The sequence below is a fragment of the Marinobacter aromaticivorans genome (assembly GCF_002806975.1).
In the GTDB taxonomy this organism is placed as follows: domain Bacteria; phylum Pseudomonadota; class Gammaproteobacteria; order Pseudomonadales; family Oleiphilaceae; genus Marinobacter; species Marinobacter aromaticivorans.
Genome location: NZ_NIHD01000003.1, coordinates 1 through 57671, shown reverse-complemented (window position 1 = coordinate 57671; position 57671 = coordinate 1). Strand labels below are relative to the sequence as shown.

At 55.8% G+C, this 57671-nt stretch carries 51 protein-coding genes and 3 tRNA genes; 21 read left to right on the top strand and 33 right to left on the bottom strand.

The annotated features are described in order from the left end of the window. Window positions 1-111 precede the first annotated feature (111 nt). The gene (locus CDH48_RS05425) at window positions 112-618 is read left to right on the top strand and encodes a DUF6586 family protein (RefSeq protein ID WP_100687724.1); all 507 of its coding nucleotides are present in this window, start codon (window positions 112-114) and stop codon (window positions 616-618) included. A gap of 49 nt (window positions 619-667) precedes the next feature. Beyond that, on the top strand, window positions 668-928 hold the full coding sequence (locus CDH48_RS05420) for a hypothetical protein (protein ID WP_100688084.1): 261 nt from the start codon (window positions 668-670) through the stop codon (window positions 926-928). A gap of 6 nt (window positions 929-934) precedes the next feature. Here the strand turns inward: CDH48_RS05420 and CDH48_RS05415 are convergent, their stop codons facing one another. Next, window positions 935-1450, bottom strand: coding sequence for a cell division inhibitor SulA (locus tag CDH48_RS05415; protein ID WP_100687723.1), 516 nt, complete (start codon window positions 1448-1450; stop codon window positions 935-937). Between the two features lie 45 nt (window positions 1451-1495). Then, window positions 1496-2104 carry a transcriptional repressor LexA gene (gene lexA, locus CDH48_RS05410; RefSeq protein WP_100687722.1) on the bottom strand — a complete coding sequence of 203 codons (609 nt, stop codon included), beginning with the start codon at window positions 2102-2104 and terminating at the stop codon, window positions 1496-1498. Between the two features lie 247 nt (window positions 2105-2351). Between lexA and CDH48_RS05405 the strand changes: the two genes are divergently transcribed. Together CDH48_RS05405 and CDH48_RS05400 are read left to right on the top strand one after the other, a co-directional pair. Continuing rightward, window positions 2352-3353 (top strand): amidoligase family protein, encoded by a 1002-nt coding sequence (locus CDH48_RS05405; RefSeq protein WP_100687721.1) that lies wholly within the window; start codon window positions 2352-2354, stop codon window positions 3351-3353. Continuing rightward, a complete protein-coding gene (locus tag CDH48_RS05400; RefSeq protein WP_100687720.1) occupies window positions 3346-4095 on the top strand; it encodes a gamma-glutamyl-gamma-aminobutyrate hydrolase family protein in 750 nt (249 codons plus the stop codon). The genes CDH48_RS05405 and CDH48_RS05400 overlap by 8 nt, the downstream gene beginning before the upstream one ends. Window positions 4096-4120: 25 nt before the next feature. Here the strand turns inward: CDH48_RS05400 and CDH48_RS05395 are convergent, their stop codons facing one another. Both CDH48_RS05395 and CDH48_RS05390 read right to left on the bottom strand, forming a co-directional pair. Beyond that, window positions 4121-7924, bottom strand: a complete 3804-nt coding sequence (locus CDH48_RS05395; RefSeq protein ID WP_227520960.1) for a translocation/assembly module TamB domain-containing protein — start codon at window positions 7922-7924, stop codon at window positions 4121-4123. Next, window positions 7888-9621, bottom strand: coding sequence for an autotransporter assembly complex protein TamA (locus tag CDH48_RS05390; RefSeq protein WP_100688082.1), 1734 nt, complete (start codon window positions 9619-9621; stop codon window positions 7888-7890). The genes CDH48_RS05395 and CDH48_RS05390 overlap by 37 nt, the downstream gene beginning before the upstream one ends. A 152-nt stretch (window positions 9622-9773) precedes the next feature. Between CDH48_RS05390 and CDH48_RS05385 the strand changes: the two genes are divergently transcribed. From CDH48_RS05385 to CDH48_RS05375, 3 genes are all read left to right on the top strand, one after another. After that, on the top strand, window positions 9774-10781 hold the full coding sequence (locus CDH48_RS05385; RefSeq protein ID WP_100687719.1) for a hypothetical protein: 1008 nt from the start codon (window positions 9774-9776) through the stop codon (window positions 10779-10781). A gap of 61 nt (window positions 10782-10842) precedes the next feature. Further along, window positions 10843-12318 carry an amidase gene (locus CDH48_RS05380; RefSeq protein WP_100687718.1) on the top strand — a complete coding sequence of 492 codons (1476 nt, stop codon included), beginning with the start codon at window positions 10843-10845 and terminating at the stop codon, window positions 12316-12318. 94 nt (window positions 12319-12412) lie between these two features. After that, window positions 12413-13084 carry a hemerythrin domain-containing protein gene (locus CDH48_RS05375; RefSeq protein ID WP_100687717.1) on the top strand — a complete coding sequence of 224 codons (672 nt, stop codon included), beginning with the start codon at window positions 12413-12415 and terminating at the stop codon, window positions 13082-13084. A 113-nt stretch (window positions 13085-13197) separates the two neighbouring features. Here the strand turns inward: CDH48_RS05375 and CDH48_RS05370 are convergent, their stop codons facing one another. The 3 genes from CDH48_RS05370 to CDH48_RS05360 are packed head-to-tail and all read right to left on the bottom strand — an operon-like array spanning window position 13198 to window position 16940. Beyond that, on the bottom strand, window positions 13198-13416 hold the full coding sequence (locus CDH48_RS05370) for a hypothetical protein (protein WP_100687716.1): 219 nt from the start codon (window positions 13414-13416) through the stop codon (window positions 13198-13200). A 24-nt stretch (window positions 13417-13440) separates the two neighbouring features. Then, on the bottom strand, window positions 13441-15138 hold the full coding sequence (locus CDH48_RS05365) for an NADPH-dependent assimilatory sulfite reductase hemoprotein subunit (protein WP_100687715.1): 1698 nt from the start codon (window positions 15136-15138) through the stop codon (window positions 13441-13443). Further along, window positions 15138-16940: an assimilatory sulfite reductase (NADPH) flavoprotein subunit gene (locus CDH48_RS05360; RefSeq protein ID WP_100687714.1), complete on the bottom strand. Its 1803-nt coding sequence runs from the start codon at window positions 16938-16940 to the stop codon at window positions 15138-15140. The genes CDH48_RS05365 and CDH48_RS05360 overlap by 1 nt, the downstream gene beginning before the upstream one ends. A gap of 371 nt (window positions 16941-17311) precedes the next feature. On the opposite strand from CDH48_RS05360, the gene CDH48_RS05355 reads away from it, so the two are divergent. Further along, window positions 17312-17734, top strand: a complete 423-nt coding sequence (locus CDH48_RS05355; protein WP_227520959.1) for a M24 family metallopeptidase — start codon at window positions 17312-17314, stop codon at window positions 17732-17734. 23 nt (window positions 17735-17757) lie between these two features. On the opposite strand, the gene CDH48_RS05350 is transcribed toward CDH48_RS05355, so the two are convergent. Further along, complete coding sequence (locus CDH48_RS05350) at window positions 17758-19095, bottom strand: acetyl-CoA C-acetyltransferase (RefSeq protein WP_100687713.1); 1338 nt, start codon at window positions 19093-19095, stop codon at window positions 17758-17760. Window positions 19096-19316: 221 nt separating this feature from the next. Between CDH48_RS05350 and CDH48_RS05345 the strand changes: the two genes are divergently transcribed. Then, a complete protein-coding gene (locus CDH48_RS05345; RefSeq protein ID WP_100687712.1) occupies window positions 19317-20723 on the top strand; it encodes a 3-oxoacyl-ACP reductase in 1407 nt (468 codons plus the stop codon). Window positions 20724-20763: 40 nt separating this feature from the next. On the opposite strand, the gene CDH48_RS05340 is transcribed toward CDH48_RS05345, so the two are convergent. The 5 genes from CDH48_RS05340 to CDH48_RS05320 all read right to left on the bottom strand — a co-directional run bounded on the left by CDH48_RS05340 (window position 20764) and on the right by CDH48_RS05320 (window position 23218). Then, window positions 20764-20839: transfer RNA gene (locus tag CDH48_RS05340), tRNA-Val, on the bottom strand. A gap of 20 nt (window positions 20840-20859) precedes the next feature. Beyond that, a tRNA-Asp gene (locus CDH48_RS05335) sits at window positions 20860-20936 on the bottom strand. Between the two features lie 69 nt (window positions 20937-21005). Beyond that, window positions 21006-21081 (bottom strand) — tRNA-Val (locus CDH48_RS05330). Between the two features lie 130 nt (window positions 21082-21211). After that, window positions 21212-22099, bottom strand: coding sequence for a DUF2846 domain-containing protein (locus CDH48_RS05325; RefSeq protein ID WP_100687711.1), 888 nt, complete (start codon window positions 22097-22099; stop codon window positions 21212-21214). A 150-nt stretch (window positions 22100-22249) separates the two neighbouring features. After that, on the bottom strand, window positions 22250-23218 hold the full coding sequence (locus tag CDH48_RS05320; RefSeq protein ID WP_100687710.1) for a hypothetical protein: 969 nt from the start codon (window positions 23216-23218) through the stop codon (window positions 22250-22252). Between the two features lie 214 nt (window positions 23219-23432). Here CDH48_RS05320 and purE point away from each other — a divergent pair, with 214 nt between their 5' ends. The 6 genes from purE (at window position 23433) to CDH48_RS05290 (ending at window position 30829) form a co-directional block, all read left to right on the top strand. Next, a complete protein-coding gene (gene purE / locus CDH48_RS05315; protein ID WP_100687709.1) occupies window positions 23433-23924 on the top strand; it encodes a 5-(carboxyamino)imidazole ribonucleotide mutase in 492 nt (163 codons plus the stop codon). 167 nt (window positions 23925-24091) lie between these two features. After that, window positions 24092-25216 carry a 5-(carboxyamino)imidazole ribonucleotide synthase gene (locus tag CDH48_RS05310; protein WP_100687708.1) on the top strand — a complete coding sequence of 375 codons (1125 nt, stop codon included), beginning with the start codon at window positions 24092-24094 and terminating at the stop codon, window positions 25214-25216. A 90-nt stretch (window positions 25217-25306) separates the two neighbouring features. Continuing rightward, window positions 25307-25885 (top strand): superoxide dismutase [Fe], encoded by a 579-nt coding sequence (gene sodB, locus CDH48_RS05305; RefSeq protein WP_100687707.1) that lies wholly within the window; start codon window positions 25307-25309, stop codon window positions 25883-25885. A 266-nt stretch (window positions 25886-26151) separates the two neighbouring features. Beyond that, the gene (locus CDH48_RS05300; protein ID WP_100687706.1) at window positions 26152-28212 is read left to right on the top strand and encodes a putative bifunctional diguanylate cyclase/phosphodiesterase; all 2061 of its coding nucleotides are present in this window, start codon (window positions 26152-26154) and stop codon (window positions 28210-28212) included. 23 nt (window positions 28213-28235) lie between these two features. Continuing rightward, the gene (locus CDH48_RS05295) at window positions 28236-28823 is read left to right on the top strand and encodes a LemA family protein (protein WP_100687705.1); all 588 of its coding nucleotides are present in this window, start codon (window positions 28236-28238) and stop codon (window positions 28821-28823) included. An 11-nt stretch (window positions 28824-28834) separates the two neighbouring features. Beyond that, window positions 28835-30829 (top strand): M48 family metallopeptidase, encoded by a 1995-nt coding sequence (locus CDH48_RS05290; protein WP_100687704.1) that lies wholly within the window; start codon window positions 28835-28837, stop codon window positions 30827-30829. Window positions 30830-30843: 14 nt separating this feature from the next. Here the strand turns inward: CDH48_RS05290 and gspD are convergent, their stop codons facing one another. The 6 genes from gspD to CDH48_RS05260 form a co-directional block, all read right to left on the bottom strand. Further along, window positions 30844-32799, bottom strand: a complete 1956-nt coding sequence (gene gspD / locus CDH48_RS05285) for a type II secretion system secretin GspD (protein WP_100687703.1) — start codon at window positions 32797-32799, stop codon at window positions 30844-30846. A 32-nt stretch (window positions 32800-32831) separates the two neighbouring features. Beyond that, the gene (locus CDH48_RS05280) at window positions 32832-33689 is read right to left on the bottom strand and encodes a type II secretion system protein N (RefSeq protein ID WP_100687702.1); all 858 of its coding nucleotides are present in this window, start codon (window positions 33687-33689) and stop codon (window positions 32832-32834) included. Then, window positions 33689-34480: a type II secretion system protein N gene (gspN, locus tag CDH48_RS05275; RefSeq protein ID WP_100687701.1), complete on the bottom strand. Its 792-nt coding sequence runs from the start codon at window positions 34478-34480 to the stop codon at window positions 33689-33691. The genes CDH48_RS05280 and gspN overlap by 1 nt, the downstream gene beginning before the upstream one ends. Window positions 34481-34655: 175 nt before the next feature. Then, window positions 34656-36308 (bottom strand): chaperonin GroEL, encoded by a 1653-nt coding sequence (groL, locus tag CDH48_RS05270; protein ID WP_100687700.1) that lies wholly within the window; start codon window positions 36306-36308, stop codon window positions 34656-34658. 78 nt (window positions 36309-36386) lie between these two features. Next, window positions 36387-36674, bottom strand: a complete 288-nt coding sequence (groES, locus tag CDH48_RS05265; RefSeq protein ID WP_100639400.1) for a co-chaperone GroES — start codon at window positions 36672-36674, stop codon at window positions 36387-36389. A gap of 192 nt (window positions 36675-36866) precedes the next feature. Further along, complete coding sequence (locus tag CDH48_RS05260) at window positions 36867-37409, bottom strand: FxsA family protein (RefSeq protein WP_100687699.1); 543 nt, start codon at window positions 37407-37409, stop codon at window positions 36867-36869. Between the two features lie 309 nt (window positions 37410-37718). On the opposite strand from CDH48_RS05260, the gene CDH48_RS05255 reads away from it, so the two are divergent. Together CDH48_RS05255 and CDH48_RS05250 are read left to right on the top strand one after the other, a co-directional pair. After that, on the top strand, window positions 37719-37907 hold the full coding sequence (locus tag CDH48_RS05255) for a helix-turn-helix domain-containing protein (protein WP_264754760.1): 189 nt from the start codon (window positions 37719-37721) through the stop codon (window positions 37905-37907). Further along, on the top strand, window positions 37897-39063 hold the full coding sequence (locus CDH48_RS05250; protein ID WP_100687697.1) for a type II toxin-antitoxin system HipA family toxin: 1167 nt from the start codon (window positions 37897-37899) through the stop codon (window positions 39061-39063). The genes CDH48_RS05255 and CDH48_RS05250 overlap by 11 nt, the downstream gene beginning before the upstream one ends. On the opposite strand, the gene CDH48_RS05245 is transcribed toward CDH48_RS05250, so the two are convergent. The 3 genes from CDH48_RS05245 to CDH48_RS05235 form a co-directional block, all read right to left on the bottom strand. Beyond that, window positions 39038-39355: an MGMT family protein gene (locus tag CDH48_RS05245; RefSeq protein WP_100687696.1), complete on the bottom strand. Its 318-nt coding sequence runs from the start codon at window positions 39353-39355 to the stop codon at window positions 39038-39040. The genes CDH48_RS05250 and CDH48_RS05245 overlap by 26 nt on opposite strands. A gap of 5 nt (window positions 39356-39360) precedes the next feature. Next, window positions 39361-40707 (bottom strand): AmpG family muropeptide MFS transporter, encoded by a 1347-nt coding sequence (locus CDH48_RS05240; protein ID WP_188437618.1) that lies wholly within the window; start codon window positions 40705-40707, stop codon window positions 39361-39363. Between the two features lie 78 nt (window positions 40708-40785). Continuing rightward, window positions 40786-41268 carry a YajQ family cyclic di-GMP-binding protein gene (locus CDH48_RS05235; RefSeq protein ID WP_100687695.1) on the bottom strand — a complete coding sequence of 161 codons (483 nt, stop codon included), beginning with the start codon at window positions 41266-41268 and terminating at the stop codon, window positions 40786-40788. Between the two features lie 118 nt (window positions 41269-41386). On the opposite strand from CDH48_RS05235, the gene CDH48_RS05230 reads away from it, so the two are divergent. Further along, complete coding sequence (locus CDH48_RS05230) at window positions 41387-42358, top strand: GGDEF domain-containing response regulator (RefSeq protein ID WP_100687694.1); 972 nt, start codon at window positions 41387-41389, stop codon at window positions 42356-42358. A 278-nt stretch (window positions 42359-42636) separates the two neighbouring features. Next, window positions 42637-43662: an AraC family transcriptional regulator gene (locus CDH48_RS05225; protein ID WP_100687693.1), complete on the top strand. Its 1026-nt coding sequence runs from the start codon at window positions 42637-42639 to the stop codon at window positions 43660-43662. 152 nt (window positions 43663-43814) lie between these two features. On the opposite strand, the gene CDH48_RS05220 is transcribed toward CDH48_RS05225, so the two are convergent. From CDH48_RS05220 to CDH48_RS05200, 5 genes are all read right to left on the bottom strand, one after another. Further along, window positions 43815-45026: an argininosuccinate synthase gene (locus tag CDH48_RS05220; protein WP_100687692.1), complete on the bottom strand. Its 1212-nt coding sequence runs from the start codon at window positions 45024-45026 to the stop codon at window positions 43815-43817. A gap of 242 nt (window positions 45027-45268) precedes the next feature. Further along, window positions 45269-45670, bottom strand: a complete 402-nt coding sequence (gene fliS / locus CDH48_RS05215; protein ID WP_100687691.1) for a flagellar export chaperone FliS — start codon at window positions 45668-45670, stop codon at window positions 45269-45271. A gap of 35 nt (window positions 45671-45705) precedes the next feature. Beyond that, the gene (gene fliD / locus CDH48_RS05210; RefSeq protein WP_100687690.1) at window positions 45706-47685 is read right to left on the bottom strand and encodes a flagellar filament capping protein FliD; all 1980 of its coding nucleotides are present in this window, start codon (window positions 47683-47685) and stop codon (window positions 45706-45708) included. Between the two features lie 276 nt (window positions 47686-47961). Continuing rightward, complete coding sequence (locus CDH48_RS05205) at window positions 47962-48399, bottom strand: flagellar protein FlaG (protein ID WP_100687689.1); 438 nt, start codon at window positions 48397-48399, stop codon at window positions 47962-47964. 70 nt (window positions 48400-48469) lie between these two features. Beyond that, window positions 48470-49978 (bottom strand): flagellin N-terminal helical domain-containing protein, encoded by a 1509-nt coding sequence (locus CDH48_RS05200; RefSeq protein WP_100687688.1) that lies wholly within the window; start codon window positions 49976-49978, stop codon window positions 48470-48472. 390 nt (window positions 49979-50368) lie between these two features. Here CDH48_RS05200 and CDH48_RS19565 point away from each other — a divergent pair, with 390 nt between their 5' ends. After that, window positions 50369-51874 carry a flagellin N-terminal helical domain-containing protein gene (locus CDH48_RS19565; RefSeq protein WP_100687687.1) on the top strand — a complete coding sequence of 502 codons (1506 nt, stop codon included), beginning with the start codon at window positions 50369-50371 and terminating at the stop codon, window positions 51872-51874. A gap of 93 nt (window positions 51875-51967) precedes the next feature. Here CDH48_RS19565 and CDH48_RS05190 read toward each other — a convergent pair whose 3' ends face one another. The 5 genes from CDH48_RS05190 to CDH48_RS05170 form a co-directional block, all read right to left on the bottom strand. Further along, complete coding sequence (locus CDH48_RS05190; protein ID WP_100687686.1) at window positions 51968-52210, bottom strand: DUF2442 domain-containing protein; 243 nt, start codon at window positions 52208-52210, stop codon at window positions 51968-51970. Continuing rightward, window positions 52191-52346 carry a DUF4160 domain-containing protein gene (locus CDH48_RS05185; RefSeq protein ID WP_264754761.1) on the bottom strand — a complete coding sequence of 52 codons (156 nt, stop codon included), beginning with the start codon at window positions 52344-52346 and terminating at the stop codon, window positions 52191-52193. Before CDH48_RS05185 ends, CDH48_RS05190 begins: the two co-directional genes overlap by 20 nt. 173 nt (window positions 52347-52519) lie before the next feature. Next, window positions 52520-53533 carry a plasmid pRiA4b ORF-3 family protein gene (locus CDH48_RS05180; protein WP_100687684.1) on the bottom strand — a complete coding sequence of 338 codons (1014 nt, stop codon included), beginning with the start codon at window positions 53531-53533 and terminating at the stop codon, window positions 52520-52522. Between the two features lie 36 nt (window positions 53534-53569). Further along, window positions 53570-53887, bottom strand: a complete 318-nt coding sequence (locus tag CDH48_RS05175) for a HepT-like ribonuclease domain-containing protein (protein WP_227520956.1) — start codon at window positions 53885-53887, stop codon at window positions 53570-53572. A gap of 13 nt (window positions 53888-53900) precedes the next feature. Further along, a complete protein-coding gene (locus CDH48_RS05170) occupies window positions 53901-54224 on the bottom strand; it encodes a nucleotidyltransferase family protein (protein ID WP_100687682.1) in 324 nt (107 codons plus the stop codon). 424 nt (window positions 54225-54648) lie between these two features. On the opposite strand from CDH48_RS05170, the gene CDH48_RS05165 reads away from it, so the two are divergent. Further along, window positions 54649-56649: a hypothetical protein gene (locus CDH48_RS05165; protein WP_100687681.1), complete on the top strand. Its 2001-nt coding sequence runs from the start codon at window positions 54649-54651 to the stop codon at window positions 56647-56649. Window positions 56650-56936: 287 nt separating this feature from the next. Here the strand turns inward: CDH48_RS05165 and CDH48_RS05160 are convergent, their stop codons facing one another. After that, window positions 56937-57305, bottom strand: coding sequence for an endonuclease domain-containing protein (locus CDH48_RS05160; RefSeq protein ID WP_100687680.1), 369 nt, complete (start codon window positions 57303-57305; stop codon window positions 56937-56939). Between the last annotated feature and the right edge of the window lie 366 nt (window positions 57306-57671).

Here is a 57671-nt window from a genome sequence, read left to right as displayed (position 1 = left end):
CGTTTCAAGTGAATGTTTGTGTTTAATTGTCACTCAGCACAAAGACCGAAGGGGTAAAGAAATCTGCCGGCCAGAATGGTAAGATAGGAAAATATTTCAGGCGGACGGTCTATGGCATCGCAATGGTATTCGCTGGTTTCGCAAAAGCTGTCTCTTGCGAGAACCCTGCTTGACACCTCCGAGCAGTTGACTGCCGCGGAAAACCCGGCCCGGGCCCCGGTGCAGACACTGCAACATGAGGCTGCGATTCAGGGCTCGATAGAACTTCTTATTAGAGCCAGGCAGCTGTTGTTCATGATGATCGCAACACTGCACCAGAAACCGCAGGCCGGTTTGTTGACACTGGAGCAACTGGCCCGGCGAGTCGGTGATCAGGCTGCTGAAATCGAGATGCTTAAATCGCTCCAGGAGGACAGCGGCAGCTGGTTGTGTCACCTGAGCCAGCTTGAAGCCACCCAGAGCAGGCCGCCTGCACTGCGGAAAACGGTCTCTGCTGAAAACATTATTGCAATATCGGCAGAAGCCGGGCCGGATCGCTCAGCCCAGTCACTCAGAACAACCCTGAAAGCCATGAAACAGTTTGTCGACCATCTGGAAGATCAACATGGTGAGTGGTAACGCCACGGCACCGCAGCTTTCGGTTTTTAACATTGGAAAGGTTATTGAAATGTCACCATCTTTTTTTGAAATTGTACAGCTCAGCAACGGCGATTACGCCTTGCAGCGCATCGACGACGACAGCGCGCCACTGGTCAGAATTTCTTTTTCGAATGAAGCTCGCGAAATGATGGACAATCGGGATATGTCCGTGGCCAAAGCCATGATTGCCGCCGGAATAGAGGCCGCGGGCAGTGTTGCTCACGATGTTGACTGGGATGACGACGAGCTGGACGCATCTGACGCACAGCCCGCTTATACCCTTCACTGAAAACCCTCAGCGCTGCCTGAGCACAACGCCGTGGCTGTTCCCCTGTGCTGCCGCCTCCTGCAGTGAACCAAAAGCGGTTCTGCTCAGCTTTCCCGTCCACATAACCACTGCGTGGCAGGTACCGGCACTCAGGGCTCTTTCTGCAAGTTGCCGGGCCGGGTATTCTGCGGTGGAACGCAAAACCAGTATCTCACCGGCAACAATCCCGTGCATTTTTTGCCATTTGCTGACCAGCGCCTGGGGCGGGTCAATCCATGCAAGCCAGCGCTTTTCCTGGTTGAGTTGCGTCAGCATAGGCAACAGTAGCTGAAAGTTTTCCACCTGCCCTTCCGGCAGGATGATTTCTGTCACGTTGCCCGTGCTACCCGTTGAGGTGGCGCCGGCTGGATTCGGGTTTGCGTTCTCGGGTCTGTACCTGGTGCGAATAACTGTGCGCTGCTTCCGGGCTGTGTAATCAGGCACTGGAAATGGTGAGGCACCCTGTTGCCAAGCCATATTCTGGTTGAAGCTAAGTTGTTCCATAAATCACCCGTTTTTCAATGCGTCTGTGGTTTATACCAGCCCGGCCTAGTGCAGATCTGAGCGCCGAATAACGCCGACACCCAGCCCTTCGATAAACAGTTCCTGCTCTTTCAGGTCGACCTCAATCGGTGCAAACTCTTCGTTTTCGGCAATCAGATACACCTTCGATCCTTCTTTCCGGAAGCGCTTCACCGTCACTTCATCACCTACCCTGGCCACAACAATCTGCCCGTTGTGAACATCCTGGGTGCTGTGTACCGCAAGCAGGTCGCCATCCAGAATGCCAATATCCTTCATGCTCATGCCCCTGACACGGAGCAGGTAATCTGCAGAAGGCGAGAAAAATTCCGGCTTCAGGGTGCAGTAATCCTCCACATGCTCCTGGGCCAGAATAGGGCTGCCTGCTGCTACCTGACCAATCACCGGCAGGCCGGGATCCTCTGCAACTTCTGGCAGGCGAATACCGCGGCTGGCACCGGGAACCATTTCAATGGCGCCTTTACGTGCCAAAGCCCGCAGGTGCTCTTCGGCGGCATTTGCCGAGCGGAAACCCAGCTCCGCGGCGATTTCTGCACGCGTTGGCGGATACCCGGTCTCATCCACGGATCGACGAATGATTTCCAATACCTGGGTCTGTCTTGCTGTCAGCTTCATTGTTTCGCCGCTCCCGTTTGAATCTACCGCATTCGGTTATGCCGCTTGCCCGGCCTGTTATCCGGCAGACAGGCAATCCTGTTTTTTTGGCAATCCTGTTTTTTTGTACAGTGGTTTGACTATATACAGTGTTTTATCCAGTGTAAAGTACGTTGGCCGGTTTTCTTCCGGACCCTTAACAACGGCTGCCTGGTGAGTGTGATATGGTTCGGGAACGTTACCTTCATTTCCATTAACAGTGAGTCTTATGAGCCAAGTCAGCCCCTGTAAGTTGCCCGACATACGCAACACAAGTGACGGAAACGAACGCCGGGTAGGCGTGGAAATTGAGTTATCCGGGCTCGGCTACGCGCAACTGGTTGGGCTGGTGGCGGAGTTACTGGATGGCGAAGCGGTGCAGGAGTCCCGCTATGTGAGCAAAGTTGAAACCCCCCAGGGGCCCTTTGTGATCGAGCTGGATTCAGACCCCATCAAGGACCTGGACCTTGCAGATGAGCGTTTACCCCAGTCTATCCGTGATCTTGGGGGCCAGGCTATGGAGGTTATAGATGCCGCTGCCGAGCGTATTGTGCCGCTGGAGATTATCACCCCCCCCATCCCCTTCTCCGGGTTACATCGCATTGAGACGCTGACTGACCGGTTGCGCGAAGCCGGTGCCCTGGGCAGCCGGGAAGCAATCTATTTCGCCTTTGGCTTGCAGCTCAATCCGGAGCTGCCTGACCTCAAACCGGCAACGCTGATCCGTTACTTTCAGGCGTTCGCCGCGCTCTATGACTGGCTCAAAGCGCGCCACCAGCTGGATATCAGCCGAAAACTCACCACGTATATTGAGCCCTGGAGCAGTCGATACACGGATTTGCTGATGGCCGACGATTATGCCCCGGATCAGCATCAACTGATGGTGGACTATCTGGATACCAACCCCACCCGCAACCGTGCTCTGGATCTGTTGCCACTGTTTGCGCACCTGGACAAGCCCCTGCTTGACCGGTATGTGGAGGACCCGCGCATCAAAAGCCGGCCCACCCTGCATTACCGGCTGCCGGACTGCGACATCGACAACCCGGCATGGCGCTTCTCCTGTGTATGGAATGACTGGGTTGTGGTTGAGCAGCTGGCAAACCGTGCAGATGACCTGGCGGAATTGCGTGACTTATTCCGGAAAAGCCGAAAAATCAGCCTGCGCAATCTGACCCGTAGCTGGCTGGAAACATCCGAAAACTGGCTGCAAAGCAAAGGCTATGTCTGAACAGCACTACCCGGAAGACAATCTGCCCGGCCTGACCATCGGCATCAGTGGCCCTGCCCGTAAGCGCATTGCGCAACGGCTGATCAGCCTCGGGTTGCGACTGCAAGGTGCGCGGCCCTACTACATCCGCCCCGGTGCCCGTGTGGATGTGTCAATGCTGGACGGGCTGGTCTTGTCGGGCGGCACCCATGTGCATCCGCACCGTTTCGGGCAGGAGCCTCAGGTCAGTGCCCGTTATGACAGTGCCCGGGACACCACAGATCAGTTGCTGCTGCAACAGGCCGAAGCCATCGGAATTCCGGTTCTGGGGATTTGCCGGGGCGCACAGTTCATTAACGTCTTCCGCGGTGGTTCCCTGTGCCAGAATGTTACGCCATTGCGGGTAAACACCCGGCACCGCCCGCTTTTACTGCCATTACAAACCGTCCGCGTGGTTTCCGGTAGCCTGCTGAGCCAGGTTATGCGGGCACCGGTAATCGGGGCCAACCGGATACACAGCCAGGCAATCAAGGAGCTGGGCAAAAACCTGAGGGTGGTGGCGGTAGATAACGACCTGTTTGTCCAGGCCTTCGAAAATACCCGTGGCCAATGGCTGATGGGGCTCCAATGGCACCCCGAATACCTGCTTTATCATAGCGGACACCGGCGTATCTTTGGCGAATTTGTCAAGGCTGCCCTGGCCTTCAAACTGACGCGACTGGAGCCCGAGACCGCCAGGCCACCCGACGATCCACGCCGGTAAGCCCTTATTGCGAGCCAGACTGGTATCAGAAGTCGCGGGTATAGAAAATATCCAGAGAAGCTGCCAGGCCGCTGGCAGCTTCCAGATAGAAGTACTTGCCCAGATCATAGCGAAGCGCCACAGTACTGATAGGCTCGAATATCCCGACGCCATAGCGGATACTGAGGTCATCCGTCAGATAACCACTGGCAACCACCGAGGTCTGGTCGCCACTGCCCTCGGCTTCCAGGGTAAGTTCGCGAATCCCAAAGCCCTCCCCGATCTGCCCGGTCACCTTATTCACCTGGGTCAGCCCCAGTGATATGGCAGCGCGGCTCATCTGGCCGTCATCACTCTGGCCCCGGGGCGCCCGGCCCAGGATTACGTAGGATAAAGCGTCTGCCTGGGGCATATCGGGGCTTGAAAAAACTTCGGTGGTGGGTGACTGAACCGGCCCGCTCAGACGAATCCCCGCCACAACCGTATCCACCTGCCGGACTGCTTCAATATCCAGATAGGGCTGCACCAGGCTGCCAACGAACAGCAACCGCGCGCGCCGTAATTCAAGCTCCTGGCCGTAGGCCTCGTACTGGCCATTCACCAACTGCAGAGTGCCGCGGGTGTCCATGTCGTTGCCAATCCGCAAGGATCCTTCCAGATCACCGGTAACACCAAAAGCCACAAAGCTGACACGGTCTTCACCCACGACCACAGTGACATCCATATCCAGGCTCCGGATCAGCGGCTCTTCCTGTTCTACCCCGATAATCACCTCATCCTCGGATACTGATACCGCCTGCTCCGGCAAGCCCTCAATTTCTATATCACCCCGGGGAACTTCAATTCTGCCTTCCACACTCAGCGCACCTTCCCGAAAGGCAATGGTCAGGTCCGGTGCCACTTCAAGATGCGCATAGGGCTCGAGGCTGAAGGGCAACCTTTCACCGGTAATACGAACCTCGCCACCGGGCGCATCCTGCCAGTCCACCTCACCCCGAATGATGGCTTCGCTACGGGCATTGCTTTTGATCCGACCGCGAATGTCCGCAGAATAGCCATTGAGTTCCAGGCCCACCACCACTTCCTCCATGGGCAGGGGCAACCGGGGATCCACCACCCGCCCGTTGGTAAGCGCCACTTCACCCCGCACCGCAGGTTTCATCAAAGGCCCGCTGATTGTACCCTGCCCGTTGACTTCACCGGCGACTTCTTCCAGCCCGGTAAACAGACCGGCCAGGGCAATATCGAGGCCTTCCAGTGTAAATTCACCGTCCACCGGTCGCCCCTCAGCCATGGGGTCCAGGTTCATATTCACAGAGAGCTTTCCAAGCTGGGGGCCGGACAATTGCACCGCAAGATCCGCCACTTCAGGCTTCAGGTCCAGCTCCGCACGCAGGGTCTCGTAACCCAGGGTCTCCCACTCGCCGTCCAGCAGAAGTTCAAAGCGGCCCGTGCCGGCATCAAGCATTATGCGGCCATCCGGCCCCTTGTCAGTGGAGGTAAAATCAACTTCGCCATTAATGCGGGAATCCCATCGCAGGGTTTCCGGCAAAACCGGTGCCAGAGCCGCAGCGGGAAAGTTTTCGATACGGTAGGCAATACTGGGCACGGGCAGCAGTGTCTGTTCGTCGGCGCAAACCGAGCTTTGCTGCCAGTGCCAGCAGTGTGCCGCAAAGCTGAGCTTGCCGGTTTCGTCATAGGTGAGCCCGGTAACCCGGTCCAGCACCCAGCTTTGGTCTTGCCCGGGCACATCAATTACCCCGCGAGCCAGCGCCCCCTTCCAACTGGCCCAGGCCTCGCCCGCTGCACCCCGGAAATCCAGCTGTATCCGTGCGTCTTCGTGGCGCGCATCCATGGCAATCAGGTGCTCATCCTTGGTGCCCCGGGCGCTGATCACAAGCGATTCAATCGTCTGCCCGGCAACGCTGATGCCTTTGTTTCGCAGCTCACTGTCAAGGCGGAAACCGGAGGTCAGCCGGGCATCCAGACCAAGCGAGTCCACAACCAGCAAATCCTGCCAGCGCAGTTCAGTGGCATTGGCGGTCAGTTCCCCGCGCGGGTCATCAGGTGTTCCGGCAAGCTTCAGCCGGAGTTCTGCTTTGCCTCCGAGGCCCGGCAGAATCTTCTCGGGGGCAGGCAGTTCAAGGTGTAAATCAGCCTTCAGCTCCTTGCCCCACTGGCCACTACCTTGGAGCCGGTTATCGCCCACCACCACTTGCAACTCCGGCACAACCCAGTCACCGGTTGCGGTATCCATCCGGCCCGAGATGACCGTTGGGCTGGATCGCCATCGCCCCTCAAGATTCCAGCTGGCGGTCATGGCCGGAACCGGCCCGTCGGTGAGTTTCCCCTGGGTAGCGACGCTACCACTGAGACTCGCCTCCAGAACCGGCACCCAATAGCCGGGGTTGAAACCCTCAAGTTCCAGAGCCGCCTGCCAGCTTACAGGCCCCGAGAAATTCACCGTGCCATCTCCGGAAAGCAATCCGGCACCGGTTTTCGCAGAGAGCTCGGTCAAACGCACTTCGCTGGTGTCACCTTCGATTGTCGTCGCCACTTGTGCGCTGCCCTGGGGGCCGTCAACTTCCGCACTGAGAGTCGCCTGATAACGCCCATTGCGCCAGGAGGCATCGCCATCCAGTGTATGCAATGCAACCGGAGGTTCATCCAGCCCGGGAACCAGCGAGTACCAGGGGAACTGTCGCAGCTGTATCTTCGCTTCGGCGCTGAGACCGCCCTGCCATTGCGTGCCCCCGGTAACGATCAGATTTTCAGGTGCACTGTCAGCGTTGTTTCTTGTGGAAAGCTCCAGCCGGATATTCCGGGCTTCAGCGGTGGTTACAAGGCCTGAAAGTGCAAGACTGACCGGCCCTTCGGTGCCGGGAAGTGTGGCCTGCCCCTGTGTTTTGAATCCGTTCTGCAGGCTGCCTGCGGCTTCCACAAACCAGTTTTCCAGCACCAGGGTTTCCGGCAGGGCTTCAGTAGCCCGGAATGTTTCCGAGGTCAGCTTCAGGCGTGCGGGCAGGTCCGATGCCAGCGGCTGCACCTTGCCTTCCAGTGCCGCCTCGAGATAACCGCGGCTCTGCCCCGCAAGAGCCAGATTCCGCACGCTGCCGGAGAGGGTCAGGTCTATACTCCAGCTATCGCCGTAGGGTGGCGGCAGAGAAGCGTTCAGTTCAAGATTGACCGGCCAGTCCCGACGGGTTTCCACGCGGCCGGATGCCACCAGGGTATAATCATCGAGCTGGTAATAAACCCGCTCCAGCTTCCAGTCGGCTCCCGAGCCGGTGGCATCCAGCTCAAACCTGTCCCATACCTTGCTGCCATTGAAGGTGAACCTGCCCAGCCGCACATCATTTACACGCAGCCCCAGCGGTAGCTCTATGCCCGGCAGGCTGATACCCCCCGGCGCACCCTGTCCCTCGGCAGAAGGCTGGATATTGACCCTGATCTGCTGCAGATGCAGGGTATCCAGGCACAGTTGCAGGTCAAACAAACAGGAGGGAGACCAGTCAACAAGGGGCGATTCCACCGCCACCTCAACCCCGTAACCACGCCACTGAAGGCGGTCCGCCTGCCAGGTTCCGAACAGCGAGCCCTGGTCATTCACCGCTTCAAGCCCGGGTATCTGGTCGATAACCCAGGCTGTGCCTGTCTCCGAGCGCAATGCCAGCAAAACCGCAGACACCAGAACAACCGGCAGCAGAACCAGCAGGCCGAGAAACAGCAGAATCCAGAACCTCAGGCGACCGGTTTTCCGGGCCTGAGGTTGCTCTGGATTTCCTGTATTTTCACCGCCATTGCGCGCGTCTGTCACAGCTCCGGCCCCATTGAAAAGTGAATCCGCCACTCGCCGCCAAATTCCGGGTTCAGGCCCTTGGCAATATCCAGGCGGAGCGGCCCCAGCGGGCTGATCCAGCGAATACCCACACCGGCTCCGGTCGCCAGGGGGTCAAACAGGTCATTAATGGCATTACCATGGTCAACAAACAGAGCTGCACGCCATTTTTCAGCAAATTGATACTGGTATTCCGCACTGCCTACCAGCGTGTAACGTCCGCCAACCGGAACCCCATTATCATTCTCCGGTGACAGGGTCTGATAGCCATAGCCACGCACACTCTGGTCGCCACCTGCAAAGAAACGCAGCGAAGGGGGGACATCTTCAAACCGGTTGGTCGCTACGCCGCCGAACTGTAAACGGGACAAAAAGCGGTGCTTTCCGGCGAGCGTAAACAGGCCTTTGGCAATGGCGTTGACGTGCAGGATATCGACTTTGGAAAGCACGGCCCGGTGCGCGCCGCTTACATCCAGCTGCAGCCTGTACCCGCGGGAAGGGTCCAGCGGCGAGTCTGCGTGAAGCTTGGAATAACCCACGCCCGGCAGAAGCAGTGAGCTTGTTCCGGTCTCATCATTTCCGATATTGAACCGCTCCCCTTCCCAGCGTATGGACAATACCTGTAGCCAGCCATTGTCCAACTGGTGTTGCCACTGCTGCCCGAGTGTCAGCAGTTCAGACTCCACATTTTCAATGTCCTCCCGCTGATAGCCCGTTGTAAACCGGATCAGATCTGTCATGGGGGGATCCAGCGGCAGTTCATACCAGCCACTGATGTTCTGCCGGGGCCCGGAAATCTCGGTTTCTGCCCCGCGTCTGTGGCCCATGGGGTTGACCCAGTGCTCACGCCAGGTGCCACGGAACCGCGGCCCCACGTCCGTGGAAAAACCGAGGCCAGTGGCCAATGAGCGGCGCTCACGCCGGGTCAGGGCTATGCGTACGGGAATGACACCGTTTTCAGCACTTGAGGGCACAGCATCAATGTCCACGCCGGAAAAATAACCGCTGCCCAGCAAATCGTTGTTGAGTTTGGCTATTTCGTCTGCGTGATAGGGAATGCCCGGTTCGAATGTCACGAAATCGTGGAGCAGATCGCGCTCGAACCAGTGCCCTTCCTCAAACGTGACTTCTCCCAGCCGGTACCGGTCGCCGCTCTCAAACACCAATATAATATCAGCCGTCAGCGCTTCCGGATCAACTTTGAGGGTGCGGGTAACGAAGCGCCCGTCAAAGTAACCCCTGCGCCGGGCCCGGGTCTGAAGAGTGTTACGCAGGCTGGTATATTCGCCATGATTCAGAATATCGCCTTCGGCGGGACGCTTGGGCAGATTATCCGTAAAACGCGAATCCGACGCCGCAGCGCCACGGATTTCAACTACCCGGGATTTGATTCGCACCGGATCACCAGGCGTAATATCAAGAATAAGCCGGGCGGGTTTTTCCGGATCATCTTCCTTAACCTGCCAGTCCACAACCGGGCTGTAGTAGCCAAGCGCGCGCAATGCCTTGCTGGCCTGGTTGACCGCAGTTGCTGCGTAACGGCGCAGGTTATTGGCGCTCCTGCCCTCCACCTCGCCAACAAACGCTTCCGCGTTTTCCTGCAGCCCGGGGTAGTCACCCTTTACGCGAACCTCAACCTGCTGCGCAAACGCCGGGGGTAGCCATAGCGAAAGCAGCAGGCTCAGCAGCCAGATCCGGCCCGGTTTCATAATATGATCAAGTGATAGCATCCGGCTGTTTCAGTGTTGGTCGTGATGGGAATAATGAAGGCGCTCGCGACAAGTCGCCGGCCCGGGTCAAATACGCTAACCTGTCGGAAAACTTCAAGCATTATTACACCATAGAGCACGGGCACCAGTGAATGCTGAAAATAAACCGCGACAACCTGAAATCCAGCCACCAGCTTACATGGTTTATTATCGACTTTCTTATGCTGGGCCTGCTCATCATCAACCTTGCCTTCATCATCTGGGATTCCATCTATAACTTTATTGCCATCCAGAACGCCCTGAAAGAAAGTCTTCCAGCCCTCCAGGCGGCCTACCATCCGATACATGAAAACTTCATTTTCTACGATGTCATGTTTGTGACTGTTTTCCTGACCGAATTTTTTGTGCGCTGGGGCTATGCAATCAGGGCCAATGTGTACGACCGCTGGTACTTTTACCCTTTTATCCACTGGTATGATCTGGTTGGCTGCATACCCATAGGAAGCTTGCGGTTTCTGCGGATTCTGCGGGTTATTTCCATTATGTATCGCCTGCACCAGTACAAGATCATTGATATTACCGATACCGGAATCTACCGCTTCCTCAATTTCTACTACGAAGCGTTCATGGAAGAACTGTCGGATCGAATCGTGGCGAAAGTACTCAGCGGTGTTCAGCACGAGATAAAACTTGGCTCTCCGCTGTTTGAGAAAATCCAGCACGATATCCTGTACCCGCGGCGGGAGATGCTGTCCGACTGGATCTCGCAACGGGTGGCAGAAGCAGCCAAGGAAGGCTATGTACCCAATCGCGCGGCACTGAAAGGGTATCTTGAGGACAGGGTTGATCATGCACTGAAACAGAACCAGGAGCTGTCGAGACTGAAATACCTGCCTGTTGTGGGGTCAACCATTCAGCAAACCCTCGAGAATGCGGTGGGCGACATTGTGGCAAATGTGATTCAGCAGATTCTGGAAGATCTGGCCTCTTCATCGAACCACGCCTTTATAGAGGACATAGTAAATGTCTTTATTCGGGGGCCAGACAAGCCCGACAGCACAGAGGCGAGGAACGAAGCACTGATCGCGCTGATTATAGAAATAATCGACGCTATAAAAGGCCAGGTGAAAGTAAAGCGCTGGCGGGAGCAGCTTCCCTGAGGGCATTGTCCAACCCCGGCATTGGCCAGATACAACAAGAATCAAACCACAGAGATGCACAATGGAAGAACTGCACTACCAACCAGCCCATGCGCTGCTGAAGCAACTGCAAGCGGGCACTCTCACAAGTGAAGAACTGGTTACCGGCCTGCTCGCACGGATCCGCGAGCACAACCCGAAAATAAACGCCGTAGTTACGCTGGACGAATCCCGGGCACTGGAGCAGGCCCGCCAGGCCGACCGGGAGCGCACTTCCGGCCTGCAAACCGGCCCCTTGCACGGCCTGCCCCTGACTCTGAAAGACACCTGGGAAGTGGCCGGAATGACCTGCACTGCCGGAGCCAGTGCGCTCAGTGACCACAAACCCGAGCGCCATGCAGACGTGGTGCAGCGCCTTGAAGACGCTGGCGCCATTATCCTGGGCAAAACCAACGTACCGGTGTATGCCACCGACCTGCAAAGCTATAACAAACTGTTTGGCGTAACCAACAACCCCCATAATCCGGATCACACTCCGGGTGGCTCATCCGGAGGCGCAGCAGCGGCGCTCGCGGCAGGCATGACACCGCTGGAGGTAGGCAGTGATCTGGCCGGCTCCATTCGTATTCCCGCGCATTTCTGCGGGGTATTCGGGCACAAACCATCACGAACGCTGGTGTCCTTTCGCGGGCACATCCCTGGCCCCCCCGGCACCCAATCGCAACCGGATCTGGCGGAAGGCGGCCCCCTGGCCCGCAGCGCGAAAGATCTGGAGCTTTTGTTAAAGGTTATTGCCGGGCCCAGGCCGGTTGATAGCCGATGCTGGCAACTGGACATGGCACCCTCACGCCTGGACACCCTGAAACAGGCGCGAGTCGGGCTATGGCTGGAAGACCCTCTGTGCCCGGTGGAAAAAGAGCTGACCGACGGTTATCGGGAACTGGGCAAACAACTTGCCGATCAGGGCGCTCTTGTCGCCAATGCCAGCCACCCACTTTTAAGCCTTGAACACACGCTGCCTGTTTACTTCAACTTGCTGGGTAGCCTGCTGAGCACATCCCTCAGGCCGGCCCAGAGGCGCCAGCTGAAATGGATTGCCAGGCTGGAAAAATGGCTCGCCTTCTTTGGCCCCATGACGCCCTTTATCGGCGAGTACGGGCGCGGCGCCAATCAGCCGGCTTATCTGTGGATGGCCATGAGCGAAGCGCGAGAGAAAATGCGGGCCGAAATAGAAACCCTGTTCCAGGATGTGGACGTACTGCTGACGCCCATAACGCCCACAGCCGCAATCCGGCACGACCATTCGCACCCCGTGTTCAAGCGTCGCATTATGGTAGCCGGGCAACCCCGTGCCTACATGGATCAGTTCTGCTGGATTGCCTTGGCCACGCTGCTTGGTTTACCGGCCACCTCCGTGCCCGTCGGGCGGACCCGGGAAGGCCTTCCGTTCAACGTGCAGGTCATCGGAGCACCGGGAATGGACCTGACCACCATTGGTTTTGCGCGCTTGCTGGAAGATGCCGGCCTCGCTGGCTTTCAGGTTCCGACCGGATTCTGAGGTAACAAAAAAATCCCGGTAATGGCTATCATTCTCATTGCAATCCTTAAACATTCATCTATTATACTATTTAACAGAAGACAGGAGGTGAGCCATGAGATACCAGAGCATTCTTGGAAACTGCAACGAAACCACCGTTGGCGGCATGATCAAACAGTGCCCTGAAACCTTCACAGTGTTTCAGACCTATAGCCTTAATATGAACACTGACCGCGACAAAACCGTGCAGGAAGCTGCAGCGCAAGCAGGTGTACCCGGGAAAACCCTGTGCCGGCAGCTTTTCGATGTGTGTATGGAGCACAAACCGCTGGAGGAGATGGAAACAGACACGTTACTGGAACTCCTGCACACCGAGTATGACGCCGCTAACCTTGAACAACTGCCAGCGCTGCACCGGCTGGCCAGAAAAATCGAGGCCGTGCATCGGGCCAGCCCGGACGTACCCCAGGGCATTACTCGTGCGGTAAAGCAACTCGAGCAAACTCTGACCGATCACGTTAAACGTGAAGAAGCCTATGTACTCTCCCGCATGGAGCACGATAAGCCACCCATGCCGGATACCCCCATAGGCCAGATGAACGAAGAACACGATGCGATCAAATCACAACTTCGCGGCCTGAGAGAGTTAACCAATCACTATAAAGCCCCGGAAACTGCCTGTCGTTCCTGGCGCAGGCTGTACAACGAACTGAAAAGCCTTGATTTCAGCTTGTCGGAACAGATCTACCTGGAGCGGAATATTCTGTTCCCACGGTTTCAGTTCTGAGGCTCAACGGGGGCAGAATCAGGTTGTATCACACGAATGGAGCCCGCCCTCTGAATAATGCAGCCGTGCCCTGGCCGCGCTATTCAGAGGGTTTCGCTTTAGCCGTTTAAGGTTTATTCGTTATCTGAAATGTAAGACTGATAAACGGCAAGCGAAGCTTCCAGGCTATCCCGATAGGCAGCACCGTACTGATTCCCGCCAGAGTCCGCCTCGCGAATAGCTGCGGTGTATTGCCGGAAACCCTGCTGCGCAAACGCCAGGGCAGCAGGCACGCCGTCCCGCCCCGCCACAAAAGCAAGGCGTTCCCACTCTTTGGCTTCAGCATCGTTCATAATGCTCCTTGTGCACGGCCCGGTTTATTTCACCGGCTGGTGCAACATAGTCGGTGTGCGTTCCTGTTCTACGATACCAATTCTGACCAGAAAATCACCAAAACGCTCGTTAACCTCACGTTGCTGCTGGTAGGTCCGGAACAGCGGCCGCAGCTCGCTCAGGATTGTGTCTGTATCAATGTTCTCCCGGTACAGCCTGTTCATGCGCTGGCCCGAAAAATCCGCGCCCAGGTAGAGATTATACTTGCCAGGCGCTTTACCGGTCAGCGCAATCTCACCCAGGTACGGGCGGGCACAGCCGTTGGGGCAGCCGGTAATACGCAGATTGATGGCCTCCGGCTCCAGCCCTTCTTCCGCCATGGCCTGCTCCACGCGGGTGACAAACTCCGGCAGGAAGCGTTCGGCTTCTGCCATGGCCAGGCCACAGGTTGGCAGAGCAACACAGGCCATGGAATTCTGGCGCAAGGGCGAACTGCGATTGCCGGCATCCAGCTTGTATTCCTCTACGATGGCGTCCACCGCCGACTTCTTCTCCGGCGATACATTAGCGACAAGCAGGTTCTGATTACAGGTAATACGAAAGCTGCCGTCGTGAATTTCCGCGATTTTACGCAGTGCCGTTCGCAACAGTCCGTTTTCCGTATCCGCCACCCGGCCTGTGGGGATAAGCAGCGTCAGATGCTGATTGCCATCCTCACCTTCCACCCAGCCGAACCGGTCGCCGTTGTGGCTCAGGCTGAATGAGCGCGGCTTTTCAAAGGCCTGCCCGTGGTATTCTGCAAAGCGTTCCCGGAACCAGTCCATGCCATGGTCATCAATGGTGTATTTGAAGCGGGCGTGGGCGCGATTGGTACGGTCACCAAAATCCCGCTGAATGGCACAGATGGCTTCGCAGGCATCCACGATCTGCTCTTTCGGAACATAGCCTGCCATGGTGGCCAGGCGCGGATAGGTGGCCGGGTCGCCATAGGTCAGCCCCATGCCGCCACCAACCACCACATTAAAGCCACGTACCTGGCTATCTTCCACAATGGCAATCAGGCCGATATCGTTGGCAAACACATCGCAGTCGTTTTTCGGTGGAATGGCCAGCGCAATCTTGAACTTGCGGGGCAGGTATTTGTACCCGTAAAACGGCTCCTCTTCCTCGCCCAGTTTCTGAACACACTCCTCCCCCAGCCAGATCTCGGCATAGGCCGCCGAGCGCCAGCGCAAACGCTCGCTGATAGCCAGCGACAGCTCATGAATCTCCCCTTGCAGTTGCGACTGGTGAGGGTTCACGTTGCTGATCACATTGCGGTTCACATCACCACAGGCGCCGCGGCTATCCAGACCCAGCGCATTAATTTTCTGCATGAAAGGCTGCATCTGCTCCTTGAACACGCCGTGGAACTGGAACGTCTGGCGCGTGGTCAGGCGCAGCGTGGAATCCGCACACTCGTCGGCGATTTTATCCAGCCCCAGCCACTGGCCTGCGGTCAGCACGCCGCCCGGCAAACGCAGACGCACCATAAACTGGTACAAGGGCTCCAGCTTCTGGCGCCGGCGCTCATCCCGCACGTCCCGGTGATCCTGCTGGTAAGAACCGTGGAATTTGGTCAGCTTGGTATCATCTTCCGGCAGGGCGCCGGTGGTGCGGTCCGCCAGCCCTTCCAGAATGGTTCCGCGCAGGTAATTGCTCTCGCGCTTGATAACTTCGGCTTCAGGCAGTTGTTCACTCATCAGTACACATCCCGCTGGTAACGTTTATCCCGGTTTAACTGGCGCAGGAACTCTTCCGCCTGTTCCGGATTCAGCCCACCCTGCTCACTGGCAATCTCCAGCAGGGCCTGGTGAACATCCGGCGCCATTCTGTCGGCATCGCCACACACATACAGGCTGGCGCCCCGCTGCAGCCAGGCCCATACCTCGGCGCTGTTCTCCTTAAGGCAATGCTGCACATAGCGCTTTTCGGCCTGATCCCGTGAGAAAGCCACATCCAGCCGTGTAAGCAGGCCATCGCGACGCCACTTGAGCCACTCCGACTGGTAAAGGAAATCACTGCGGAACCGGCGATCACCGAAAAATAACCAGTTCTCGCCTTCCGCCTCCCGCTCTTCCCGTTCCTGCAGGAAGGCACGGAAGGGTGCCACGCCGGTACCCGGGCCAATCATGATCACCGGTTTGCTGTCATCCGGCAGGGCAAATTTCTTGTTGGGGTCGATATAGATCCGTACCTGATCCCCTTCGCTCATGCGGTCCGAGAGCCAGGCAGACGCCACACCCTCGCGATCCCGGCCATGGCTGGCATAGCGCACGGCTGCAACCGTAATGTGCACTTCGTCGTCCACAGCAGCCTGGCTGGAACTGATGGAATAGAGTCTTGGGGGCAGTTTGCGCAGCAGGTTCACCAGTTCCTGGGGTGCCAATCTGGGGATGGGCCAGGCCTTGATCAGATCCAGAAGGTCGCGCCCTTCCATCCAGGCCCTGAGCTCGCCGCTGTCTGCCACCAGAGCCTTGAGGGCATCGTCAGCCGCCAGGTCTGCCCAGTGCTTCATCAGCGGTGGCGTCAGCAGGGTAATCTCGCGGTAAAAAGCCAGAGCTTCTCGCAACGAAACCTCGCGTTCAACTGCAGAGACTGTCTGCTCGCCATCAAAATCCAGTGTACTCAGTAGCTCATTAACCAGGGCCGGATTGTTTTCCGGGAACACACCCACTGCATCGCCAGGTTTATAGACCAGCCCCGAGTCTTCCAGGGATAGCTCAATATGCCGTACTTCCTTGTCGGAACCGCGGCCGCTGAGCAATTGGTTGGTGAGGATAACCGCCGGGTATGGATGCTTGCGGCTATGAGCCGAGACCGGAGCCTGCTCTGCCGCTAACGGGTTGACAGCCGCGGGCTGGCTGGCGCCTGCCTCGCTGGCAATGGTCTCCAGCACCCGGTTGATCCAGTCCTCGGCCAGGTCTTCATAATCCACATCGCAATCCACTCGCTCGGCCAGGGCGGTTGCGCCCAAAGCCGCAAGCTTGCTGTCGAAATCCTGTCCGGTTTTGCAGAAATGCTCGTAACTGGAATCCCCCAGCGACAACACGCTGTATCTGAGCCCTTCCAGCCTGGGCGCTTTTTTGCCATGCAGGAACTCGTGAAAATCCAGCGCATTGTCAGGTGGATCGCCCTCGCCTTGGGTAGAGGCCAGCACTGCAAGATACTGCTCTTTCTTCAGCTGCCTGTGCTTGTAATCCGCCATATCCACAACCTTGGCGGATACGCCTTTATCCGCAGCCCGGGCCGCCAGTTGTTGAGCAAGCTCTTCTGCGTTGCCGGTTTGCGAGCCGAATAAAACAGTCAGTTCCGGAGCTGCAGATACAGGGGTGATTGCGGCAGCAACCGTATTGGCGCTCGCTCTCCCGGAACCACCTGAACACTTGCCGGCCAGAAAGCCCGCCAGCCAGAAAAGCTGCCCTTCGCTTATCCCGTCAAGAAGCTCTGCCAGGCGGGCCTGTTGACCCGCCGAAAGCGGCGATGAGTTCAGATCTGTCGTCATGTTGGATGATCCGTGTGAGCTATAAATAAATTACCGGTTTCCAGCCAAACCTGGTGAAACCTGCCCGCACTCTAGGAATCAAAAATCCAACGACAAAATAAAATAGTCAGGAGAAATAAATCGATAAATTCGATATTAAGGCCAACCCACTGTTTTATGTGGATATTAAATATATTCAAAATCGATCTAATCAAATTGACCTTAATCATTTCAACGAATAACGAAGTAATACCGGCCTGCTTATGAACCACAATCTGGTTGCGGTGAATGGTGGGTAGAAAGAAGCCGCATTTAAAACCCGTACGCTTGCAAGCCGGGCCTCAATCAAGGCTTAATGATAATCCGTTTCCGGAACCGAGAGCGACAGAGTCATGGATTACCGTAGCTACCGGGACAAACTTCAGCAGCAATTCCCGGATCCTGTACTGGCATTCGAGCCCGGTGAATACGAGGCAAGGCTGGCCTCGGTTCGCCGTGTATCTGACCCGGGCGGACGAGGTTATCGGCTATCCGTGGCAAGCCCCCGAGGCTGTGGGCCGCGATCTGGCCAGGCAGGTGCAACGCACATCAGGCACTTCGGCGCGGGCCTGGACGCCGCTGCAGCAGTAATACGAGAGGGTGTGACAGACCATGAAATTGCCCGGGCCGGCAGCAGTTGCATGCTGGGTGCCGGCAGTGAATTCATGAGCATGCAACCAATTGTGACCACCGGCGCCCGTAGCGGCATCATCCATACGAATCATGCAGGTTATGAGGTAGCACGCAGGCCTCGGCGCCAAACCGAACCTGCGTGAAACCGCTCCGGCTTTCCCGCAACTTATCGCTCCAGAATTGCCGTTACGCCCTGGCCCCCGGCGGCACAGATTGAAATCAGGCCTCGGCCACTGCCCTTTTCTTCCAGCAGCTTTGCAAGCGTGGCAACTATACGCCCGCCTGTGGCTGCAAAGGGATGCCCCGTTGCCAGGCTGCTGCCTTTCACGTTCAACCTGTCGCGATCAATGCTGCCCAGAGGTTTGTCCAGACCCAGCTTGTCCTTGCAGAATGCCGGATCTTCCCAGGCTTTGAGTGTTGAAAGCACCTGGGCTGCAAAGGCTTCGTGGATTTCATAGAAATCGAAATCCTGCAGCGTAAGACCGGCTTTATCAAGCAGGCGCGGCACAGCGTATGCCGGGGCCATCAGCAGACCCTCTTTTTTGTCCACAAAATCCACTGCGGCGACTTCCGAGAAAGTCAGCCAGGCTTTTACCTCAAAATTATTGGCTTTGGCCCATTCTTCGCTGGCCAGAAGCACGCAGGAGGCACCATCGGTCAACGCAGTGCTGTTGGCGGCGGTCAGGGTGCCCTTCTCGCGATCAAAAACCGGCTTCAAGGTTGCCAGCTTTTCCAGCGTTGTATCCGGTCGCAGGATGTTGTCTTTTTCAAGACCGGCAAGCGGTGTCATTAAATCGCTGAAAAAGCCCTCTTCATAGGCTTTCATCAGCTTCTGGTGACTTTCCCATGCCAGCAGATCCTGCTCATCTCGCGGGATGGACCACTCATGGGCGGTTACCTGTGCATGCTCGCCCATGGACATACCGGTGCGAGGCTCACCATTCTGCGGTATTTCCGGTTTCAGATGGCCCGGGCGGAAACTACTGAGAATTTTCAGACGCTCGCCAGTGGATTTGGCCCGGTTCAGATCCAGCAGGATTTCCCGCAGCCCTTCGCCCACTCCGATTGGGGCATCCGAGGTTGTGTCGGTGCCACCGGCAATGCCACAGTCAATCTGGCCCAGAGCGATCTTGTTAGCCACCAGAATGGCCGCCTCCAGGCCCGTTCCACACGCCTGCTGAATGTCGTAGGCCGGCGTTTCCGGCGCCAGCCCGCAGCTCAGCGCGGCTTCCCGGGTCAGGTTGAAATCCCGCGAATGCTTGATGACCGCGCCGGCAACCACTTCACCCAGGCGTTTGCCTTGCAGTCCGTAACGGTCCACAAGTCCGCGCAGGGCGGAGGTCAGAAGTTCCTGGTTACTGACCTTGCTGTACGCTGTATTCGAGCGTGCAAAGGGAACCCGATTGCCGCCAATGACGGCAACACGACGAATCCCGCCAGCGTTCTTGTCTGGCATTTTCGTTGCTGCCGGTTTCTTCTGGTTGGATTTCTGAGCCTGTGCCATGATGATATCCTTTCGTTAATAGTTCCAAGGTACGGGGGTCAGTTCATTCATGCCCTTGCACTTAGATAAGCGGTTACGAATCCAGTCTAGCGCCAACTGCCGCAGCCTCATTGGCAGCCATGACAAAGCCCCGCAGGCATTGAGTCAATCACATAGCGCACGGATTCTTTATTCTGGCAACCAACATGATCCACCCATCATCGCAACGCAAGGACGAAGTCATGTCAGACATCTACCTGAAACTTGTAAACACCCCGGTGGGCAAAACCGCCGCACAAACTCTGGGATTGCCCTCACCGGTTCCCCTTAAGCGACTCAAGCGCGCGGACCAGCCTTTTATTGAGGGTGATGTTCTGGTGGGCGCAGGTAACGGCGGCAAGGCTATTGCCACAATTGGCGGAGTTCTCGGTGCCAGCGCTGCCACACTTCATCATGCCAGCGGCAAGAGCACACTGGAGGACTCATCAAAAGCAGGCAACAAAGCGGAGGCACTGGATCTGGCCGCCGAAACAGACAAAAAGTTTTCCGCCCTGGTATTCGATGCCACCGGTCTGAAAGGCCCGGACGATCTTCGCACTCTGTACGATTTCTTTCACCCTACCATCAAAAAACTAGGCACAAATGCCCGCGTGGTGATTATAGGCCAGGATCCTGCCACCTGCCGCAAGGTAGCCCAGGCAGCAGCCCAACAAGCCCTGGAAGGCTTTACACGGAGTATAGGCAAAGAAGTTGGCAAGAAGGGCACAACCGCGAACCTGCTCTGGATGGCACCCAACGCGGAGAAGCAACTGGAATCCAGCCTGCGCTTTTTCCTCTCCGCCCGTTCGGCGTATGTATCCGGCCAGGTTGTGCGTATCGGCAAGAGCACCAGCGCCCCGACAACCAATCCCGTTGCGCCACTCACGGGGAAAGTCGCGCTGGTGACAGGCGCATCACGGGGCATTGGTGCATCCATTGCCGAAACCCTCTCCCGGGATGGCGCTACAGTGATCGGGTTGGATATTGAGCCGGCCATGGAAGAACTGGAAAAGGTAACCAGCGCCATCAAGGGCAAAGCCCTGGCCTGCGATATTACGGCGGCAGACGCCCCAAAGAAGATAGCGGACTATATAGAGAAGCATTTTGGCGGCGTCGACCTGGTCATTCACAACGCCGGCATTACCCGCGACAAAACCCTGGGCAATATGCCCGAGCATTTCTGGGATATGACCATCGCTGTGAACCTGGCCGCAGAAGAGCACATTAACGATGAACTCATGACGCGGGAACTGCTCAACGAAAACGGGCGCATTGTATGCATTTCGTCCATTAGCGGCATCGCGGGCAACTTCGGGCAAACAAACTATTCTGCCGCGAAATCCGGCGTAATCGGTTATGTCGAGGCCATGGCAAAACAGGTGAAGAACGGCGTTACCATTAACGCAGTAGCGCCCGGCTTTATTGAAACACGGATGACTGCTGCCATGCCCGTAACCTTGCGCGAAGCCGGGCGGCGCATGAACAGCCTTTCTCAGGGTGGCCAGCCAGTAGACGTTGCAGAAACCATTGCCTGGTATTGCAGCCCGGCATCCGGCGGCGTAAACGGGAACGTTGTGCGGGTGTGTGGTCAGTCGCTGATCGGGAAATAAGAAAAAAGGGCAAGTCCTGCGGACTTGCCCTTTCAGAATCTGGTGGGTGGTACTGGGATCGAACCAGTGACCCTCGCCTTGTAAGGGCGATGCTCTCCCAGCTGAGCTAACCACCCGGGAATAAATCAGAAAATAGTGGCGGAGCGGACGGGACTCGAACCCGCGACCCCCGGCGTGACAGGCCGGTATTCTAACCAACTGAACTACCGCTCCGCATCAACCCGGCATTGAGCCTGAGTCGCACATCGAATGCAAGAACTCGATGTGTGCCTTGAAAGTAAGTGGTGGGTGGTACTGGGATCGAACCAGTGACCCTCGCCTTGTAAGGGCGATGCTCTCCCAGCTGAGCTAACCACCCACTTCAGCATTTCAAAGCCGTTCACTTGCGCTGAGGTTAACTGAGCCTGCGAACAAACTTCAATGCTCAACCAAGTGAGAGGCGCATTTTAAGCATTTACCCGGCGGTGTCAAATCTTTTTCGGGAAAGTCTAAAAAAACCACCAACCGTCCGATTCCGCTGCTTCGCGACGCTCCCGTTCCGCCTCCAGCGCTGCATACTCCTGCTCCAACAGCTCAATTTTCCGGTCCGTCTCAAGCGGCACCGAGGGGTCACCACCAAAAGGCCAGTACCAGGATGGAGGGTCATAACGACCTTCCCTCTCAAGCCTTTCCATTTCCAGCCGGCGCTCCTGTTTCAGGAGAACCATGCGCCGTTCGTAATCCACATCCTCGTTGACCTCTACAATAGAGACTGCTGCATGATTTGGCGCCAGCAGATCACTGTTCAGAAAGCGCGTTGATACTATCTCCTGCCCCTGCATGGCGTATTCCCGGGTAACCAGTTGCAGGTCACCCCGGGCAAGCGGGTGTTCCGGATCCAGATCGGGGTGCACCTGTGTGGGCTCAGTCAGCTCATTGTACCGCAGATAATAAATTCGCCCGGCCTCAACATTGAGCGTGGCATCAGCAATCAGGCTGAGGCTGAACGAGTTCACCCCCTCCAGGCCAAGCAAAGGCCGGCGCATGGCAATATGGCGTTCTCCGGGGCTTACCACCAGCCAGGTGTAACTGTTGTTACGAATATTGAAATAGTGATTGTCGTCAATATAAACACTGGGCGCCTCAATCTCGTCGGCGGCCCACTGGGAGTGGGTGCGATAGAAGTACAGAACCGAATGCTTGTTGCGGTTCCACTGGTCGTTATCAATGTGTACGAAATCGTGGCCGGAGACCGGGTGCAGGAAGGCCCCGGTGCTTTTGCCAATGGACTGGTAGAAAGTGCATCCGGATGCAAACAGCACCAATGCGGCTAACATCACACGGAAACACAGCAAGCGCAGTTTGGACGGCTCAGAAAAAGACACTGGGGTTTTCATTTTTGTTCACTCTTCATCCTTTTGTGAGTTGCCCGATCATAGCAACTGCCACACGATATAAATGAGAGCTACCGCAAGGGATGAATAACAAACCGTTACAAACCCGGCACCAGTGTCACTGCCGCGCGTTCCGGCCTCACACAGCAACTGCTACTGGCCAGACACCTGGCTGCGAAGCTGGTTCACCTCCTCCGACAGGCGCACAAGCCGTGACGTTAACTGAGCGCGGGAAGAATCAATCGCCTGAACATTTCTCTTCAATGCGGCAAGTTCATTTTTTAACGCCTGGTTGCCATCATTGTCAGCCACGCCTGCCAGCTTCTTTTCCAGTGCAGACAACCGCCCTTCAATACCGCTGATCCCGAGTTTCTGCTCCTGCTCAAAACGACGCACCCGCCTGTCAACAACCTGGTCCACATCGGCCAGTTGTTTGCTCAGCACCGTCAACTGATCGGTGGCCTGCCGGTTAGCGTCTTCCAGGGCCGCAACCGACGTCTCCATCTGCCTTGACAAGGCCGCAAGGTCCTCACTCAAAGACGCCCGAACCTTCTCAACAGTGGAATCCAGATCCGCCAGCGCCTTCCTGCTCTCAGCAAGCCCCTGTTCTGCCGCAGCAATCCGCTCTTGCTGATCGTTCAGGCGCTTCTTGTTACGCTCATTTGCAACAACCCACAGCTTGCGAATCTCGCTCTCTGCTTCATCAATCTGCTTCTTCTGGGCGGCCAGCTTTTCCGAAAGCGAGGCCCCGCGCTCCTGCAGACTCTCCCCGGTTTCCGAAAGATCCCCTTCAAACCGCGCCAGCGCCAGCTTGCTTTGCCGCGCCCAGTAATCCGCCTCCTCCAACTGCCCTTCAAGCATCTGAATCCGCTGGTTCTGGGAATACCACCCCGCCACTGAAGCGACGGCCACCGCAATCACCAACAACCACAAAACTGCCAGCCCAGACCGGCCACCGCCACCCCCGTTGCCACTGCCCTTGGCCGGCTTCGGCGGCCTGGACTTCCCGCCGGCACCCTCGGCGGACGATTTCGGTTTTTTCTGAGCCGACACTTTGCGCTCCGGCGCACCAGTAGGCCGTTCGGCTCTCAGTTCGTCGTCATCTGGACGGATGGGTTCCATTGCAACTCCTGGGTATGGGCGATTCATTTAGCTGGCCCTGATAATACATGCACCTGCTAAAGGGTTGAAATGAAGAAACCAAAAGGTATTAATCCTGCGTTCCCACGCCAGGGATTTGGGCACGGTAGGAGGCCTGCACCCAAACACTTCCTTGCATGGCAGATAGCCAAAACATACAATGGCCGGCTTTCCAATTATCACAGGACAGTTGCGTATGCAGCCGCTTGTAGGACTTATCATGGGCTCCAAATCCGACTGGCCCACCATGGAACACGCCGCCAACATGCTCGAAAAACTCGGCGTGGCCTATGAAGCGAAAGTCGTCTCGGCCCACCGCACCCCGGACCTGCTTTTCGATTACGCCAAAACCGCCGCCGATCGCGGCCTGAAAGTCATTATTGCAGGCGCCGGCGGCGCAGCTCACTTACCCGGCATGGTTGCGTCACAGACATCCTTGCCGGTCCTGGGCGTGCCCGTACAGTCCAAAGCACTCAACGGTCTTGATTCGCTGCTCTCCATTGTACAAATGCCTGGTGGCATTGCCGTTGGCACCCTGGCAATCGGCAGCGCAGGAGCCACCAACGCCGGATTACTGGCCGCCCAGATTATCGGCACCTTTGATACAAGCGTGCGCAAAGCTGTTGATGAATTCCGGGCGACACAGACCCAAGCAATACTGGATAATCCTGATCCGAAAGAGCAGTAATCTCAACTCTTGTGCAGGAGCGTGCGGGAAGGGCTTTCCAAAACACGCTGTGAATACATCCATGTACGCTTGGCTCCGCCATCCATGGCTCCGCACAGTTTTGGAAAGCCCTTCCCGCACGCTCCCCCAAACTTTGATCAATGCCCGACAACGGCAGGAGAACACAAATGAGAATTGGTGTACTAGGCGCCGGCCAACTGGGAAGAATGCTTGCCCTCGCCGGATATCCGCTGGCCAAAACCTTTGTTTTCTATGACATGTCCGGCAGCCCCAGCGTCGGGCTGGGTGAAGTCATCGTTGATCGCGAGGGTAAATACCTGGATGACTTCCTGTCCCGGGTCGATCGAGTCACCTACGAATTTGAACACCTCCCGGTGGAGGTAGCCGAAAAGCTGGCGCAAGAAAAACCGGTTCACCCCTGCCCTCGCGCCCTGCAGGTTTGCCAGAACCGCGAAGCCGAAAAAACACTGTTCGGTGAGCTTGGAATTCCTACCCCGCGGTGGAAAATTGCCGACAGTGCCGGATCCCTGAGGGCCGTAGCAGAAAACCTGGGTTGCCCGGTGGTTGCCAAGTCCAACACCGAGGGCTACGACGGCAAAGGCCAGGCCGTCCTCAGAAGCCCGGAAGACGCAGAAGCGGCCTGGGAAGCCATCGGCCACCCCCGGCTGATGGTGGAAAAGTTTGTAGAATTCAGCCGCGAAGTATCCATCGTTGCGGTACGCGGTGAAGACGGCCAGCTGGCGTTCTACCCCATATCAGAAAACGTACACCACGAGGGCATTCTGCGTTATTCCATTGCCCCGGCCCCGAAACTGGAAAAACACACCCAGCAGGATGCAGAGCGTTATATCAAAGAACTGATGAACGAACTGGGGTACGTAGGTGTACTTACACTGGAGCTGTTCGAAACAGCCAACGGATTGGTGGCAAACGAGATGGCCCCCCGGGTGCATAACTCCGGGCACTGGACCATCGAAGGCGCCATGACCAGCCAGTTCGAGAACCACATCCGGGCCGTCAGCGGCCATCCGCTGGGCAGTGTTGAGCCCCGCGGCCTGAGCTGCATGATTAACATCATCGGTGAGCACGGCGAAGTTGAACGCCTGCTGGAACTGCCTTACGCTCATGTTCACCTTTACAACAAAGGCGAGCGGCCAGGGCGCAAGCTTGGCCATGTTAACGTTCTTGCAGACAGCTATGAAGAACTGGTGTGGCGGGTCAGGAACTGTGTACAGTTTCTTCCCGGCAGCCCGGAATTCATAAGTTCGCTGAACAGAAAAAGCAAAGGCTGAATCAGCCTGAGGGGTTGATATCGCTCAAATCGACCCTATATTAGTGCGGTGACATTCACCACAAACGAGAGAACCAGGGAGAACGACCTCATGGCATTTGAACTTCCGGCATTACCTTACGAAAAGAACGCACTGGAACCACATATCTCTGCTGAGACCCTCGAATACCACTATGGCAAGCACCACAATACCTATGTGACCAAGCTTAATGGCCTGGTAGAAGGTACAGACAACGCCAACAAGTCGCTTGAAGACATTATCAAGAGCGCCAGCGGCCCGCTGTTCAACAACGCAGCCCAGGTCTGGAACCACACCTTCTACTGGCACTGCCTGAGCCCGAACGGCGGTGGCGAGCCCACAGGTGCGGCCAAAGAAGCCATCGAGAAAGCTTTCGGTTCGTTCGAAGACTTCAAAAAAGAGTTCAACGACAAAGCCGCCAACAACTTCGGCTCCGGCTGGACCTGGCTGGTTAAAAAGGCAGACGGCAGCGTTGCCATTGTTAACACCAGTAATGCGGAAACACCGCTTACCGGTGCTGACAAGCCGGTTCTGACCGTTGATGTGTGGGAGCACGCGTACTACATCGATTATCGCAACTCCCGCCCGAACTACCTGGAAGCCTTCTGGAATCTGGTTAACTGGGATTTCGTGAACGAAAACCTCGCCTGATAAAACCGGCAGGCTTTCCGGATACAGTCATCAACGGCTGAATTCAAGACGCCCGCTGCAAGCGGGCGTTTTTCGTGTAGCCTTTTACTGCAATTACAAATTGAAACGCCAGTAAACTGAAGTATTTGGAATAATCGCCGATACTGGAAGCGGTGATGGTTAACCTGAACCATGATCGAAACTGTCGACACAGTTTGCTCAAGGCTGCCGACATTCACCGGCCACAAGAATACAGATGCCTGATAAACGGGCTTAAGACGGGTTGAATGCAGAAATCTTTTAAGGTTGAAAACCGCCTTGACTACCGCATACTCCGCTGGATACTCGCGGTCGCTCTGATCAGCGGCGTGATTGTGAGTGTCATACAGGTAGTGCTGGACGCCCGCCGTGTATCCGCTGACCTGGACAAGCAGGCATGGCAGACCATTGCCATGGTTAAAGATGCAGCCACCCAGGCTGTTTTCAGTATTGATGCCGATCTGGCCAGGCAGGTGGTGGATGGCCTGTTTGCCCGTGAAGCCGTGCACCTTGCTGAAATTCGCCATACCGACGGTGAACCCCTGAGTACCCGGGAGCGACCTTCAGCCGATAGCGTATTCCGCCCCTTGACCGACTGGATATTCGGAGCTGAGCGCCAGTTCCGCACTGATCTGGCGCACAATAACAATTCCGGTACCGTATACGGACATTTAATCGTTCATTACGACACCGCACCTGCCGCGCACATGTGGCTGGGGCGCGTGATGATTACTTTCGCGTCCGTAGTGGCAACGGCAGTCATCCTGGGCATGGTTCTGTTTTTTGTCTTTTATCTGCTGCTGACCCGCCCGCTGTTGCGCATTGTGCACTCGGTAAAACAGGTAGACCCGGCGCATCCGGACGACCGCCTGATTGCAACGCCGGCCGGCCATGAAAAGGATGAACTCGGGCTTTGGGTGAGTGCTACCAACACCCTGCTTTCAGGCATTGGCGAAAGCCAGAAACGCCACCGCGAAGCTGAAGACAAGGCAAGCCGGCTGGCCCGCTACGACCAGCTTACCGGTTTGTTGAGCCGGGACAGTTTCATGGACATGTTGCAGGCGGATATCGAAGAGTCCAAGCGCAATAACACAATGCTGTCGGTAACTGTCTGCGGCCTCGATGATTTCAAGTCCATCAATGATCAGTGCGGCTTCCGCGCTGGTGACCTGACGCTGCAAACCATCGCAGACCGCCTTGTAAACACCCTGAGCGGCTCGCGCTTCACCATAGCCCGCCTTGGCGGCGACCAGTTTGTTATTGTCGAAAAAGGCCTGAAAGACGGATTTCATGCCGCTGACACGGCCGAAGCCATTCTTGCGGAGGTCAATGGCACCATCGGCGTGGAAGGCCAGAACATCTCCATGACCGCAACCCTGGGTATTGCCCTCTACCCTGCCGACGCCATACAACCCGATCGGCTCCTGCAAAGTGCCGAACAGACCATGATGCTGGCGAAACAGAAGGGCCGGGACCACTTCCAGTTTTATGTGGCCAGCATTGACCAGGAAATCCGCGATCGCAAACAGCTTGAGAAGGACATGGCCCAGGCTTTGTCACTGAACCAGCTCCACCTTGTTTACCAGCCTCAGATAAATCTTGAAACCAAACGCATTATTGGTGCGGAAGCCCTGCTCCGCTGGGACCATCCTGTTCGGGGCCTGGTGCCACCGGATTATTTCATTCCGGTGGCTGAGAGCAATGGCTCCATAGTGGAAATCGGCCAGTGGGTTCTGGATCAGGCATGCATGCAGGCCAGCCGCTGGGCCGACATAGGGATACCCCTGCGCATTGCCGTCAACCTGTCTGCGGTGCAGTTGCGCCGGGAGCAGATTGTGGACGACATTCTCGGCACCCTGAGACGCCACGATATTCCTGCGGGCCGCCTGGAGCTGGAAGTCACGGAAACCAGTTTCATGACCAATCTTGCTGATGCCGTGGCCAAACTGCACTCCCTGAACCGGGCGGGTATCAGCATTGCGGTGGACGACTTTGGCACAGGCTATTCGTCACTTACCTATCTGAAGAAGATGCCGGTGCAGCACCTGAAGATCGATAAACAGTTCATTCGGGACCTGCTGATCAACGAAGAAGACACCCGCATCGCCAACACCATTATAGACCTGGGCCGAAGCCTAAATCTGACGGTGGTTGCGGAAGGCGTCGAAACCGCCGAACAGGAATACTATCTGAGCCAGCGTGGCTGCAAACTGGCGCAGGGGTACTTTTTCAGCAAACCCCTTCGCCCCGCTGACTTTGAGAAATTTGTACACGAATTTCACCAGAAAGTGACTGAAAATAACGCATAACCCGCTACCTGTGAGGAGTTGCCATGGGAACTACCATAATTGGCCTGATCGTTATTGCCGTGGTGGCAATCTATCTGGTTTTCATCTACAACCGCCTGGTTTCTTTGCGCAACCAGTTCAAGAATGCATTTGCCCAGATAGATGTGCAGCTGCAGCGCCGGCACGATCTTATTCCCAATCTGGTTGAAGCCGCCAAGGCCTATCTGGTGCACGAGAAATCAACACTCACTCAGGTTATGGAAGCCAGGAATAACGCCGTCAGCGCGCAGAAGGATGCTGCCAGAGATCCCGGAGACGGCACCAAAATCCAGCGTCTTGGTGGAGCTGAGAACCTGCTCACCAAGGCCCTCGCCAATTTCTATGCGGTGGCGGAGAACTACCCTGAGCTGAAAGCCAACGAAACCATACAGCAACTGATGGAAGAGCTTTCCAGCACAGAAAATCGCGTTTCCTTTGCCCGCCAGGCTTATAACGATGGCGTAATGAGCTACAACATTTTCCGCGAACAGTTCCCCAACAATATCCTTGCAGGCATGTTTGCGTTCAAGGAAACCTCCCAGTTGGAACTTGAAACCCCGGAGGCCCGCCAGGCGCCGAAAGTGGCCTTCTGAGGCCCTGAATCATGGCTCATCCCGGTTTTTTTCAGCGCCAGGCCAGTGCCCGGCGCAATACAGGCCTGCTGGTACTGCTTTTTCTCACAGCCGTGGTTCTGATTACCCTGGCTGTGTGCCTGGTGGGTTATTTCGTGACGCGCAGCGAAACCTCCGGCCAGCCCTTTCACCACTGGCTGCTGTCCAGCCACGGATTGATCACCGCATCCGCTGTGGTCACCCTGATCTGCCTGGGCTCCCTCATACGCTGGGTTGACCTGGCAGGTGGTGGCAGCCGGGTTGCCAAAATGGTGGGCGCGCGCCCCATAGACCCGGACACCAGAGACTCCGACGAACGCAAACTGCGCAATATTGTCGAGGAAATGGCCATTGCCAGTGGTGTTCCCGTGCCGGAACTCTACATAATGGATGGCGAAACCGGCATAAACGCTTTTGTGGCCGGCTACACGCCAGGTTCTGCCGTTATGGTAGTGACCCATGGTTCCATTACCCAACTGACCCGGGATGAACTTCAGGGTGTTGTAGGGCACGAATTCAGCCACATCTTCAACGGTGACATGCGGCTGAACGTTCGCCTGATCGCATTGCTCTCCGGAATTCTTATGATTGGCCAGATTGGCGGCTTTCTGCTCCGCGCATCATTTTTCAGCAGCGGGCGAACCACAGCCCGTAATCGCGATGGTCGAGCCCAGGCTGCCATGGGAATTATCGGCGTGGCCCTGTTTGTGATTGGTTATGTGGGTGTATTTTTCGGGCGTCTGATCCAGGCCGCGGTGTCACGCCAGCGGGAAAGCCTGGCCGACGCATCATCCGTGCAGTTCACCCGGAATCCGGAGGGCATTGGCGGTGCCCTGTTCAAAATCGGGCTGCGCGGCAGCTATCTGGATACCACTGGCCATGCCACTGACATGAACCACATGTGTTTCGGTGAAAGTGCCCGCATGAAATTCACCTCACTGCTCGCTTCCCACCCGCCGGTAGAGCAACGCATCAATGCCATCCAGCCAGGGCTTCTGGCACGGCTGAAAAGCCGCCTTCGGGATACGGAACCCGGTGCTGACCTGCGCTCTGCAACCAACGGGATGCAGGCGGCAGCAGCTTCAGGTTTTGCCGGTGGCTCTTCAAGCGTCCGCCACACCGCTTCCGCCCGGTACGCGCCGGCAACAGGCGCAAACGCACGGGCACCAAAGACTGCTGCGGCCCCAAAACTCTCGGAACGAGTCGGTACCATCAGCCCGGAAGGCGAAGATTTTGCCATCAGATTATTGCAGCGCTTGCCGTCAACCTTCCGCGGCTTGCTGTATACCCGGGCCGGCGCCATACAACTCTGTTACGCCATGCTGATTGACGAACTCAGCGAGAAGGAGCAGGCACAGCGCCTCACCCTGGTCCCCTCGCATTCATTGCTTGGCCCGCAGCCAGACCTGCTGGCAAAGCTGATTCCGGCACTACAGAACATTGGTGCGGCTGTGCGCTTCCCTGCGCTGGAGCTGGCTATGCCGGCATTGCGAAAGCTCGACCCGCACGAACGCGCGCAATTGATTCGTAACGTCAGAGCGCTGGTCAATGCAGATAACAGGGTTACCCTGTTCGAACTGGCGCTCACCAGCTTTCTCTCCCGCCACCTTGGAGTGGACTCAGGCCGTGTGGTGCCTGTGCGCCATCGGAGCTATAAGGCAGTAATGCCCGCAATCCAGAGGCTCCTGAGCCTGCTGGCCCGAGCTGGCTCGCACGACAGCCAGGAAGCGGAGGGCCTCTATCACCAGGCCATGGCAGGCTTTGCCAGCAACGGGACAGATTACCCGATGCTGACCAAGGTCACCATGCGGCAGCTGCAAGAGGCCCTGAAGACGCTGAACGGGCTTTCGCCCCTGCTGAAGCCCGCCATTATCGATGCCTGCGGGCATTGCATTACTTATGATGGCGTAATTGAGGTGCGGGAGTATGAGCTGATGCGGCTGGTGGCAGACCAGCTGGACTGCCCCATGCCGCCCATGGTGGTATAAACAGCAACCTGCATTTACTCCACAAGCTGGCTGCTGCCGGAATCAAAAAGCACGTTAACATCCGGGCCGGCTTTCATTTCAGGCATACCCAGTTTGTTGCGTATATCCAGGTTTACCTCCCACAGCCTGTTGAACTTCTCCGATGTGGCCGCGACCGCCTCGGCTTTGCCCAGCATGATCTTTGGCCGCAGGAACACAAGCAGGTTGCGTTTTACCCGGCGCTCGGTTTCGGAGGAAAACAGACGCCCCAGGTAGGGAATATCCCCCAGCAGGGGAACCTTGCTCTTATTAACTGAATAGTCGTCCCGGGTAAGGCCACCCAGCACGATGGTTTCGCCATCATCCGCCAGCACGGTGGTCTTTATTTCACGCTTGTTGGTCACAATGTCCGAGGCATCTTCAATGCTGTCGGCCACGCTCTCGGTTGTCTGCTCCACCACCAGCCGTACCAGACCATCGGCACTGATGGTCGGCGTCACCTTCAGCGTGAGGCCGATATCCCGGCGTTCAATGGTGGTGAACGGATTGGTTGTACCGTCGCCGGTTACCGTGGACTGGCCCGTCCGGAAGGGAACGTTCTGGCCTACAATAATCTCGGATTCCTGATTATCCAGCGTGATGATGCTGGGCGTCGAGAGCAGGTTGGCTGCGGCAGAAGTGGACAGCGCCTGCAGCAAAACACCCCAGCTCACGCCGTTTTTGTTGCGCTGGCCCGCGCCCACGGTAATGCCACCAATGGCTGGCGTGATGGCGGATTCCGTCAGGATTGCGCTCAGTACCTCGCCGAGGCTGCGGCCAACGTTACCAAAGTTTGTTCCCACAACCGGCGTGGAGGACCCGGATTCGTCACCCGCAGCCACCTGAACCCCAAGATCCCGACCCAGCTCATCGCTGATTTCCACGATTGCCGCCTCAATCATCACCTGGGCACGGCGCACATCCAGCGCGGCGACAATCTCTTCGGCTTCCTGCATCAAGGAAGGTTCACCACGCACCACCAGCGCATTCAGCCCCTCGTCGGCAAACACCGCGAAATTGCCCTGGGGCTTTTTGCCGACGCCACCGGCGGCGCCGGTGCCGCCTTCTTTGGTCAACTCTCCCATCACGCCTTTCAAAAGCTCCGACAGACCCTTGGCATCGGCGTGCTTGAGGCGGATAACCTTGGTTGCCCCGCCACTGGCCGAGGGCTGATCCAACTGGGTGATCAGCCCGCGCATTTTGCTACGGAAAGTCTCATCGCCTCTGAGAATCAACCGGTTGCTGCGCTCATCGGCGGTAACACTGTACTTTCTGACGGACTGGCTGCTACCCGCCTGCCCCAGCTCGTCCGGCGCCAGCTCCTGCAGCAGGGTTACCATATCGCCAACCCAGGCTTCCCTGAGCTTGATAACCTCGACCTCGTATTTGGAAGGGCTGTCCAGTTCCCGGACAATCTGCTCCATGCGCTGAATGTTGGATGCATGGTCACTGATAATCAGCGCATTAGCTGCTGCTACTCCGGCAAGATGGCCGTATTTCGCAACCAGGGGGCGCAATATGGGCACCAGTTCCAGTGCATTGGCGTTATCAATCTGGATAACCCGGGTTATAAGCTGCTCGGAAGGCACACTCGGGAACCGGTCCAGCACTTCTGCGGACTGCTTTGCGTCCACCTGCTGCACCACCTTGATCACTTCTTCCCCCGGAATCGCGGTAAAGCCGTGAACGTTCAGCACCGCCAGAAACAAATCGTAAATCTCGTTTTTGTTCATGGGGGCGCTGGAGAGCACGGTGACTTTGCCCTTTACCCGGGGGTCCACCACGAAACTGTAACCGGTAATATCAGCCACCTGGGTGACAAAGGCACGTATGTCTGCATCCTTGAGATTCAGCCTCCAGGTTTCCTCCTGGCCATGGGCCATGATCGACATCATGGGCAAAAGAACAAGCAGAGCCACGGCCCGCAAAAAATTGGTCTTGTGGTTATACATCTGGAGATCTCGTCCTGTGTCTATGAACCCGGTCAGCGCCACTGCTCAGGTATGGCATAACTTATGGTGAGGATAGACCCGTCACGCTCGATTTCTATATCCAGGCGATCCTGGCCGCGCCAGCTTTCCAGTAACGAGCTGTCCTGTTGCACATCGCCCAGGCGCTGCCCGTTAATGGCAGTAATCACGTCGCCGGCCTTGAGATTCACGGCATTCAGCATGGGGTTGGAACCATCGTACACGTAACCGGAACTGCCCGTATCATCAACCGGGCTGAGACCATAGGGGCTCAGTGCCGCAACACCTGCGCTGTCCAGTTGCTGCCTTGCATTTTCAAGAAACGCATCCGGTGACGATTCTGCCGGCTCCTGTGCCACTTCTGCAACCATTGTGGAAACGTCGTTCTCGTCAAACGTCAGCGATTCATAACGCCCACCACGGCGAATCAGTATGCGCCCGGGCTCCACCTCTGCCAACTCCGCATTGCCCGGCAACATCTCGCCGACACGATACCAGGCGGTTTCACCGTTGCTGCCGGCCACTATAGCACCTGAGTCCTGCGGGCGCTGTCCTACCAGAACTCCTTCCAGCCGGAGCCTTAAACCGGTTTCGGGCGCAGAGCGTTTAACGGCTTCGGCCACCTCGCCCGGCGCTTCAGACCGGCCAAAAAACTCATAGCTGGCCATGGGGTAACTGCCGGTGTTCCCAAACCCGCCGGCGCCGGCCGAATCGCCTGCCGGTGCAATCGCAACCGGTTTATCCTGCCAGGCAAAGAGCCAGGTAAGGTTTGCCAGGGTAATACTCATGTGGATAACCAGCCACACAAGCAGCAGGTTGGCGACAAACCTCGCGATTCGATTCCGGGTGTCCGGTGCCGGCAAAGCAGCCATCAACGCCCCCCCGGCAACAAGGGTTGCCTTACGCGGAATACGACATCGTCCGGGCTGGCTGTGTCCGGCCAGGGCTGGCCGGCAAGATCAATCATGCGCTTGTAAATCCGCAACTCCAGCATGCCGTTCCAGAGAATGCTGGCATCCGCAGCAGGGCCATTGCCCGCCTGTTCTGCAACAACCAGGGCTACGCCACCGTCGGTGGTATCCAGATTGGCCTGCATGGGCGGGAACTGCGCCTGCCCTGTCTGATTACCCATGGGCCAGCTAACCCTGCCGCCGGCCCATGTGCCAAGACCATCTGCACGCACAATGCGATCGTCTGCCCACTCCAGTATCAGGCGGTCAATGCTCACGTCACCCTCAATCATTGCACCGCCACTGCGCCGGATCAGCCCTTCAAACTCTGCCACGGCAATCGTGCCGCGCGCATTCAGCCTGGCATTTGCAGGCCAGTCAAGGGACAAATCGCCGGACACAGACGACTGCCGGGATTCAACTGATATCCGTACAGGTTGTTCAAGTGCGCCCAAAGAAGGCCAGCCCAACTGCCACTGAATCCGCAGTGGAAAACCGGCTACAACCACACCTGCGGCTCCATCCCACACTTTTCCTGCTACCTGTTTTACCTGAACCTGCGCCGGCAGCGGTACATGGGGTGAGGCCTGCTGCCAGACCCAGCCGGCAGGAACAAAAACAATCAGCGCACCGAGATAGATAAACAGCCCCAGCAACACCAGCAGAAACAGCTTGCCGGGGCGGAGAAAAGATTTGGATTCAACGTCGCTCATTCGGTTACACGCAGACAGTTAGCCGGTTGCCGAGTCTAGCAAACGCTCCGTTCAAGTTCATGACAAAAAAACAAAAACCCCGCGCCAGTGTGAACCAGCGCGGGGTTTTTGAGGGCAAATCAGGCCGCATCCCGAATTTTGAGATACGGCCGGAATCAGCTGGCCGTGGCCGGCATCACATCATGCCGCCCATGCCTCCCATTCCGCCCATGCCGCCCATGTCTGGCATGGCCGAACCGGCAGAGTCATCCTGCGGCTCATCAGCAATCATCGCCTCTGTGGTGATGATCAGTGAGGCCACGGAAGACGCCGCCTGCAGTGCAGAACGGGTTACCTTGGCCGGGTCCAGGATACCCATTTCCATCATATCGCCGTAGGCTTCAGTGGCTGCGTTGTAACCGAAGGAACCCTCGCCATCGCGAACCTTGGCAACAACCACAGAAGACTCTCCGCCTGCGTTGTAAACGATCTGGCGCAGAGGTGCTTCCATGGCGCGGCGCAGGATGTTCACACCGGCCTTCTGCTCTTCGTTGATGGCATCAACCTTATCCAGTGCAGCGATGGCACGGATCAGGGTCACGCCGCCACCCGGTACAATGCCTTCTTCAACGGCAGCACGGGTAGAGTGCAGTGCGTCTTCAACGCGGGCCTTCTTCTCTTTCATTTCCACTTCAGAGCCGGCGCCTACCTTGATGACGGCTACACCGCCAGCCAGTTTGGCCACACGCTCCTGGAGCTTCTCTTTGTCGTAGTCCGAAGAGCTGTCCTCAATCTGCTTGCGAACCTGCTCAACGCGGGCTTCGATATCAGCCTGTGCACCAGCACCATCAATAATGGTGGTGTTTTCCTTGGTGACGTTTACACGCTTGGCTGTGCCCAGATCGTCCAGAGTAGTGTTCTCAAGGCTCAGACCCACTTCTTCGGAAATCACAGTACCGCCGGTCAGAATGGCGATGTCCTGCAGCATTTCCTTGCGGCGATCACCAAAGCCAGGCGCCTTAACAGCGGCGACTTTTACAATGCCACGCATGTTGTTCACAACCAGAGTCGCCAGCGCTTCGCCTTCGATGTCCTCAGCAATGATCATCAGCGGCTTGCCAGCTTTGGCAACAGCTTCCAGCACCGGGAGCAGCTCACGGATGTTGGAGATCTTCTTGTCGACCAGCAGCATGTACGGGTCGTCAAGTTCAACAGACATGTTGTCCTGGTTGTTGATGAAGTACGGGGACAGGAAGCCGCGGTCGAACTGCATGCCTTCCACTACGTCCAGCTCATCGTCCAGGCCACGGCCTTCTTCAACCGTGATAACGCCTTCTTTGCCAACCTTTTCCATGGCATCAGCGATCAGCCTGCCAATGGTCTCATCACCGTTGGCAGAGATAGTGCCTACCTGTGCAATGCTGCGGCTGTCGTCGCAGGGCTTGGCCATTTCGCGAATGGCTTTTACAGCTTCCGCAGTGGCCTTGTCGATGCCACGCTTCAGGTCCATCGGGTTCATGCCGGCGGTTACGGACTTAACGCCTTCATTCACGATAGACTGGGCCAGAACAGTGGCGGTGGTGGTACCGTCACCAGCGGTTTCGTTCGCCTGGGAAGCAACTTCCTTCACCATCTGGGCGCCCATGTTCTCGAACTTGTCTTTCAGTTCGATCTCTTTGGCAACCGACACACCGTCTTTGGTAATTACCGGAGCACCGAAGGACTTCTCCAGAACCACATTACGGCCCTTGGGACCCAGAGTTACCCTGACCGCGTCTGCCAGGATGTTGACGCCTGCAACCATGCGCTTACGGGCGCTATCACCGAATTTAACTTCTTTTGCTGACATGTCTTCTATTCCTGTTCGTTAAACCGAATTCGTTGAATCAATCGAGTTAGTGACTGTTCGTGCGAATTGCTTCAGCGATCACTCAAGCACTCCGTAAATATCGCTTTCGCTCATGATGAGCAGCTCTTCACCGTCGATTTTCACGGTGTTGCCGGCGTATTGGCCAAAAACCACGGTATCTCCCGCTTTGACTGCCAGCGCACGAGTCTCACCATTTTCCAGAATGCGACCGTTACCAACAGCGATAACCTCGCCCTGAGACGGCTTCTCTTTGGCATTACCCGGCAGCACGATGCCACCCGCAGTTTTCTCTTCTTCTTCCTTACGGCGTACAACGACACGATCGTGTAGCGGACGAATCTTCATTGCTCGGTTTCTCCAATAGTCAGATTAATGTGGCAATGACATTTGCTGTTAATGGCCGGACTGCAAACACAATCCGACAAAATTGCCCGGCCTCTAACCCGCTGTTTTTCAGCAGATATCAGCCTGCGGCGAACTTGTGAGACCTATTTGGGGATGGCTCCGGGGTTTTCAACACCCACACCAATAATTTTTTCACTTTTTATCGAGGCGGTCGTGATCGGTTTCTGTCTCATCCCGGTATTCCCCTTCGATAATGTCGCCGTTGCTGTCCCGATCGAAGGGGCGCTGGCGGCCAAAAGGGTTCTGGCGGTCGCCAAAGGGATCCTGCCCGAACGGGTTCTGACCTCCCCCGGCGCGAAAATAGAAGCCTCCGCTCCTGCCTGAGATCACCATACGTTTCAGGGCCTGGGCGGCAAGCCAGTGCCGGCTGAACGGCAGCAGACAAAGAAAGCCTATGGCATCGGTAATAAAGCCCGGAGTGAGCAAAAGCACGCCGCCAACCGCCAGAATCAACCCCTCGGCAACCTCCCTGGCTGGCAACTCGCCACTGTTCAGACGCTGATTGGCTTTCAGCAGTGTTGCCAGCCCCTGCTGGCGCAGCAGCCAGGCTCCCACCACAGCCGTAAGCAGGACAAAACCGATGGTATTGAACACGCCGATCACGCTGCCAACCTGAATGAGCACAGCCATTTCGGCTATCGGCATGATAATGAAAACAAACAGTAATATGGGCATCAGGCTCCCGTGTTGCGGTTTCGGGTATTCCGGAATCTGGTGTACCGGCAACCCTTTTAATTGCACATATCTGGTAGTTTAGGGCAAAACATGAAACTTCAAGATTCGGCAGTAGCAACAAACCTGAGGGTATGGCCGCAGAGCCGGGTGATTCAAGCGATAAAGCGTCGAGACTTAAAATGACTAATATACTTTACAAAATCATAAAAAAGGAATATTTTGGAAAGTATATTAGTCAAACCAAATTAAATCATCATGGATTATCAAGCCCTCGGACAGACAGTCTCAACTTTACGCCAGCAACATGGCGTGTCCCAGCAAAAAATGGCTGAACACCTCGGCATGTCCCGCGCCACCATCAATGCGCTTGAAAATGGCCGCTCGGGCGACATTGGCATACGAAAAGTAATGAAAATTCTCGATTACCTGGGCAAAGAACTCGCCATTCGGGATAAGTCACCCTTCCCAACGTTTGAGGAGCTGAGAGATGAGCAGTGAGTTGAACGTATGTGTAGAAAGCCAGCAAACGGGGAAACTTTTCGAGGAAAAAGAGGAAGTTGTATTCCGGTACGATGGCACTGTTCTCCCGGACCAGTTCGTGTCACTGACCATGCCCGTGCGGCGAAGGGACTACATCCATCGCCAACTGCACCCCATTTTTGAGATGCATCTGCCAGAAGGCTACCTGCTCTCAATCATAAAAAAGCAGTTTGCCAAAATTACGGAAACGGATGACTTCGGGCTTCTTAAACTGCTTGCTCCGAATATCCGGGGGCGTGTTGAATATACGGGCGAAAGCCAGGCGGAAGCATCACCGCTTCACCTGGAAACACTCCTGCACTCCGACAACCCAGAACTTTTCGAAGAACTCGTTTCCCGTTTTGCCATGCGCTCCGCACTGAGCGGCGTACAACCCAAGGTGCTGGCACAACTTGAGAACAAGGCAACCTTGCAACTGGATGACTTTATCATTAAAGCCTGGGGCCAGGAGTTTCCCGCCCTTGCCCTTAACGAATACTGCTGCATGCTGGCCTGCCGATACGCGGGCATTCCAGTGCCGGAGTTTTATCTCTCTGACAATGAAGATCTTTTTATCATGAAGCGATTTGATCTGAACGATGACGGGAGCGCACTGGGCTTCGAGGATATGTGCGTCCTCCAGGCTAAGCAGCGGGACGACAAATACACCGGCAGTTATGAGCAAGTCGCAAAAACAATAAAAACCTTTGTAAGCCCTGAAAAGAAAAACACTTCCCTGGAGCAGTTCTTCAAGCTGATCGTGATCAGCAACGCACTGCAGAATGGCGATGCACACCTGAAAAATTTCGGCCTGATCTACGATAGCACAGCATCAATCTGGCTGGCACCGGCCTACGATATCGTCTGCACCACGGCGTATATACGGAAGGATATTCCTGCACTAACGCTTGCTGGCAGTAAAAAATGGATGCCCCGCAAACAACTTGAACGTTTCGGAATTCAGGCCTGCGAGCTGACAGCATCCAGAGCCACGGCACTGTACGACGAATGTCGGGAAGCCCTGAAAAAACTGTCACCTTACCTGGCAAGCCGGCTCAGACAGCGCCCCGACAACCAACAACGAATGGTACTTGAGCACCTGCAAGCTCTTATCGCCACTGAAACCGGCTCATAGCCACTCGGCCATTCACCACCTCCACGCCCTCGGCTTCCAGCAGGCTGACCTGCTCCCTGTATCTCTCTGAGCCTTGCGGAAAGGCGATCTGGCCATTGCTGCGGATAACGCGGTACCAGGGTATGGCGTGGCCCTGGGGCAGCTTGCCCAGGGCACGCCCGATATAGCGCGCCTGGCGGCCCAGGCCGGCCATTTCAGCAACTTGCCCGTAACCCGCAACCTTGCCTGGCGGTATGGCAAGCACCACCTGCCAGATTTTCTGGTCTTTCCCCGGTTCCGTTGCATTGTCCATAGTACCTACCCGCCCGTGGTTTGCCCTGCGCCGGCTGCACTGGCATCTGAATGATCGGGGGCCAGTGCATCCAGCCGGGTGCCGTGACGAATCATGAACAGGGCCAGAAGAATGGCGGGAATACCCATAAGCCCCGCCACAAGGAAGAACTCCGCGTAGCCAAAGCCCGCAACCACAACGCCGGAGAAACCACCCAGAAATTTCCCGGGCAACGTCATCAGGGAGCTGAACAGGGCATATTGCGTGGCGGTAAACGACGCACTGGTCATGCTCGATAGCCAGGCAATCAGCGCTACATTGGCAATACCACCACTGAGGTTATCGGCACTGACCACCACGGCCAGGGTGGCAAGGTTAGGCGGGTACTGTGCCAGGAGTACGAACAAAAGGTTGGTGCTGGCCGTAAGAACAGCGCCCGCCAGCAGAATCTTTCGCGTGCCGTAACGCACCACCAGAACACCCCCAGCCAGGGAGCCGGCAATGGTCATGAAAAAACCAAAGATCTTGGTAACATCCGCCACCTGGGTTTTACTGAAGCCCATAAAATCCAGATAGAACGGGTTGGCCATCACGCCCATGGCAATATCCGAAATGCGGTACACCGCCACCATCAGCAAAATCGCAATGGACAATTCTTTATAGCGCCGGAAGAAGTCCAGAAAAGGCCCGGCAACTGCGGCATAAAACCAGCCCGCAAGGCGCGCCAACCGGGGGTTGAGGTGCGTGCGTTTGGATGCCTCCTGTTCGATTTTGTGGGCGATGTCCTGAGCGGCCGCAAAGTGATTGACCTCTGGCTCACGCACAACCAGCACGGTTAGCGCGCCAACACCCACCAGGGCCGCCATTACCTCGTAGGACACCTGCCAGGACCAGAACTCTGCCAGATAAAGAGCGCCGGCACCGGCCACCAGCAACGCCAGGCGATACCCGAAGATATAGGTTGCCGCCAATGCGGCCTGCAGCCGTTCTTCGGCAATCTCGATACGGTAAGCATCGATAGCCACATCCTGGGTGGCTGAAGAAAACGCAACCAGTAATCCGCACAGCGCCATGGTTTCCGGATAGGCGATAGCGTCCACATGCGCCATCAGGTACAAACCCGTGGCAATACCCGCCTGTGCGAACAGTATCCAGCTCCGGCGCTTTCCCAGCAGCCTGTCCAGTAACGGCAGTTTCAGCCTGTCGACCACCGGCGCCCAGAACACCTTGATGGAATAGGTAATGCCCAGCCAGCTGAAAAAACCGATGGTGGCGGTTTCCACGCCAACGTCTGCCAGGCGGGCATTCAATGTGGAGAACACCAGCAAAAACGGCAACCCGGCAGAAAACCCCAGAAACAACAGGGCAATCACCTGCCAGCGCGTGTAGGTGTACAGCGTATCCCGGATCAGGGCCAGGCGGGTGCCGGTGGAAATGGTGAAGCCTCCGGCTCAGTCGCGGAAATTATTGAATTGCAGAGGAACATCCAGCTCGGCCTCACGCAGCAACGCCATGGCAGCCTGCAGATCATCCCGTTTTTTGCCCGTCACCCGGACCTTGTCACCCTGAATGCTGGCCTGCACTTTCAGCTTGGCGTCCTTGATCAGTTTCACGATCTTTTTGGCCATATCCGTCTCAATGCCCTGCTTCAGCACAAAATGCTGCTTCATCAGCTTGCCGGATTTGCTTTCGCCACTTTCTGAAAGCGCACGGGTATCTATCTTGCGGCTGGCAAACGCCATGCGCAGAATTTCAATCAGCTGCTCAAGCTGGAATTCCTGTTCCGCACTGACCGTTACACCTTTATCATCCTGCTCAATATGGGCATCAACATTTTTGAAATCCCAGCGGTTACCCAAATCCTTCCTGGCTTTATCCACCGCATTGGTAACCTCGTGCATATCTATTTCAGAAACAATGTCAAAAGAAGGCATGGTCGTTATTCTCCGGGAACTGTAGCGAGTATACTTCGCACATTAAATTTGAAGGGCCAAGCATACCAAGCCCCGAAACTCCCCGCATCTGACAATGGACTGGTAAAAGTAGGTAACAATGCCAAACCTCGACCTCCCTATCCTCGTAGTAGACGACGCCAAGTTCAGCAGCATGGTGGTTAGCCGGACTCTGCGAAATGCCGGATATCGCGACGTACGTATTGCCAACGACGCCCCTGGTGCACTGAAGCTCATGGAACAGCGTGCCGTCAGCGTGCTGATTGCCGACTGGCTGATGCCGGAAATGGACGGCCTCGCGTTAACTGACCGGGTACGCCAGCAGGATGAGCAGACCAACCATTACACCTACGTGATCCTACTGACCGCGCGGGAGAGCGTCGAAGCCCTGGCAGAAGCATTCGACCGGGGCGTTGATGATTTCATCTACAAATCCGACATGAGCAAACAGCTTATCCCCAGGATTTTCGCCGCAGACCGTATCGCTGACCGCCAGAACACGCTCCTGCGCGCCAACTCCCTGCTCATTGAGAACAACCGCGAACTGGAATCCAGCAACATTATTGACATGGAAACCGGGCTCTGTAACAGCCGATACGGTCGCGACCGGCTCACCAAAATGCTGCGCCATGCAGAATCCCGCGGCGGGGCCTCGGCGTATGTGCTCTGCGGTATCCGCAACTGGCAGGAGCTGAAGCGCAAACACCCGCCGACGGTGATGAGCGAGCTTTCTGTGGGCATTGCCCGCCGGCTCAGCACCCTGATCCGACCCATCGACGTGCTTTGCCGGGTAGGCGACAACCAGTTTGCGATCATCGCCTACTTCCCTAACAGCGATCACTGCACAACCACCGCCTTTCGCAGAGTGTTCGACGGCATTAACCATAAGGCCCTGAAAACCACCGCCGGATACATCTCCGTGGAAGCCGGCATGGCGCTCTGCAAAGCCGATGCACAGAACGGCACCCCCTCGGTTCAGGACATGGAGCGCGCCTCTGTTCATGGCCTGATGGATGCCTACGAAACAAGGCGGTTTACCGAAACGTCACCGGAGATAGCGACAAGCGCCTGAATGCGCAAACAATTCGTAACACTGCGACACAGATCACCCACAGACACCGTAAGGCGAAAGCCCTATTCTGACATTGTGGATTCAAGCAGTATCCCCCCATGGCGGAGGAGCCGAGTTGTACCTCCGCCGCCAAATGGGGATCCACAGAATTAACGAATTTTTCAGGCACTTTCGTTCTTTCTCTTTCGGGCCAGCTTCTTAGCTGGCCTTTTTGTTTTTGGCGCATGGAATTCCGTTATACTGGCGCTATCCAATATTCCAGTCATTCTGCTGCCACCATGAAAAACCTCGGAACTGCCTCCGTCGCTGCCCTGCGGCAATACGTGCGCGCCGCCGAATCTGCGGGTGCGGACACGACAGACCTGTTTAAAAAAGCAGGCCTTGATCCCGCCATTCTGGATTCCGACGATGGCCGGATTAACGGCGAGCAGTTTCAGCATTTCATTCTTTTACTGTGCAAACTCACCAACAACCCGATACTGGGGCTGGAAACCGGCGATTTTGTACAGCCGGGCTCCTACAGCGTGCTGGGTTACATCACCATGAGCTGCGCGACGCTTGGCGAAGCCGTCGCCCGCATCGCCCCTTTTGAAAAACTGGTGGGCGACATGGGCACAACCGCCCTGTCCATGGGGCAGGGTTCCATTACGTTAACCTGGAACTGCAACTACAACGACCCCGTGGTGCGGCCACAGGTAGTCGATAACGTATTCGCCTCCTGGGTGAACTACGCACGCTGGTTAGCCGACAATATGGCGGCCTCCCCTACCAGCGTTCGCCTGCAGCGAGAGTCGCCAGGTACCGAGCTGGAACAGGCTTACCACAGCCGTTGGAACTGCCCGGTGCAATTTGGTGCTGATGAGGATGCCATCACCCTCAAACAGGAACTGCTGGAAACACGCCTGAGACAACCCGATCCCTTGCTGCGCAAAACACTGGAGGCACACGCCCTCAGCCAGCTGGCCTCGCTGGATACAGACACCGACCTGACTTCACGGGTAAAGCACAGCATCCAGCAACAGCTCATGCACGGCATAACCCGGCAGGACATGGTGGCGGAAGACCTGGGAATAACCAGCCGCACGCTGCAGCGAAAACTGAGCCAGGAAGGCGTTTCCTACCAGAAGCTGCTGGATGAAGTTCGCCAGAAGATGGCGGAGGATTATCTGTTGAACAGCGGCCTGACCATTCCGGATATCGCACTGAGGCTGGGATACAGTGAAACCACCTCGTTTCACAGAAAGTTCAAAGCGGTGGCAGGGATGACGCCTGGGGAGTTTCGGCAGTCGAAGCCTGTTAGCTGAGCATTAACGGCAGGGGCCGGTAGAGCCTCCCAGAAAACGCCCGTAAATACATCCATGTAGGGCTCGGTCGCGCCATCCCTGGCGCTCCACGTTTCTGGGAGGCTCTACCGGCCCCCGCCTCTCTGACTGCTTGCCAGTCGCTTACCTAAAACTTAAAGCTTACGGCCTTTCCCTGCGGCAATCCGCAGTCGCAGCGCATTCAGCTTGATGAAGCCTTCTGCGTCTTTCTGGTCATATGCGCCTTCGTCTTCTTCGAAGGTAGCGATCTTTTCATCAAACAGGGAATCGTCTGATTTACGGCCAACTACATCCACGTTGCCCTTGTACAGCTTCAGGCGAACAACGCCGTTTACGTATTCCTGGGTCTGGTCGATCAGTGCCTGCAGAGCTTCGCGCTCCGGCGACCACCAGTAGCCGTTGTAGATAACAGAAGCATAGCGTGGCATCAGGCTGTCTTTCAGGTGCGCCACTTCGCGATCCAGAGTGATGGATTCCATAGCACGGTGGGCCCGCAGCATAATAGTGCCGCCCGGTGTTTCGTAACAGCCGCGGGACTTCATGCCCACGTAACGGTTCTCAACAATATCCAAACGGCCAATACCGTTGGCGCCAGCAACCTTGTTCAGGTTTTCCAGCACTTCGTGTGCCTTCATTTCAACACCGTCAACGGCAACAATGTCGCCTTTGCGGTAGGTCAGCTCGATGTAAGTCGGCTTATCCGGGGCCGCTTCCGGCGACACACTCCAGCGCCACATATCTTCCTCGGCTTCTGCCCAGGGATCTTCCAGATTCATACCTTCATAGGAGATATGCAGCAGGTTGGCGTCCATGGAATAAGGCGACTTGCCCTTCTTCATGTCCACCTGAATATTACGCTCTGCGCAATAGGCCAGCAGCTTCTCACGGGAGTTCAGATCCCACTCACGCCAGGGCGCAATCACTTTCACACCTGGCTTCAGGGCATAGGCACCCAGCTCGAAACGAACCTGATCATTACCCTTGCCGGTCGCACCGTGGGAGATCGCATCAGCACCGGTATCATTGGCAATATCAATCAAACGCTTGGCAATCAGCGGGCGGGCAATGGATGTGCCCAGCAGGTACTCACCTTCATAAACCGTGTTGGCGCGGAACATCGGGAACACGTAATCCCGCACAAACTCCTCACGCAGGTCCTCGATGTAAATTTCCTTAACGCCCAAGGCTTCCGCCTTTGCACGGGCCGGCTCAACTTCCTCACCCTGGCCGATGTCGGCGGTAAAAGTCACCACCTCACAGTTATAGGTATCCTGCAACCACCGAACGATAACGGAGGTATCCAGGCCACCGGAATAGGCCAGAACCACCTTTTTTATATCAGACATGTCTGTACTCCAGACTGAACAGAATGGATGTATTGAAAAGAAGGGGCGTATTGTACGGGATGGTGGGGGAGTTGGCTATTGCCCCCTCTCCCCAACCCCTCTCCCGCGGGGGGGGAGAGGGGCTTTTACTGCACTGCCTGCAAGCATGGTGCACTCTCACAGGCCTGGGGAGTACCCTCCCCTCTCCCCTCGCGGGAGAGGGGCCGGGGGAGAGGGGGAGAGGATGGAACTGATTTCAAACCTCAACCAACCTGAGCCGACTGCCCCACCGCCTCTTCACGAATCCCGTCCCAGCCTTCTTTAACGGAACGAAGCAGATCCGCAACCTCATCCAGCTTGGCCATGTCATTCCTGGCACTGGCTTCCAGAAGGGTGCGCTCCATGTAGTCGTACAAACCCTCAAGGCGAGCCGCCAGCTCACCGCCCTTCTCAAAATCCAGAAAACTTCTCAGGCCGCCGATGATCTCAATCGCCTTGCCGATCAGCTTGCCCTTGCCCTCATAGTCCCTGGCCTGCATGCGGGCCTTGGCCATGTTGATTCGCTCCAGGGCGCCGTTGTACAGCAACTGGATCAGCTTGTGCGGATCGGCATCGGTGATGCTGGTTTGGGTGTTTACCCGTTGGTACGCTTGTAAACCATTCATAAGAAACCTCGTATGCGCTAACCGGCCTTTGCCGATCAGTTGTTATTCCGGTTGTTTTGTGGAGCCAGCGCAGCAAGCTGCTGGGTGACATAATCCCGGGTACTGTTGAGCTGGGAGATCAGGGAATCGGCAGCGCTGAACTGCTTAACCAGGCGCTCACGGTAAGATTCAATACGCTGATCAAGCTTTACCTGGTCCTCCTGAATCTTTTCCAGATCCCGGTTCAGGCTGTTGGTGCGGGATTCAAGCCGGCCATCGGCTCCTACAAAGCTATTGACCAGATCAACCGTGCTTTTACCGATACCCTGCACAAAATTGATAGAGCCTCGGGAACCGGTTTGGTCACCAAAAATGCGCACCTGAATGCCCGACGCAGGGCCAGAATCACTGCCCAAATACAGCACCTGACCGTCCCCTTGTGCGGTCCTGCCATTAATTGTACCGGCCACGTCCTGACCCGCTGTTCCGGTTGCCACTGAAAGACCAAAGGCTGTACCGTCTTCCACTGACGTAATACTTACGTTCGACTCAGAGCCATACTTGCCTGAGGTAAACGTCAGCTTGTTGTTGCTATCCAGCCCGACCTGCACCGATTCGCCGGAAGCTCTCAGGGCAGCATTGCTGTTCAGTTGTGCCTGAATATCATCCACCAGCGCCTGCGCAGAAATATTCGTGCCCTGGGTAAGCGTGAGATCTACAGTGGTGTTGCCATTTACCGTCAGGCTCAACTCGTCATTGCTGCCATCAATCGTAACTGACCCGCTGATTGCGGAGCCCGCGATTAGCTCACCCCGGGTTGCCGCCTGGGTAACATTAATATCGTACTTACCCGGCTGGGTGTTTGTGCCACTACGAACAAACTCAACCTGGCTGTCGGTAGTTCGGCCTTGCTCAGCAAAAAGAGCCGTAACGTCATCCGGGTTATTCTTCAGCTGAGTTTCAAACTCGGCACGATCAAACTTCAGAGCACCGGTTTCGGCATCTGTGGTAATACCCACATCTGCAAGACTGCGCACATTGGAGTTTTCAAGCCCGGAAACCACCCCCGTCAGCGTTTGGCGCAACTGGTTCTGAAGCGAACGCACGGTGCTATCGCCATTCAGCAAACCACCTACACCCGCATCCGCATTAAAACCTGCAAGGCTGCCTATAGTTGACTGCAGAGCGTTGTACTTGTCCACAAACCCCTGAACGCGATCAGCGACTGCACCAAAATCCTGGCTGACTTTAACCGTAGAGGTGCCGACATCTTTGATATCAAACGAAAGGCCGTCAATAACATTTTCAAAGCTGTTCGTGGAACGAGTCACCTCAATACCGTTGATCTCCATTACAGCATCGCTGGCTGCAATGGTCTCTTTCATGGCCGGATTGGCTGCAGGATCTGCCGTATCAAATGCAAAGCGCGCCAAACCTTCGGCGCCGGCCTGTTCAGTAGCCGTAATACTTACCGCATTTGCACTCCCGGTGTTGTCAGCTGACAGCACCAGCTGATAACCACTGCCAGTATCAATAACACCTGCAGATACGCCCGCACCCGCTTCATTGATCGCGTTTGCCAGGCCCTGAAGGGAATCATTACCGGAGTCGACCGTTATATTGGTAACCTTGTCGCCCACCGATAACTGCAGCGTGCCCTGCCCCACACTGGTGCTGTCCTTATCGGCAAATACAGTTTGCGAAGCCAGAGCCTGTGACGTCGCCAGGCTGGTCACATCAATGCTATAGCTGCCACGGCTGGCTTTGGTGCTATCAACAGAAACACCGATATCTTCATTGGACGATGAGGCGGAGAACGCCTTCAGGTTGTCAGCCGCGCTCAACTGGCGCATAGGCAGCCGCAGCTCGGTAATGGCACTGCGCAGCTTGCCGTAGGCCGACAACATTGCCTCTGACTGCTGGGTTTTCTGGGCCAACCGTTTTTCAGTCGGCGCGCGCTCAGCCGCAACCAACTGATCCACCAGATCGGACGTCAGAACGCCAGACCCAATTCCCAGTGATGAAATACCTGCCATACCGATGCCTCCTTGAAGGGGCTGATCACTTTACACCCTATTTAACGGCCACAAGCGGCAAAACTTTGCCTCATTCTACCGCTTATTTGTAACACCACGTAACAAGCCACCCAAACACTAGCTTCTTCCCCTCTCCCCCCGCGGGAGAGGGGCCAGGGGAGAGGGGGGTCTACCCACCCCCCCAAAACCCAAAACACCGCCAACTCCCTCTCAGAAGCGGCGGTGCTGAAAAACCATTGCCAACATCAACTCAAAAGCGACAAGTCTCTACACACTTCAAACCTTGATGTTAAACAACGTCAGCGGTTCATCCTGCTGCAATTTCTCTGCCAACCTCATTGCCACCTCATCCGGAATCTGCCGGACAACTTCCTGGGTCTCCTGATCCACCACTTTCACAATGGTCTGCCCCAGTTCGTTATCCACTTCAAACTGCAAATCCCTCTGAACGTTCTGAACATAATCATTCAGTTGCGAAACCGCATCATCCAGCTCTTCCCTCTGCGCCTCATTCCGCTCCTTCAGCTGTTCCGCTTTAGAAGCATCCTGAATCCGGGGAAGCGCCTGATTCGATACCGCACGCCCTGGCGATGAAGAAGCAAGCTCGGAAGCATCCCTGCCTTCGGCCTGAGATGACGACAGTGCCTTAGCCGGAGACTGATCGCTGGCGCGCACCAGCTTAAGACCCGGATTAGTCAGGTTAACGTCATTCATAGCTTTACCTCGCTATACTCAAACGGCGTAAAACCGGAACCCGAAGGTTCCGGCTATTACCGTTAATCCCTTACTGCAGGAGGGACAGAACCTGCTGCGGACGGGCGTTAGCCTGAGCCAGGACGGAGATACCGGCCTGCTGCAGTACCTGAGACTTAGCCAGGTTGGCAGTTTCTGCCGCGAAGTCAGCGTCCAGGATACGGCTGTTGGAAGCGCTGAGGTTCTCTACAGAGGTGCCCAGGTTTGCGATGGTGGACTCGAAGCGGTTTTGGATAGCACCGAGGGTACCGCGAAGGCTGTTTACCGAATCCAGAGCAGAATCGACTCTCAAAATCGCATCATTAGCACCCGCAACGGTGCTAATATCTACGTTATTCATACCCTCATTCGTGTTCACATCTACTGAATCAACTCCAACTGCAGCGGCGTCTGTAAACACAGCCTGAAGTCGATCATTGGTTGACTGCAGTGTGATTTTCTCTGCGCCAGAGAACTTAACGTCACCGATCAAAGCTTCCGCAGTTGAACTGGTACCAATTGTCGCTGTTCCATTGGTAATACCGGTATTGGCGCTGACATTTCCACCAGCAACACCCTGAGTAATCTCAATAGATCGCCCATCTTGCGTCGACAGCTTGAGATCACTACCAACAATCTCAGCGGAAACACCTGTAGCACCTGAGGATGAATTAATGTCAGCAGCCAGATCACTAGTATTAAATGTCAAGGCACCAGTGCCATCAGTCGCAGCGGTAAAAACATCAACTCCATTAATGTTAAGCGTGTAATCAGAAGAAGCTGTCTCACCAGATAAATTTGTAACGGTGAGTGTTTGCTCGTTGCTAGCGGAGACTGTCAGCCCCTCTACACCAGAGCTTTTAATTGCTTCTGCAACGGCATAAGCACTGTTAGCTCCGTAACCTTCCCGAGTGGTCGTTCCATCAGCCTTGAGAAGAGCTTCTGAGTCTGCAATTTTTGTGAAACCATTGTTGCCGACCTGGATTGCCAGGTTGTTAACGCCATCTTCTACAGCTGCACCGACCGTAAAGCTCTCACTGGCGATAGATCCAATTTGATCAGACTTGGTTCCTTTGCTCAGATCAATACCGATAGTCTCACCAGCATTAGCACCTACTTGGAAATTCTGGCTGCCAAAGCTGCCATCCAGAACCTTCAGGCCGTTAAAGGCAGTCTGACTTGAAATGCGGTCAATTTCCTCAAGTCGCTGCTTGACTTCATCATTCAGGGCCTGACGATCAGAATCACTGTTGGTCGCGTTAGCCGATTGAACTGACAGCTCACGAATCCGCTGCAGGTTGTTAGTAATCTCGTTCAATGCACCTTCAGCCGTCTGGGCCAGAGAAATACCATCGTTCGCATTCCGCTGCGCTACGTTCAGGCCTGTAATCTGCGCAGAAAAGCGAGTAGAGATAGCCAAGCCAGCGGCATCGTCTTTGGCGGAGTTGATACGCAGGCCAGACGACAAACGCTGCAGAGCCTGATCATTCATACCTTGGGACTTGCTCAACTGGTTCTGAGCATTCAATGAAGCGACGTTAGTATTAATTCCGAGAGCCATAATGCTTCCCCTTTCGACGTTGTGTCGTTATTTCATAGTTAAGGTCTGGCGTTCTCTTTTTTGGTTTGGAGCGCCGCCCTGTTACTTCTCTTAACGGCACCTGATTGGGTTGCTTTAGGAAAAAAGGCAAGAACTTTGTAAAGGAATGTAAAAGCGGCAATTTGATACCGATATTTTCCGCCGAAAATCTGGCGTCTCACGCTCACTCATCAAAGCTCAAAAAGCTATTTCTTTATTAATTAGGCAGTTAATGCTTAAAAAGAAGAACTGGCACACACTTCGCTTAGCTTCCCTACAAACAGCCATTTAACGAATTTATTGCCGGTATGCTGCCTCAACCACTATTAAGCAAGCAGCGTGACCCGGCACCTCTGAGTAGGGAGATTGGATATGCCACAGGTCATTAATACCAACATCGCGTCGCTGAATGCCCAGCGTAACTTGAACTCCTCACAGTCCCAGGCCAACACGGCGCTGGAAAGGCTGTCATCTGGCTTACGCATTAATTCGGCCAAAGACGACGCCGCTGGCTTGGCTATCTCTACTCGCTTTTCTGCGCAAATCACTGGCCTAAACATGGCCCAGCGAAATGCGAACGATGGTATTTCTTTGGCTCAAACCGCCGAAGGCGCTTTAAATGAGGTTACCAATAACCTGCAGCGGATTCGTGAACTGGCGGTTCAGTCGGCGAACGCAACCAACAGCACTTCTGACCGGCAGGCCCTTAACCAGGAAGTTCAGCAGCGCATCGCCGAAATAAATCGTATCGCAAGCCAGACAAATTTTAATGGTTTGAAGGTGCTTGACGGTACATTCGGCGAGCAAACCTTTCAGGTTGGCGCCAATGCCGGTGAATCGATTGGTGTCAGCGGCCTTGATTCACGCGGGAGCCAAATTGGCGCAGTTATTTCCCAAACATCAAACCTTGCGAAAACGACAGTTGATTTTGAAGAATTTAAAACCAGGAGCTTTGAGCCTAATTACGCTACTGGAGTTACCGTCGATCTCACCTTGAATGGTGTTGATGTTGATATAGCTGCCAACAGCGGTTACGGCGACATCACTGGGCTAGCAACAGCAATTCAAGCCCAAATCGAATCCCAAGTGACCGGAGGCGCAGCAGCCTTGGGCGGAATTGAGGTTTCTGCAGACACTCAGACCAATCAGTTGATCTTTAAAAATTCTCGCGGGGAATCAATTGGGGCTGACATCAATATCTTTGATGGAGACACTCCTACAGTAAGGCTCCAGAGCAATATCACATTAGAGGATGCACCGGTTTCATTGGCCGAGTATTTTGAGAGCGGCAACGCTGTCACGTTCGAAGTCGACCTGGACGGTGAACTAATCACCATAGCCGACGCAACCTCCTTGAACGACATTGTTGCTCAAGTCAACGCGCAAACCGTCAATACAGGTATACGGGCCAACCTGAATTCGGAAAACAACGAAATCATCTTCTCCTCACAGTTCGGCGAAGACTTCCAAGTCTCAATCACAAGTCCTAACTTGCTTAAAGACGATGGTGTAACGCCGATTGTTGACCAGAATTTTACAGCGAGTGTCGCCGATAATACGGTTTCTGTAAACGACCTGCGTATTGATACTCCTGAGGGTGCAGAAAAAGCCCTGGTCGCCATCGACTACGCGTTCGACATAATAAACGGCTTCCGCGCTGAACTCGGCGCCGTCCAGAACCGCTTCGAGTCCACAATCGCGAACCTGGCAACAACCTCAGAAAACCTCTCGGCCTCCAACAGCCGTATCCGCGACGCCGACTTCGCCGCAGAATCCGCCGAACTGGCCCGCACCCAGGTGCTCCAGCAGGCTGGCCTCTCGGTATTGGCACAGGCTAATGCTCGGCCGCAGCAGGTATTGCAGTTGTTGCAGGGTTAATAGCTCAGTACGAAAAAGCCCGATTCGGATTTCCGAGTCGGGCTTTTTGCGTTTTATTTGTGTGGAATTATCCGTTCACTGCGCTTGGTGGGGTCAGGCAGCGGTTTGTCGAGCGTTGCCTGTCAGCATAGTTTCTATGTTGAGGTGGTAGTCCAGACTTTCCCATTCGATACCAGTGCCGTCGCAAATAAAACGATATTGACGAATCTCGGAAATCGACGCCTTCTCAAGCTCTTTGTACCAATGTATGGGCGTGGAAATTACGCGCCCATCTTGCAACTCTACATGCAAGTGGCGGTCGTCAACGTGAACGGATTTACCTCTGAAACCAGGCATGCCACCTCTCCAAAAATTCCGACCGATGGTCTTTAACTATTTCCAAGCACTGCTTTAATTCGTGGTTTTTGAGCGTGCTGTACTTCACACCAAGACTTTCCAATTCGATTTCAGCCCATCTCTCACCTTTCAGCACATGCACATGAGCTGGCAGATGATCATTTGCATAAAAGAAAAACTTGAATCCATTCAAATACAACAACGTTGGCACATACAACTACTTCTGTATTGCAACACCAACCTCACATTATCGAGCCACCAAAAATTGTTCAACAGCCTGCTGCTATTTGAGGGGCACACCCTACATCCTCACGCCCTGACAAACACCCCCTCAAACAACCCTGTCCGCCGAATCATTTGCTCATTCTCCTCCCGAAACCGGGCATATTCCGGGCTGGTATAGCCGGCCAGTTCCAGCAGCAGGCGGGTCAGGTTAACGGGCATAGCATCTTCTTCTGATCGCACTGCCGCGTATTTCGCCATGGGGAATACAATGTCCTCTCCCCCGGCTTCTATCATGACATTTACATGCTTAAGTGGGAGGTTGCCTTTTCCGGTCAAACGAATCCCCTTATCGCCCAGTTCCCCAATCAGTGCTTTGGCCATGCGCATCACTGGCGCAGTGTCGAGTTCGCGGCTTACGGCTTCAGCATCAAACAGGGTCTTGAAAACCGATGGGCAGTTAAGAGGATTCTGCAGTAACTCGTGCACCTGGCTAGGGCTGAGGCCAAAGAAGTCGCTGGCTTGTGTTGCGAAATCCGGCTCGGTTTCACTGAACAGAGCTTCTCGCTCCAGAAGAGCTTCGTTAATCTGATCAAGGTCCACAAACTCCGGATCAAATTGTTCACCGCCGCACCATTCCCGTACGGCCACGTGCTCCGGGTGGGCTGCATCTTCCATGGCGTCGAGGAATTCATAGAACCCAGGCAGGCCGCCAACGTCTTCCGGCGGGCACTGGCGTACTGCTTTTATACATCTGGGCAGCTGATCCGCCGCATCCACGGGCAGAATTTTTTCAAGTTTTACCTCATGCTCCCAGCTATCCCCGAAATCGTATTCGTATTTCAGTTGCTGCCCTTCCTGTTTGAGCACGCCGGATACAGGCACGGTGATTTCATCGAGAAAATTCATCATGCCGTCGAAGTCCTCAGCCGGGTCACCAATTAGTCGCCCGTTGCCTGACTGGAACAAATGCAAGTGATACCCCTGCCAGCCCATGGCTACTTGAATAATCCGGTGCAAGTCTTGAAAGGTGGTGCCGGGCTCAATCAGCAATCGCCGCCAGATGGGTGGCTGTGCTCCGGTGTTTTGGCGTGGCTGGATGGCTTCTTAGTAAGTAGACGGGGCTTAAATAGCTGCTCAAGCACTCTCAAGAATCACAGTAACCTGCTCAATTAAACTTGCAAGGTTGCTCTCGATCACACCCCAGACAATCAATGGGTCTATGGTCGCATAGCCATGAATCAAAACATTTCGAAAGGCGATCATCTTCCGGTAATCAGTAATACCCTCCGCCATATCGGAATCAGTCTTGTGCAACTGACTCATTGCTTCGCCGATTATTTCAAACTGTCGCTCCACTGCTGATTGCAACAGTTCATCAGCCATGTAGTCAGCTTCTGTTTTGGTTGCAACAAACCGTTGAACCCTTTCGGCAGCCGCTTTTATATCAAACACATACTTCAACGCCTTACGCGGCATACAAAGACTGCCTCTCTTCCATCACAGCGCTGCGAAAATACGGGTTGGTCAATGAGGACGCGGTAATCAAATCCACTGATCGAGAGAACAGGGCCTCCAAATCTTCTTTGAGCCCAAAAAATGCTGTAGCCATATCCCTCGCTGACAAGGTGTCTTGAAAATCCACAAGAAAATCCAAATCACTGGCAGCATGAAACTTTCCTGTGGCGGCAGAACCAAACACAGCCAGTTGAGTCACTTTGTGTTTTTCACAAAGCAGGCGGATTTCATCGTGTTTATCACGTAACAACTGCAGCATGTCCTGATTAGGCATGGCGTTCTCACTCTAAATGACATCGTAATCCTGAGTCTAGCTCAGGCGATTAGCAATGGACATTGGGATACCCGGGTCCAGCAAGCGTAATCTCTCATAAACACCCGCTCAAACAATCCCGTTCACCGTATCATTTGCTGCTCTGCCTCCAGAAATCGGCTGTATTCCGGGCTCAGTTCTATCAGCATACAGAAAGACAGGGACAGAAAGCGAAACATGTACTTTTCTTTAAAGCCGTTGCCGAAAAGCAATCAAGAAAAACACCGGTGATTCTACGCTTACTGCACACGTCTATGGATTTTGGTGAACATCTGTAATCTGGCACACCTTTCGCACTACCTCATTAAAAGCAAAGCAAATCCCAAAAAAACTGCAGGCCTTTGCCGCAATTTTTCAGCATAGCGGCAGAACAATGAGGTATCCCATGCAAGCCAGACATCACACTCAGGAATCCCACACCCAGCAGGCACAGGCGGCTCGTCTGCTTCTTCAGGCCAACCTTGCTTATGGAGAGTCCAACAGTAGCGGGCTCAGCCATATCCAGCGCCTGAAGGCCCGGCAGGAATGCCGTGGGTACTTGAATGAGGTAATGGCGCTTGAGCCTGGGAATGCGGTTGCCCTAGGATTGCTGGGGCGTGTTGAGATGGACGACGGGCAGCTGGAGAGAGCCCATGCCCTTTTCACTGCCAGCCTGAGTGCGCAACCTGGGCAGGCTCAGCAATATGCCAACCTGGGTTACTGGGCCCTGAAAACCGAGCGCCCGGCTCTGGCTGAGCAGCATTTCCTGCAGGCCCTGGACTGCGACCGGCAATCCGCCGCCGCTTTTTGCGGCGTGGCCCATGCCAAGCGGTTGCAGGGGCAGTTTGACGTGGCCTATCTGCACTACCGCAAGCTGCTGGAAACCGGCGCTGAGTGGGATTCGGTATACAGCGGCATGCTCTCCTGCGCCCGGCAGCTTGCGGTCAACAAGGCTGATAGCAGCCTGGCGCTGGATGCGATCGCCCTGTTGAAGCAGGAGGGCCTGCCCCATCAGGAAATCGGGCGTTTTGTCGGGGCAATCATTCGCCAGCAATACGATCTGGACAACCCGCAGGCGGAGATTCTGCTGGATGCCGCCTGCCAGGATGAGTTGCTGATTCTGGCACTGCAAAAAACCCTGATGCCAGACCCAGCCGTGGAAGAACTGGTTGTGATGCTGCGCCGCGCCATTCTGGCGGAAGTGGCGCAAACCGTGGAGTTGCGGGATGAACTCCAGTTGCTTGCCCTCGCCATAGCGCAATATGCAGACCGAACCGGCTATGCGCTGGCCGCGGAGGACGATGAAGAGCGGCTGGTGGCCGCGGTGAATGACAGCCTTAAAGCCCAGTTCGCAATGGGCGAGCCACAGGAAGCCCTGATCGGCTCGCTGATGATCAGCGCCATGTACGGCGCGCTGTTTCACCAGGATTTTGCCGTGCAACTCGGCCAGTGGAACCTGGTGGACTGGCCCCTCGCACTTCAGCCTGTATTCGCCGCCAGTTATTATCACCGGGCCGAAGAAGAAGGCATCAAACAGTGTTTCGACGAGAAAGCGGAAGAGCTGTGCCTGGGTAAAACCGATGTGCCACAAGCCTGGCCCGCCTGGTCGAAACTGGCCTATCGCACCGAAAGCAGCCTGAAAGCACTGATGGCAACAGAACTGGGATTAGCCACAGACACGCTGCCGGACACCTTGCGCGTTATGGTCTGTGGCGCTCAGTCCGGCCAACGGGCCATGGAACTGGCGCGTTATCTGGCAGATGTAGAAGTTATCGCCGTGGACGAATCCCTGGCCAACATCGCCAAGGCCACCCGCATGGCCGCGGAATCCAATATTGACAACATCGTATTCTGGCCCTGGTCCATCGCCCGGCAGTTTGTAGCCGATGGTCATCAGGTGCACTGGCTTGAAGTAGGCCGCCTGCCCTCGCCAGCCATGACCAAACTCTCATTGGCCGCGCTGGTAAACAGCGCGTCAGGTTCCGGCGCCATCGTGCATTTGCACACCTGCATTGCAGAAAACACAGCCGGCGACCGGCAGATGCGAAAACTGATTACAGAACACAACCTGCAACCCACCCGAACTACCCTGCGTCAGCTTCGCCGCATGGTGCTGGCCAACCGGCTGGATGCTACATGGCAGGAACTTGCCCATGAGGATGATTTCTACAGCCTGGGCGGCTGCCGCGATCGCTGGTTCCAGCCACAGGATGAAGCTCAGCTAAAAGACCTGATGGCGATGGTGAGTAACGAGGTGGAATGGAAGCTGATAAAAGCCCGCGATGAGGATGGGCACAGCCTGGCCACACGGCCCGTTCAAACCCAGATTCAGGCGGAGGCGCTGGGGAGCGAAGTGCAGAGTTTGATGGGGCAGAACCTGAGTGTTTATTTTCAGCGGCGGCGGTGAGGCGGCGCTCCGCCGCCCCCTCTCCCCTCTCCCCAACCCCTCTCCCGCCGGGGGAGAGGGGCTTAAAGCACTGCTCTCAAGCTCACGAAAGCACCTTCAGGTTTGGTGCACCATGCATCAGATTTACTGCGTCCCATCGGCCTAGGGTGTGTAGCTCCCCTCTCCCTTCACGGGAGAGGGGCTTAAAGCACTGCTCTCAAGCTCACGGAAGCACCTTCAGGTTTGGTGCACCATGCATCAGATTTACTGCGTCCCACCGGCCTAGGGTGTGTAGCTCCCCTCTCCCTTCACGGGAGAGGGGCCGGGGGAGAGGGTGCAATACCTTCCCGCCTTTCCATCTCTTCATATATCACCGAAAGCACCACATCAACCTGCCTCAGAATCTCATGGTTCCAAAACCTCAGCACTTTAAATCCCTGAGCGCGCAGCCAGGCATCTCTTTCTTTGTCACTCTCCGAATCATTATGTTGCCCACCGTCAGCCTCAACAATCACCCTTGAGCCAAAATGAATAAAGTCGACAATGTAAGGCCCGAGGGGTTGCTGGCGTCGGAAGCGCTTGCCGTTCAGGCGGTAGGCTCGCAGGTGGTACCAGAGGAGTTTTTCCGCATCAGTCATGTTTTGGCGGAGGTATTTGGCGAACTGAGCTTGGTTCATTGGGCCATCCTTGGCTTGGTTGGTTTGTGATACTGACAATACTGGCCCCTCTCCCCAACCCCTCTCCCTCGGGGGGAGAGGGGCTTTTACTGCACTGCTCTCAGGCTTGGGTGTAATCCTGCGGGTATGAGGAGTATGCCCCCTCTCCCCAACCCCTCTCCCGCCGGGGGCGAGGGGCTTTTACTGAGTTGCCCGCGGGCCTTGGCGTCATCCCTCGGCCTTGGGGAGTTTGCTCCCCTCTCCCCAGCCCCTCTCCCGCCGGGGGCGAGGGGCTTTTACTGAGTTGCCCGCGGGCCTTGGCGTCATCCCTCGGGTTTGGGGAGTTTGCTCCCCTCTCCCTTCACGGGAGAGGGGCCGGGGGAGAGG

Bases quoted from the DNA above. Each gene is read 5' to 3' on its own strand.
- CDH48_RS05380 (WP_100687718.1), top strand. From the start codon at position 10,843: ATGGAAGAACTGCACTACCAACCAGCCCATGCGCTGCTGAAGCAACTG.
- CDH48_RS05230 (WP_100687694.1), top strand. From the start codon at position 41,387: ATGCCAAACCTCGACCTCCCTATCCTCGTAGTAGACGACGCCAAGTTC.
- CDH48_RS05280 (WP_100687702.1), bottom strand. From the start codon at position 33,689: ATGGCTGCTTTGCCGGCACCGGACACCCGGAATCGAATCGCGAGGTTT.
- CDH48_RS05225 (WP_100687693.1), top strand. From the start codon at position 42,637: ATGAAAAACCTCGGAACTGCCTCCGTCGCTGCCCTGCGGCAATACGTG.
- CDH48_RS05385 (WP_100687719.1), top strand. From the start codon at position 9,774: ATGCTGAAAATAAACCGCGACAACCTGAAATCCAGCCACCAGCTTACA.
- CDH48_RS19565 (WP_100687687.1), top strand. From the start codon at position 50,369: ATGCCACAGGTCATTAATACCAACATCGCGTCGCTGAATGCCCAGCGT.
- CDH48_RS05345 (WP_100687712.1), top strand. From the start codon at position 19,317: ATGTCAGACATCTACCTGAAACTTGTAAACACCCCGGTGGGCAAAACC.
- CDH48_RS05360 (WP_100687714.1), bottom strand. From the start codon at position 16,940: ATGACGACAGATCTGAACTCATCGCCGCTTTCGGCGGGTCAACAGGCC.
- CDH48_RS05245 (WP_100687696.1), bottom strand. From the start codon at position 39,355: ATGGACAATGCAACGGAACCGGGGAAAGACCAGAAAATCTGGCAGGTG.
- CDH48_RS05375 (WP_100687717.1), top strand. From the start codon at position 12,413: ATGAGATACCAGAGCATTCTTGGAAACTGCAACGAAACCACCGTTGGC.
- CDH48_RS05355 (WP_227520959.1), top strand. From the start codon at position 17,312: ATGGATTACCGTAGCTACCGGGACAAACTTCAGCAGCAATTCCCGGAT.
- CDH48_RS05250 (WP_100687697.1), top strand. From the start codon at position 37,897: ATGAGCAGTGAGTTGAACGTATGTGTAGAAAGCCAGCAAACGGGGAAA.
- CDH48_RS05300 (WP_100687706.1), top strand. From the start codon at position 26,152: ATGCAGAAATCTTTTAAGGTTGAAAACCGCCTTGACTACCGCATACTC.
- CDH48_RS05320 (WP_100687710.1), bottom strand. From the start codon at position 23,218: ATGGAACCCATCCGTCCAGATGACGACGAACTGAGAGCCGAACGGCCT.
- CDH48_RS05425 (WP_100687724.1), top strand. From the start codon at position 112: ATGGCATCGCAATGGTATTCGCTGGTTTCGCAAAAGCTGTCTCTTGCG.
- CDH48_RS05220 (WP_100687692.1), bottom strand. From the start codon at position 45,026: ATGTCTGATATAAAAAAGGTGGTTCTGGCCTATTCCGGTGGCCTGGAT.
- CDH48_RS05165 (WP_100687681.1), top strand. From the start codon at position 54,649: ATGCAAGCCAGACATCACACTCAGGAATCCCACACCCAGCAGGCACAG.
- CDH48_RS05260 (WP_100687699.1), bottom strand. From the start codon at position 37,409: ATGCCCATATTACTGTTTGTTTTCATTATCATGCCGATAGCCGAAATG.
- lexA (WP_100687722.1), bottom strand. From the start codon at position 2,104: ATGAAGCTGACAGCAAGACAGACCCAGGTATTGGAAATCATTCGTCGA.
- CDH48_RS05365 (WP_100687715.1), bottom strand. From the start codon at position 15,138: ATGAGTGAACAACTGCCTGAAGCCGAAGTTATCAAGCGCGAGAGCAAT.
- CDH48_RS05190 (WP_100687686.1), bottom strand. From the start codon at position 52,210: ATGCCTGGTTTCAGAGGTAAATCCGTTCACGTTGACGACCGCCACTTG.
- CDH48_RS05390 (WP_100688082.1), bottom strand. From the start codon at position 9,621: ATGAAACCGGGCCGGATCTGGCTGCTGAGCCTGCTGCTTTCGCTATGG.
- purE (WP_100687709.1), top strand. From the start codon at position 23,433: ATGCAGCCGCTTGTAGGACTTATCATGGGCTCCAAATCCGACTGGCCC.
- CDH48_RS05160 (WP_100687680.1), bottom strand. From the start codon at position 57,305: ATGAACCAAGCTCAGTTCGCCAAATACCTCCGCCAAAACATGACTGAT.
- CDH48_RS05415 (WP_100687723.1), bottom strand. From the start codon at position 1,450: ATGGAACAACTTAGCTTCAACCAGAATATGGCTTGGCAACAGGGTGCC.
- CDH48_RS05325 (WP_100687711.1), bottom strand. From the start codon at position 22,099: ATGAAAACCCCAGTGTCTTTTTCTGAGCCGTCCAAACTGCGCTTGCTG.
- gspN (WP_100687701.1), bottom strand. From the start codon at position 34,480: ATGAGCGACGTTGAATCCAAATCTTTTCTCCGCCCCGGCAAGCTGTTT.
- CDH48_RS05350 (WP_100687713.1), bottom strand. From the start codon at position 19,095: ATGGCACAGGCTCAGAAATCCAACCAGAAGAAACCGGCAGCAACGAAA.
- CDH48_RS05405 (WP_100687721.1), top strand. From the start codon at position 2,352: ATGAGCCAAGTCAGCCCCTGTAAGTTGCCCGACATACGCAACACAAGT.
- CDH48_RS05290 (WP_100687704.1), top strand. From the start codon at position 28,835: ATGGCTCATCCCGGTTTTTTTCAGCGCCAGGCCAGTGCCCGGCGCAAT.
- CDH48_RS05310 (WP_100687708.1), top strand. From the start codon at position 24,092: ATGAGAATTGGTGTACTAGGCGCCGGCCAACTGGGAAGAATGCTTGCC.
- CDH48_RS05295 (WP_100687705.1), top strand. From the start codon at position 28,236: ATGGGAACTACCATAATTGGCCTGATCGTTATTGCCGTGGTGGCAATC.
- CDH48_RS05400 (WP_100687720.1), top strand. From the start codon at position 3,346: ATGTCTGAACAGCACTACCCGGAAGACAATCTGCCCGGCCTGACCATC.
- fliS (WP_100687691.1), bottom strand. From the start codon at position 45,670: ATGAATGGTTTACAAGCGTACCAACGGGTAAACACCCAAACCAGCATC.
- sodB (WP_100687707.1), top strand. From the start codon at position 25,307: ATGGCATTTGAACTTCCGGCATTACCTTACGAAAAGAACGCACTGGAA.
- CDH48_RS05370 (WP_100687716.1), bottom strand. From the start codon at position 13,416: ATGAACGATGCTGAAGCCAAAGAGTGGGAACGCCTTGCTTTTGTGGCG.
- CDH48_RS05170 (WP_100687682.1), bottom strand. From the start codon at position 54,224: ATGCCTAATCAGGACATGCTGCAGTTGTTACGTGATAAACACGATGAA.
- groL (WP_100687700.1), bottom strand. From the start codon at position 36,308: ATGTCAGCAAAAGAAGTTAAATTCGGTGATAGCGCCCGTAAGCGCATG.
- gspD (WP_100687703.1), bottom strand. From the start codon at position 32,799: ATGTATAACCACAAGACCAATTTTTTGCGGGCCGTGGCTCTGCTTGTT.
- groES (WP_100639400.1), bottom strand. From the start codon at position 36,674: ATGAAGATTCGTCCGCTACACGATCGTGTCGTTGTACGCCGTAAGGAA.
- CDH48_RS05420 (WP_100688084.1), top strand. From the start codon at position 668: ATGTCACCATCTTTTTTTGAAATTGTACAGCTCAGCAACGGCGATTAC.
- CDH48_RS05205 (WP_100687689.1), bottom strand. From the start codon at position 48,399: ATGAATGACGTTAACCTGACTAATCCGGGTCTTAAGCTGGTGCGCGCC.
- CDH48_RS05235 (WP_100687695.1), bottom strand. From the start codon at position 41,268: ATGCCTTCTTTTGACATTGTTTCTGAAATAGATATGCACGAGGTTACC.
- CDH48_RS05200 (WP_100687688.1), bottom strand. From the start codon at position 49,978: ATGGCTCTCGGAATTAATACTAACGTCGCTTCATTGAATGCTCAGAAC.
- fliD (WP_100687690.1), bottom strand. From the start codon at position 47,685: ATGGCAGGTATTTCATCACTGGGAATTGGGTCTGGCGTTCTGACGTCC.